This is a genomic window from Streptomyces sp. NPDC006643 (assembly GCF_042870175.1).
Taxonomy (GTDB): domain Bacteria; phylum Actinomycetota; class Actinomycetes; order Streptomycetales; family Streptomycetaceae; genus Streptomyces.
On sequence record NZ_JBIAHA010000012.1, the window covers coordinates 56,475 to 113,386 of the forward strand.

Here is a 56,912-nt window from a genome sequence, read left to right on the forward strand (position 1 = left end):
TGTCCGGGTCGAAGGGGTCGTCCGGATGGCGGACGGCGGTGAGATCGAGCCAGGCTCGGCGGCCGTGCGCGTCGACCGTCTGCGTGATCGGTACGGCTCCGATGCCCAGCAGCCGCTCGATCAGCGGGCTGTTGTCCTCGACCACGTAACCCAGGGCCGCCGCCCAGAAGTCGGCCTGGCTGTGGGGATCGGTCGTGTCGACGACGAGTTTCCAGTGCAGGGTCATGCGACCAGTCGTAGCGCCCGCCCGGTATCGCTCGCGGTGAACACGCCGGTCCGTCGGAGCGCCGAGTCCGTCGGAGCGCCGGGTCCGTCAGAGCGCCGCGTCCGCCTCTGCCGCGCGCCGGTCGTACTCCTCGCGCGCCACCGCGATCTGGTTCTGGTGCTCCTCGGTCCAGACGACCAGCGCGTTGATCGTCGTGTGCAGCGTCCGCCCCATGGGCGTCAGTTGATACTCCACGCGCGGCGGCACCACCGGGTGGACCGTGCGCTTCACCAGGCCGTCGCGCTCCAACTGGCGCAGCGTCACCGTCAGCATGCGCTGGCTGATGCCGTCGATCTCCCGGCGCAGCTCCGTGAAGCGCAGCGTGCTCACGTCGAGCAGGGCGATGACCAGCAGCGACCACTTGTCGCCGATCCGGTCGAGGATCTGCCGGACCTCGCAGTCCTCGCGGGTGTCCCACTGGAAGGGGTCCGCGTCGCCGTAGTCGCAACGGGCGGCGGTCGCCGGGGCTGTGGCGCCGGCCGTGGCGGTGGCTGTCGCTCGGGCCGTGGCGGTATCCGCCGAGTGCCTCGGTGACTTCAAAGTGCCTTCTTCCATGGCATTCGATCGTGCCGGACGATCGGGGTGGTTACAAGAGGGAACCGACCCTCGAACAGGTAACCGATCCTCTCCTCCCTTCCCGCTGCCAGGAGACCGTCATGCCTTCCGAGACCTCCGTTCCGAGACCGGCCGTCCCCGCGCTGTCCGCGCGTGCCTGGGCACTGCTGCTGGTCCTCAGCGGGACGATCTTCCTCGAAGGGATCGACATCGCCATGCTCGCCGTGGCCATCCCCTCGATCCGGGCCGACCTCGGTCTGTCGACCGGCACCGCGGCCTGGGTGATCAGCGCGTACATCCTCGGCTACGCCGGCTTCACCCTGCTCGGCGGGCGCGCCGCCGACCTGCTCGGCCGGCGCCGGATGTTCCTCGTCTGGCTCACGGTCTTCCTGCTCTTCTCCGGCCTCGGCGGCTTCGCGACCGAGGGCTGGATGCTGCTCGTCGCCCGGTTCGTGACCGGCGTGTCCGCCGCCTTCATGACCCCGGCGGCGATGTCGATCATCACCACCTCCTACGAGGAGGGACCGCAGCGCAACCGCGCCCTGCTCGTCTTCGCCGGTACGGCCGCCGGCGGCTTCTCGCTCGGCATGGTCATCGGCGGTCTGCTGACCCAGATCGGCTGGCGCTGGGTGTTCTTCGCCCCCGTGCTGCTCGCGGGCGTCATCCTGATCGCCGCGCTCCGGCTGCTGCCGCGTACCGGCGACGCCGCCGAGGTGCCGGGCAGGACGCGGGGCGCCTTCGACCTGCCGGGAGCCGCCGCGGCTGCCGGCGCGATGATGCTGCTGGCGGCCGGGGTCGTACGGCTGGAGCACGGCGGTTCCGGCTGGCCGCTGACGGTGGGGGCCTTCGCCGCCGGACTGCTGCTGGTGTATGTCTTCGTCGCCGTCGAACGCCGCTCGGCCGCCCCGCTGGTACGGCTCGCGATCTTCCGCAGGGCGGCGATGGTCCGCGCGGATCTGGCCGCGCTGCTGTTCCTCGGGTCCTTCTTCGGCTTCCAGTTCATGGCGACGCTCTACCTCCAGGAGCTGCGCGGCTGGTCGTCGCTGGAGACCTCGCTCGCGCTGGCCCTGATGGGCCTCGACGCGATCCTCGCCCCGACGCTCACGCCCGTCCTGGTCAACCGGTTCGGCAACATGCGGGTGGTGCTGGGCGGTTTCGCGGCGGCGCTCGTGGCGTACGCGCTGTTTCTGCCGGTCGGCGCGGACTGGTCGTTCGGGCTGATGGCCCCGACGCTGATCCTGACCGGTGTCGCGTTCGCGCTGGCGTACGGGCCGCTGTCCATCGCGGCGACGGACGGTGTCGCGCCGGAGGAGCAGGGGCTGGCGAGCGGGCTGCTGTACACGTCGACGCAGTTCGGTTCGGCGATCGGCATCTCGGCGGTGACGGCCGTGTACGGCCTGGCGTCGACGACAGGCGCGGAGGGGGAGTTGGGCGCCTTCCGGGCGGCCCTGGTGGTGCCCGTGGTGATGGCGCTGCTGGGACTGGCGGTCGTGGCGACGGGGCTACGGTCCGGGAAGTCCCGGAGGCCCCGGAAGCCGCAGGGTCCTCACTCGCCGGCCGACGTGCCCGGCCCGGCCCGTCCGACGGCCCTGACCCCGTCCGCGGACTGAGGAGCCGGGGCGGGGCGCACCGCCTCCGGCCGCGCCTCCGCCTGCCCGCCTGCCTCCGCCGGTGCCACCGCCCCCGCCTGTGCCTGGGCCTGTGCCACCGCCTCCGGCTGCGCCCCCGCCAGCCGCAGTACCTCCGCCGCCGCCCTGTTCCGCCGCGCCGTCCGCAGCGCGTCCCACGTCAGGATCGTCAGCGCCGCCCACACCAGCGCGAAGCCGGCCCACCGCTCGGCCGGCATCTCCTCGTGGAAATACAGGATCCCGAGGAGGAACTGGAAGACCGGCGCCAGATACTGCAACAGCCCAAGCGTCGACAGCGGTACGCGTATCGCCGCCGCCCCGAAGCAGACCAGCGGCACGGCGGTCACCACACCGGTGGCCGCCAGCAGCGCCGCGTGCCCCGCCCCCTCCGGCCCGAACGTGGAGTCACCGGAGGCCCCGAGCCAGAGCAGATAGCCGAGCGCCGGCACGAACAGGATCACGGTCTCGGCGGCCAGCGACTCCAGTCCGCCGATGTTGACCTTCTTCTTCACCAGGCCGTATGTCGCGAACGAGAAGGCCAGCGTCAGCGAGATCCAGGGCGGCTGTCCGTATCCGATCGCCAGGACCAGTACGGCGGCCAGGCCGACACCGACCGCCGCCCACTGGGCGGGCCGCAGCCGCTCCTTGAGGAGCAGGACGCCCATGGCGATGGTGACGAGCGGGTTGATGAAGTAGCCGAGGGACGCCTCGACGACATGGCCGGTGTTGACCGACCAGATGTACAGGCCCCAGTTGACGCTGATCACGATCGCGGCGACCACCAGCAGACCGAGCTTGCGCGGCTGGGCCAGCAGCTCCCGTACCCACGCCCAGCGGCGTACCACCAGCAGCGCGATCGCGACGACGGCCAGCGACCAGACCATCCGGTGCGCGAGGATCTCGACCGCGCCGGAGGGCTTCAGCAGGGGCCAGAACAGCGGGACCAGACCCCACATGCCGTAGGCACCGATCCCGTACAGCAGTCCCGCGCGCTGCTCGCCTTCCGACTTCACTGGCCTGCCTCCCGAACCCCACGCGCACACGTCAGTTCGACGAAGGTAGCGCCGTGCGGGCCGGGCTGTCATGTCCGTATCGCAATACGGTCATGACAGCCGCTCGCACACGGAAAACGGGGCCCGGATCTCGTGGAGGACGAGATCCGGACCCCGCGTCGTACGGACGGGCCGGCCGTGTCAGCCGACCACCGTCCACGTGTCGTTCCCGGCGAGCAGCTGCGACAGGTCGCCCTTGCCGTGCTGCTCGACGGCCGTGTCGAGCTGTTCGTTCATCAGTGTGTCGTAGACCGGCCGACGAACGCTGCGCAGGACACCGATCGGCGTGTGGTGCAGCGTGTCCGGGTCGGCGAGGCGCGAGAGCGCGAACGCCGTGGTCGGGCTGGTGGCGTGGGCGTCGTGCACCAGGATCTGGTGCTCGTTGTCCGCCGTCACCGGTACGACGACGAGATCGCCGGTCGCCGGGTCCCGTACGACACCCTTGGAATTGTCGACCCCGAAGCGGATCGGCTCGCCGTGCTCCAGGCGGATGACCGCCTCCTGGGCACGCTCCTTGTCCTTCAGCGCCTCGAACGCGCCGTCGTTGAAGATGTTGCAGTTCTGGTAGATCTCCACCAGCGCCGTGCCCGGGTGGTCGGCCGCCTGGCGCAGCACGCTCGTGAGGTGCTTGCGGTCGGAGTCGACGGTGCGGGCCACGAAGGACGCCTCCGCGCCGATCGCCAGCGACACCGGGTTGAAGGGCGCGTCGAGCGAGCCCATCGGCGTCGACTTGGTGATCTTGCCGACCTCGGAGGTGGGCGAGTACTGACCCTTGGTCAGCCCGTAGATCCGGTTGTTGAACAGCAGGATCTTCAGGTTGACGTTGCGCCGCAGCGCGTGGATCAGATGGTTGCCGCCGATGGACAGCGCGTCGCCGTCACCCGTGACGACCCACACGGACAGGTCGCGGCGCGAGGTCGCGAGCCCGGTGGCGATGGCCGGCGCGCGTCCGTGGATGGAGTGCATGCCGTAGGTGTTCATGTAGTACGGGAAGCGGCTGGAGCAGCCGATCCCCGACACGAACACGATGTTCTCCTTGGCCAGCCCGAGGTCCGGCATGAAGCCCTGCACGGCGGCCAGCACGGCGTAGTCACCGCAGCCGGGGCACCAGCGGACCTCCTGGTCGGACTTGAAGTCCTTCATGGACTGCTTGGCCTCGGCCTTGGGGACGAGGGAAAGCAGCTCGTTGACCTCAGGCATCGATGGCCTCCTTGAGCGCCGTGGCGAGCTGTTCGGCCTTGAACGGCATGCCGTTGACCTGGTTGTAGGAGTGCGCGTCGATGAGGAACTTCGCCCGCAGCAGCGCGGCGAGCTGACCCAGGTTCATCTCCGGCACCACGACCTTGTCGTAACGCTTCAGCACCTCGCCCAGATTCTTCGGGAAGGGGTTGATGTGGCGCAGATGCGCCTGCGCGATCGGGTGGCCGGCCACGCGCAGCCGGCGGACGGCGGCGGTGATGGGCCCGTACGTGGAGCCCCAGCCCAGCACCAGCGTGCGCGCGCCGTCGGGGTCGTCCACGACGAGGTCCGGCACCTCGATGCCGTCGATCTTGGCCTGGCGGGTACGGACCATGAAGTCGTGGTTCGCCGGGTCGTAGGAGATGTTGCCCGTGCCGTCCTGCTTCTCGATGCCGCCGATGCGGTGTTCGAGACCGGGCGTGCCGGGCACGGCCCACGGACGGGCCAGGGTGTGCGGGTCACGCTTGTACGGCCAGAAGACGTCCGTGCCGTCGGCCAGCGTGTGGTTGGGGCCCGACGCGAACTGCACGCCCAGGTCCGGGAGTTCGACCTGCTCCGGGATCCGCCAGGGCTCGGACCCGTTGGCGAGGTAGCCGTCGGAGAGCAGGAAGACCGGGGTGCGGTACGTGACCGCGATCCGGGCCGCCTCGATGGCCGCGTCGAAGCAGTCCGCCGGGGTCTGCGGGGCGACGATCGGCACCGGCGCCTCGCCGTTGCGGCCGTACATCGCCTGGAGCAGGTCGGCCTGCTCGGTCTTGGTCGGCAGACCCGTGGAGGGACCGCCGCGCTGGATCGCCACCACCAGCAGGGGCAGCTCCAGCGACACCGCCAGACCGATCGTCTCCGACTTCAGGGCCACACCGGGCCCGGAGGTCGTCGTCACGGCGAGCGAACCGCCGAAGGACGCGCCGAGCGCCGCGCCGACGGCGGCGATCTCGTCCTCCGCCTGGAAGGTGCGGACGCCGAAGTTCTTGTGGCGGGACAGCTCGTGGAGGATGTCGGACGCCGGGGTGATCGGGTACGACCCGAGGTAGAGCGGCAGATCCGCCTGGTGGGCCGCGGCGATCAGCCCGTACGACAGCGCCAGATTCCCGGAGATGTTGCGGTACGTGCCGGTCGGGAACGCCTTGGTCGCGGGGGCGACCTCGTACGAGACGGCGAAGTCCTCGGTCGTCTCGCCGAAGTTCCACCCCGCCCGGAAGGCCGCCACGTTGGCCTCGGCGATGTTCGGCTTCTTCGCGAACTTCGTCCGCAGGAACTGCTCCGTGCTCTCGGTGGGCCGGTGGTACATCCACGACAGCAGACCCAGCGCGAACATGTTCTTCGAACGCTCGGCCTCCTTGCGGGAGAGCCCGAACTCCTTCAGCGCCTCGATCGTCAGCGTCGTCAGCGGTACGGGATGGAGCTGGTACGCCTCCAGGGACCCGTCCTCCAGCGGCGAGGTCAGATAGCCGACCTTCGCCATGGGGCGCTTGGTGAACTCGTCCGTGTTGACGATGATGTCGGCGCCGCGCGGCACGTCGGCGATGTTCGCCTTGAGCGCGGCCGGGTTCATCGCGACCAGCACGTTCGGCGCGTCGCCCGGGGTGAGGATGTCGTGGTCGGCGAAGTGCAGCTGGAACGAGGAGACGCCCGGCAGCGTGCCTGCGGGTGCCCGGATCTCGGCGGGGAAGTTCGGCAGCGTCGACAGGTCGTTCCCGAAGGACGCCGTCTCCGAGGTGAAACGGTCACCCGTCAGCTGCATGCCGTCACCGGAGTCACCCGCGAAACGGATGATCACCCGGTCCAGACGGCGCACTTCCTTCGCGCCGGGCGTACCGACCGTGCCGGGCACGCCTTGCTCCTGCTCGGTGCGCTGTTCGCCGACGACGGAGTCACTCGTGTCGTCAGCCTCGTCGGCCTGCTCGGCTGGGCTACTGACCTGGCTGGTCACTGAACTGGACCTCCTCGAGGCGGCTGCTTGGGCTGACCGGCGCGACCGGCGAACCCAGGGGCCACCCTACGTCGGTAAGGGTCGCCTTCCCTTGGCCGCTCGCATGGTGGACGTCATTCTGAGACGCTTTCCTGTGGCAATTTGCCATGTTTTCTCCGCCCCCGGGCGCTCTGTCTTTATCCCTGTCTGTGCCGATTTGAACTCAGTCTTTTGGACTAGGACCCTCTGTGTGGCCGCTACATGACCGCAGCGCCGGGCACTGCCCCGACCGCGTCATGAGTTGAGATACGTCAGCACGGCCAGCACCCGGCGGTGATCTCCGTCACTCGGGGACAGGCCGAGCTTCTGGAAGATGTTGCTGACGTGCTTCTCCACCGCGCCGTCGCTCACGACCAGCTGTCTGGCGATCGCCGAATTCGTCCGGCCCTCCGCCATCAGGCCCAGCACCTCACGCTCCCGGGGGGTCAGCCCGACGAGCACGTCCTGCTTACGGCTGCGGCCGAGCAACTGCGCGACCACCTCCGGGTCAAGCGCCGTCCCGCCCCGGGCCACCCGGACGACCGCGTCCACGAACTCCCGGACCTCGGCCACCCGGTCCTTCAGCAGATAGCCGACCCCGCGGCTGCTGCCGGCGAGCAGCTCCGTCGCGTACTGCTCCTCCACGTACTGGGACAGCACCAGCACGCCGATCCCCGGATGCTCCTTGCGCAGCTGGACCGCCGCCCGCACACCCTCGTCGGTATGGGTCGGCGGCATCCGTACGTCGGCCACCACCACGTCCGGCGCCGCGCCCTCCCGGGCCAGGTCGCCGACGGTCTTGATCAGCGCCTCGCCGTCCCCGACTCCGGCGACCACGTCATGCCCGAGATCGGTCAGCAGCCGGGTCAGGCCCTCCCGCAGGAGCACCGAATCCTCGGCGATGACCACTCGTACCCTGTCCTCCACGACCGTGTAGCCCCCATGTCGATGTGCGTACGCGCTCCGCGTCCGCCCTGCGGTCCCAGCATCCCAGTATTCGTAGCGCCATGCGCCCACCGGCCGGGAACCGATCAAAGCGATAGACGCGACTCCGGCGCACCGGACGATGTCCGGTGCGCCGTGGCCGCGTGCGTCTGTCTGGTGCGGGGGGTGGGCGGGGGCTTCGGGGGCGTCACTTCCGCCAGGGCAGCTCCGCCGTCACCGTCGTCGGCCCGCCCACCGGCGAGTCGACGACCAGGATCCCGTCCACCGCGTCGAGCCGCTCCGCGAGACCGGCCAGACCGCTGCCCGCCGAGGTGTTCGCGCCGCCCCGGCCGTCGTCCGAGACCTGGAGCATCAGCCGGTTCTCCACCCGCCACACGTCCACCGAGGCGCGGTTCGCCCGGGAGTGCTTGCTCACGTTCTGCAACAGCTCCGAGACGGTGAAGTACGCGATGCCCTCGATGGCCGCCGCCGGCCGGTACTCCAGGTCGACCTCGACCTGCACCGGGACGGTGCAGCGGGAGGCGACGGAGGACAGCGCCGCGTCCAGACCCCGGTCGGTGAGGACCGCCGGATGGATGCCCCGCGCCAGGTCGCGCAGCTCCTGGAGCGCGACCTTGACCTCGCCGTGCGCCTCGTCGACCATCCGCGCCGCCGCCTGCGGGTCGGCCAGCAGCTTCTCCTTCGCCAGCCCCAGGTCCATGGCCAGCGCCACGAGCCGGGCCTGCGCCCCGTCGTGCAGGTCACGCTCGATACGGCGCAGGTCCGCGGCCGCGGTGTCGACCACGACACCCCGGTCCGACTCCAGCTCGGAGACGCGCGTCGCCAGCTTGGACGGGCCGAGCAGACCGGCGACCAACAGCCGGTCCACGCCGGTCAGTCCACGGACCAGCCACGGCGAGGCGAGGACGAGGACGAGCCCCACGACGCTGGTGGCGGCTATCTCGAACGGGATGTCCACGTAGAAATCCCTGGAGCCGTCGCTGAAGACCGCGATGCCGTCCTGGTTCAGATACGCGGGGAAAACCCACTGCCACAGCGGATAGAGGAAGAGGCTCCAGCTGGTGACGACGAAGGTCACGGACGTGACGAAGGAGAACATCACCCACGGGAAGTGCAGGATGCCGTAGAGCACGTGACGCCAGGAGACGCCGCTCTTGAGAACCGCGCCGACCCAGGACATCAATCCCGCCTTCTCCCCCCGCACGGGCAGCGGGCTCGCGACGTCCAGATCGAGCAGCGCCCGCGCCCTGGCCCGCTCGACCGCGCCCAGGCCCCGGCAGCCGACGAGCGCGGCGGCCAGCAGCGGAATGCCGAGGAAGGTCACGAGCAGCCCCGCGCTGACGGAGAGCATCGTCACCACATAGACGAAGAAGAGGATGCCCATCGGAAGGTTGAGGAGGAGATAGACGAACTCCTTCACCATCCGGGCCCCGAACGGAGCGCGCAGTGCCAGGGGAAGGGTGTGGCGCTGTAGCTGTGTCCGTGAGCCGTAGTCCGTGGCCATCGTGTCGTCCGTTCTGCGAGCGGGGCGGTCGGGCTTCTTCTTGTGTCTCTATGCTCATCCGCCGGCGGCGCCCGCACCATGAGGTCGGTATCCGTCTTCACCCTGGGGTTTTCCCCACCCCCGTGGTGCGGTTCTACGCCCCCGGGGGCCGGTTCCGCTCCCGCTCGGGACGCTTGTGCTCCTGGCGCTCCCGCCCGGGGCGTTCGCGCTCACGCCAGGGCAGCTCGGCCGTGACGACCGTCGGCCCCCCGACCGGCGAGTCGAGCACGAAGAGCCCGTCCACGGCGCCCAGCCGCTCGGCCAGCCCCGCCATGCCCGTACCGCCGTCCAGCCGCGCGCCACCGCGCCCGTCGTCCTCGATCTGGATCAGCAGCCGGTTCTCCGCCCGCCATACCTCGACGCTGGCCATCCGCGCCCCGCTGTGTTTGCTCACGTTCTGCAACAGCTCCGAGACGGTGAAGTACGCGATGCCCTCGATCGCCGCAGCCGGCCGCTCGGCCAGCTCGACATCGACCTTGACCGGGACGGTGCAGCGGGACGCCACGGACGACAGCGCGGCGTCCAGGCCCCGGTCCGTCAGGACGGCCGGATGGATGCCCCGCGCGAGATCGCGCAGCTCCTGAAGGGCCAGCTTCACCTCGCCGTGCGCCTCGTCGACCATGCTCGCCGCCGCTTCCGGATCCTCCAGCAGCTTCTCCTTCGCGAGACCGAGCCCCATGGCCAGCGCCACCAGCCGGGCCTGCGCCCCGTCGTGCAGATCGCGCTCGATACGGCGCAGATCGGCGGCGGCCGTGTCCACGACGACGCCCCGGTCCGACTCCAGCTCCGCGATCCGGCTCTCCAACTCGTCCGACGGCGAGAGCAGCCCGCGCACCAGCGCCCGGTCCACGTTGGTCAGACCGCGCGCGATGTGCGGCAGCACCGGCCACAGGACGAACAGGCTCACCAGGGTGATCGCGAACGTCAGGATTCCCCACGGCAGCCGGATGAACTCGTACAGCACTGTCCGCCAGCCCACCGGATCCTTCAGCCCCGTCCACATCCACGAGAAGAACCCCTCGGTGCCGCGCGCCCGCCTCTCGCTGCGGCTGCGGCCACGCAGCGGGCTCGGCTCGTCGATCCGGAGGCCCAGCAGCCCGCGCGCCCGTGCCCGCTCGGCCTTGCCCAGCAGCCGGGCACCGGCCAGGCCACCGGTGAGCCAGGGCAGACCGATCACGGTGACGGACAGGAGGACACCGGTGGGCACGACGACCACGACGTAGATGAAGCCGGCGACCGAGACCGGCAGATTGGCGAGGAGATGCGCGATCTCCTTCCAGGTGTGCCGGTCGAAGGCGAAACGGGGCGGGGGCGGTGGCCGGTCGTCGTCGGGGACGTTTTCACGGGCGTTCATAACGCCCTAGCCTGCCCGGCCGCGGGAGCCCACGCCATGGGGTGACTGGGAGAGCCGTGGTGGGGATAACCCCACCAATCCGCGACCACCGTGAAGGGGCGGCCCGACCAGCACTGGGACCTGCCGGTGCCGGACCGGGTCATGACCCTGCCATGACTGATGCGCGACCGACTGCTTACGGTCCCTTTAGCAGGGCCTAGACTCCCGTCCGTACGGATCACCGATGGGCGGAACGAGGGGCGGGTGGCGGACGTGCCGGAACCGGCCGTTCTCGCGTCGGAGTACTTCCAGAGCTACTCGGTGGTCGGACTGCTCGCGGTCGTCGGCGTACTCTTCGTCGCCGTGGCCTTCGGAGCGGGCCGACTGCTGCGGCCGGTGGTACCGACGCCCGAGAAGCTGCTTACGTACGAATGCGGTGTCGACCCGGTGGGCGAGGGCTGGGCACACACCCAGGTCCGCTATTACGTGTACGCCTTCCTGTACGTCATCTTCGCCGTCGACTCGATCTTCCTCTTCCCGTGGGCGACGGTCTTCGCGGCCCCGGGATACGGCGCGACGACGCTCGTCGAGATGTTCATCTTCCTCGGCTTCCTGGCCGTAGGACTGCTCTACGCATGGAAGAAGGGCGTCCTGGAATGGACGTGACCCCCGCCGACCCCACGGCCCCGGCCCCGTCCTCGGCGCCGGCGCCGGTCGACCTGCCGAATCCGCAACGCCTCGGCGTGCTCTCCCGACTGGCGCCCCAGCCGATGAAGGTGGTCCTCAACTGGGGCCGCCGCTACAGCCTCTGGGTCTTCAACTTCGGACTCGCCTGCTGCGCCATCGAGTTCATCGCCGCGTCGATGGCCCGGCACGACTTCATCCGGCTCGGCGTCATCCCCCTCGCGCCGGGCCCGCGCCAGGCCGACCTGATGGTCGTGTCGGGCACGGTCACGGACAAGATGGCACCGGCGGTGAAGCGGCTGTTCGAGCAGATGCCCGAGCCGAAGTACGTGATCTCCTTCGGCGCCTGCTCCAACTGCGGTGGCCCGTACTGGGACTCGTACTCCGTCACGAAGGGCGTCGACCAGATCATCCCGGTCGACGTCTACGTACCGGGCTGCCCGCCGCGCCCCGAGGCGCTGCTCCAGGGGATCCTCAAGCTCCAGGAGAAGATCTCCCGCGAGTCGTTGGGGGAGCGTTACGGCTCCGGGGGCCAGCGGCCCAGCACGGCCGCGCTGCGCAGCGGGCTGGTGGCGGCGCCGCCGACGCCGGGGGAGAGCGCCTGATGACTTCCGACGCGCATGACGCGTACGACAGCCTCCCCGGCGGTGTCACCGAGATCTTCGGCGCGGACGCCACGGCGGAGCACGCGTACGACCTGCTGACGGTCGACGTCCCCGCCGCCGACTGGTTGACCGCGCTCGAAACCGCCCGTGACCGGCTCGGATGCACCTACTTCGACTGGCTGAGCGCCGTCGACGAACCGGGCGCCGGCTTCCGCGTCAGCGCACACGTCGCGTCGGTCGCGCCCCGGGCCGTACGCCGTCTGCTGGTCCGTACGACCGTCCCGCACGAGGCCGCCGAACTGCCCACGGCCATCGGGGTCTACGCGGGCGCGGGCTGGCACGAGCGCGAGACGTACGAGATGTTCGGCGTCACCTTCACCGACCACCCCAACCTGGTGCACCTGCTGCTGCCCGAAGCCTTCGAGGGCCACCCGCTGCGCAAGGACTTCGTCCTGGCGGCCCGGGTCGCGAAGGCATGGCCGGGCGCGAAGGAACCGGGCGAGTCCGCGCCGGGCCACGCGGCCCCCAAGCGCCGCCAGATGCTCCCCCCGGGCGTCCCGGACCCGAACGAGTGGGGCCCGCTGAAGGGCCAACTCCCCCCGGCCCCCACCCGCCCGGCCCGCACCGCCCGCGCGGCGGCGGACCGCCCGCCCCGCCGCACCCGCAGCGTCTCGGAAGGCTCCACCACCCAACAACCCCCCACCCCCGAGCCCTCCCCAACCCCCACTCCGGCCCCTTGGCACGCCCCCACCCCGGCCTTCGACCCGCCCACCGAGAAGAGGGACACCGCCCCGGCCTCGGACGCCGGGGCGAAGCCCTCGGCCGACCCGACCCCGGACGCGGGCCGAACGCCGAGGCTGGCGCCCGGCGTTGAGCCGACGCCTGATTCGCGGGCCGAGCCCGCGCCCGAATCCGAGTCGCCGTCGGGCACAACGCCCAAGCCCGCGCCGGATGCCGAGGCGCAGCCTCCGGCCGAGCAGACCCCGGCCCCGGCCACAGAGCCGGGCCAGGACCCCGAGCCGGACGCGGGACGGGCCGCCGAGGCCGAACCCGGCCCCGGCGCGGGTGACTCCGCCCACCGCAAGGGCGAATCCGGCCCCGGCACGGGCGCCCCCGGCTCCGACGAGCGCCCCGGAGGAGACGCGTGAACGACGTGTTCGACGTCGCCATTCGGTTGGTCATCGTCTTCGCCGCATTCCTCGTTCTTCCCCTCGTCGTCGGGCAGACCGAGCACAAGGTCATGGCCCACATGCAGGGGCGTCTCGGGCCCATGTACGTCGGGGGGTTTCACGGGTGGGCCCAACTCGTCGCCGACGGGGTCAAGTTCGCGCAGAAGGAAGACATCGTCCCGGCCGCCGCCGACCGGCGGATCTTTCAGCTCGCGCCGGCCGTCGCCCTGCTGCCGTACCTCCTCGTACTCGTCGTCATCCCGATCGGGCCCCAGGAGGGCGCCGTCGGTGAGGTCGTCGACGCGGGGATCTTCTTCGTCCTCGCCGTGATGGGCGTCGGCGTCCTCGGGTCGCTCATGGCCGGCTGGGCGTCGGCCAACAAGTTCTCCCTGCTCGGTGGTCTCCGTACCGCCGCCCAACTGCTCGCCTACGAGCTGCCGATGCTGCTCACGGCCGCCTCCGTCGCGATGGCCGCCGGCACCGTCTCCCTCCCCGGCATCCTCAACGCCTTCGAGTGGTGGTGGGTGCCCTGGCAGATCGTCGGCGCCCTCGTCTTCTTCGTCGCCGGGCTCGCCGAACTCCAGCGCCCGCCCTTCGACATGCCGGTCGCCGACTCCGAGATCATCTTCGGCGCGTACACCGAGTACACCGGTCTGCGGTTCGCGCTGTTCCTGCTCGCCGAGTACGCGGGCATCGTCGTCCTGTGCGGACTGACCACCGTCCTTTTCCTCGGCGGCTGGCACAGCCCGTTCGGCGGTCACGACCTCGGCTGGCTCTGGACGCTCCTCAAGACGTTCCTCCTCGCCTTCGTCGTCATCTGGCTGCGCGTCAGCTATCCGCGGCTGCGCGAGGACCAGCTCCAGAAGCTCGCCTGGACCGTTCTCATCCCGCTCGCCCTCGCCCAGATCGCCCTCACCGGCATCGTCAAGGTGGTGATCCAGTAAGTGCCTCCGATCCCCGGAAGCGGCCTGGCCAAGGGGCTGGCCGTCACCCTTCGTACGATGACCAGAAGGTCCGTCACCGAGCGGTACCCGGACACCCTGCCCGAACTCCCGCCCCGCAGCCGGGGCGTGATCGGCCTGTTCGAGGAGAACTGCACGGTCTGCATGCTCTGCGCCCGTGAGTGCCCCGACTGGTGCATCTACATCGACTCCCACAAGGAGACGCTGCCCGCCGCCGCCCCCGGCGGACGCGAGCGCAGCCGGAACGTCCTCGACCGGTTCGCCATCGACTTCTCCCTCTGCATGTACTGCGGTATCTGCATCGAGGTCTGTCCTTTCGACGCGCTGTTCTGGTCACCGGAGTTCGAGTACGCGGAGACGGACATCCTGGAACTCACCCACGAGCGCGACAAACTCCGCGAGTGGATGTGGACCGTGCCCGCCCCGCCCGCCCTCGACCCGGGCGCCGAGGAGCCGAAGGAGATCGCCGCCGCCCGCAAGACGGCGGACAAGCTCGCCGCGACGCAAGCCGCCGCAGAGGCCGCGACACAAGCCGCCGCGCACGCCGCCGCGCAGCAGGAGGACGGCGAGTGACCCCTCTCGCGGCCGGCCACCCCGGCTTCCTCTCCCCGACCGGCGTCGAGATCGCCTTCGTCCTCGTCGGTCTCGTCACCCTCGGCGCGGCCGTCATCACCGTCACGACCAAGCAACTCGTGCACGCCGCCCTGTGGCTCGTCGTCGCGCTCGGCGGCCTGGCCGTCGAATACCTGCTGCTGACGGCCGAGTTCATCGCCTGGGTGCAGGTCCTGATCTACGTCGGCTCCGTCGTCGTCCTCCTGCTCTTCGGGCTGATGCTGACGAAGGCCCCCATCGGCCGTTCCCCGGACGCGGATTCGGAGAACCGGTGGGTCGCGCTCGCGGTGGCCCTCACCGCCGCCGTCGCGCTGGTGTGGGTCGTCGTCGACGCGTTCCGTACGACCTGGATCGAACTCGACGGCCCCGCCCAGGGATCCACCGAGGTCTCCGGCCAGTTCCTCTTCCGGCACTGGGTGCTGCCCTTCGAAGCGCTCTCCGTCCTGCTGCTCGCCGCGCTCATCGGCGCGATCGTCCTGTCCCGCAAGAGCGACGCCTCCGGCGGTCCTCGTGGCAAGGAGCAGCGCTGATGCATCTCGCCTATCCCGCCGTGCTCGCGGCGCTGCTGTTCTGCACCGGTCTGTACGGGGTGCTCGCCCGCCGCAACGCGATCCTCGTCCTCATGTCCGTCGAGCTGATGCTCAACGCCGTCAATCTCAACCTCGTCGCCTTCGACGTGTGGCTGCGCGACACCCTGCACGCCGGCCAGGCCCTGACCCTCTTCGTGATCGCCATCGCCGCCGCCGAGATCGGCATCGGCCTGGCGATCGTCCTGATGGTCTACCGCAACCGCGGCACCTCGGACGTCGACCGGCTCCGCGACAGCGTCGAGAGCGACGCGACCGACGAGGCGGCGACACGGTCCCTCGCGGTGGAGCACGCCGAAGCCGCCGCACGGGCAAAGAAGGCTGAGGCCACCGCGTGACCACGACCACCCTGGCCATCCTCGTCCCGGTCCTCCCCTTCCTCGGCGCGCTCGCCGGACTGCTCCTCGGCCGCACCGCCCCCGGCTTCGTCCGGCCGCTGGCCGTACTGCCGCCGCTGGCCGCCGCCGTCCTCGCCGCGATCGTCGCCGTACGCCAGAGCGACGGGCACGGCGGCACCCGCGCACCGATCGACGCCGCGACCCAGCTCACTCCCACGGGCTCGGTCCCGATCGATCTCGCCCTGCACATCGACGGGTTCGCCGCGCTCGTGGCGATCCTCGTGGGCGTCGTCGCGACATGCGTGCAGATCTACTCGACCGGCTATCTGCGCGACGACCCGCGCTACCCCTCGTACGCCGCGCTCGTCTCCCTCTTCACCTCCGCGATGCTGCTCGTCGTCTACTCCGGCGACCTGATGGTGCTGCTGGTCGGCTGGGAGATCATGGGCATCTGCTCGTACTTCCTCGTCGGCCACTACTGGGAGACACCCGAGGCACGCGCCGCCTCCCTGAAGGCGTTCCTGGTCACCAAGCTCGGTGATGTCCCTTTCCTGCTCGGTCTGTTCGCGCTCGCCGTCGACACCGGTACGTTCCGGATCACCGGCGTCCTCCAGGCCGTCGGCGACGGCGGGCTCGACCACCCCACCGTGATCGCGCTGCTGCTGATCGCCGGTGTCGCGGGCAAGTCGGCCCAATTCCCGCTGCACACCTGGCTGCCCGACGCCATGGCCGGCCCCACCCCCGTCTCCGCGCTGATCCACGCGGCGACGATGGTCGCCGCCGGTGTCTACTTCGTCGCCCGTCTCCTTCCCGTCTTCGCCGCCTCGGCCGCGGCGCTGACCGTGCTCGCGGTGATGGCCGCGATCACGATGGTCGGCTCGGCGCTCGCCGCCCTCGCCCAGGACGACATCAAACGCGTCCTCGCCTACTCGACCATCGGCCAACTCGGCTACATGTCGGGCGCCCTGGCCGTGGGCGACCGGGGCGCGGCCGTCTTCCATCTCATCTCGCACGGCGCCTTCAAGGCGCTTCTCTTCCTCGGCGCCGGTGTGATCATCCACGCCGCCGGCACCAACTCGCTCGCCGCGATGTCCCGGATGCGCGGCCTCGCCACACGCGTACCCGACGCCTACTGGACGATGACGATCGCGCTGCTCGCGCTCGCGGCCATCCCGCCCTTCGCCGGCTTCTTCTCCAAGGAAGCCGTCCTCGTCGCCGCCGAGCACACGGCATTCGGTGAATCCGACATCGCCCCGTCCTTCGCCGGCTGGACCGTACTGGTCGCCGGTCTGCTCACCGCCCTCCTCACCGCCGCCTACGCCACCCGCCTGTGGCTCCTCGCCTTCCGGGGCCGGGGCGCCGAAGCGGCCGACCACGGCAAACAGCCCCTGTCGATGAACGCCGTCCTGTGGGTGCTGGCCGTCCCCTCGCTCGCCTTCGGCCTGACCGTCGGTCTCATCGCCCCCTGGCTCGACGCCGACAGCCTCGCCCCGACGGTCACCACCTCCGTACTCGGCACGGGCGTCGCGCTCGTCGGCGGACTGGTCACCTACGGCGCCTGGACGCACACCACGGCACTCGCCGCCCGCACCCCCATGGGCGCCGTCGCCGCACACCCCGACGCCGAGCCCGCCCTCTCCGAGGTCGAGGCCATGACCAGCCACACCCCCGCCTACGGCGACATCGCCTCGGCCCCCGACCCCGCCGACCCCGGCCGGCTCCTGCTCGGCAGGCTCCACCCGCACGCCGCCGCCGGCTTCCACCTGGACGCCGTCTACCGCGTCCTGTTCCAACGCCCGGTCCAGGGCGCGGCCCGGCTGGTCCGCTTCCTCGACCGCGAGGTCGTCGACACGTACGTACGCGGGGCGGGCACCGGCACCCGCTGGCTGGGCGCCGCCGTACGCGGCGCGCAGACCGGCAATGTGCAGACCTACCTGGGCGCCCTGCTCGCCGGAACGGTCGTCCTGGCGATCGCCGCCGTACTCGTCGCCGCCGGAGCGTGAGCCGTGATCGATATCAGCCCGTCCGTGATGCAGTTCCTTCTCGCGTTCATCGTCGTCGCCCCCCTGCTGGGCGCGGCGGCGGCGCTCCTGCCCGCCCCGCCCGGACTCCGGGGCACCGGCCCCGACCAGGCCGTCCTGCGCCACGGTGTGACCGTCACCGGCGCGATCCTCATCGCCGCGATCGTCCTCGCGCTCGGCTTCGACCACGACCGGCCGTCGAGGATCCAGGCCACGACCGACATCAGCTGGATCGCCGCACTCGACGTGCGGATCCACCTCGGTGTCGACGGCATCTCTCTCCCCCTTCTGGTCCTGACCGCGCTGCTGACCTTCCTCTGCGCGCTCTACAGCTACTTCGAGCCCCCGGCGGGCGCGTCCCCGAAGGCCTTCGTCGCCCTGCTGCTCGTCCTCGAATCCGGCACCCTCGCCACCTTCGCCGTCCTCGATCTGCTGCTGTTCTTCCTGGCCTTCGAGATGGTGCTCATCCCCATGTACTTCCTCATCGCCCGCTGGGGCGGTGCCGAACGGCAGGCCGCCGCCTGGAAGTTCATCCTCTACACGCTGCTCGGTTCCGTGGTCATGCTGCTCGGCCTGCTGCTCGTCGGGCTGCACGCGGGCACATTCGACATGGTGGCACTCGCCACTGACAACGGCTCGGGACTGAGTAAATCCGTGCAGGTCACGGCCGTTCTGGCGATCGGGATCGGGCTCGCGGTCAAGACCCCGATGTGGCCGCTGCACAGCTGGCTCCCGGACGCCCACACCGCCGCCCCGACGGTCGGATCGGTGCTCCTCGCCGGAGTCATGCTCAAGATGGGTACGTACGGTTTCGTCCGTATCGTCCTGCCCATCGCGCCCGACGGAACGCGCACCTTCGCGCCGTATCTCGCCGCCTTCGCCGTCGTCGGCATCATCTACGGTTCCCTGGCCTGCCTCGCCCTCGCCCGCCGGGGCGCGGGCGGCGACCTCAAGCGCCTGATCGCGTACTCCTCCGTCGGCCACATGGGCTTCGTGCTCCTGGGCATCGCGTCCATGACCCCCACCGGCGTCAACGGCGCGCTGTTCGCGAACGTCGCCCACGGCCTCATCACCGGACTGCTCTTCTTCCTGGTCGGAGCGCTCAAGGACCGGTACGGCACCGCCGACCTCGACACGCTCGCCGGCGCCACCGGCGCGGCGCTGTACGGCCGCGCGCCGCGCCTCGGCGGCCTGCTCGCCTTTGCCGCCGTCGCCTCGCTCGGCCTGCCCGGACTCGCCGGATTCTGGGGCGAGATGCTCGCCATGTTCGGCGCGTTCGACCCCGCGCCCGGCCTCAGCCGCCCCGCGTTCGTCACCTTCACGGCCATCGCCTGCTTCGGCACGCTGCTCACCGCCGCGTATCTGCTGATCGTGGTCCGCCGGGTCTGCATGGGCGCGGTCCGGCCGGCCGCGGGGGCCAAGACGACGGGCCCGGCGCCCGAACTCGCCGACGTCCAGGGCTACGAACTCGCCGCCTGGACCCCGCTCGTCGCCCTCACCGTCCTCGCCGGACTCTGGCCCGCCGTCCTCCTCGGCCTCACCGACCCGGCCGTGCAGAAGCTTCTCGCAGGAGGCAAGTCGTGATCGTGGCCGCTGCCCAGGGCGCCGCCGACAGCGCCGCCAGCCTCGTCCAGTCGGTCGACTGGCTCGCCATCGCGCCCCCGGCGCTCACCGCCGCCGTCGCCCTGATCGTCCTGGTCGCCGACCTGTTCGTCCCCGACCGCCGCAAGCCGCTCCTCGGCGCCCTCTCCGTCGCCGGCCTCGCCGCCGCGCTCCTGCTGCTGATCCCGCTGCGCGCCGGCGACCGCGCGACCTTCTGCCTGACGTCCGACGCCGACGTGTGCAGCTACACCGTCGACCAGTTCACGCTCGTCATCCAGCTGCTCGTCCTCGGCGGCGCGCTGCTCACCGCCCTGCTGTCCGTCACCGAACTCGGCGGCGGCACGGGCGACGGCGAGCGGCGCGGGCAGCTCCCGCCGGGCGAGTTCTGGTTCCTGCTGCTCTCCTCGGCGGCCGGCGCCGCCCTCCTGCCCGCCGCCCGCGACCTCGCCACCCTCGTCGTCGCCCTCGAAGTCGCCACCCTCCCCGCCTTCGCGCTGGTCGGCCTCAAGCGCGGCGACCGCCTCTCCTCCGAGGCGGCGCTGAAGTTCTTCCTCTCCTCCGTGACGGCCACCGCCGTCATGCTGCTGGGCGTCAGCTTCGTGTACGCCACCACCGGCACCCTGCATCTCACCGAGATCGCCGGCCGGCTCGACGACGTCCCCGGCGAATTCGAGACGCTGGCGTCGGCGGGCGTCGCCCTGACCCTCGTCGGCTTCGCCTTCAAGGCCGCCGCCGCGCCCTTCCACTTCTGGGTCCCCGACACCTACGTCGGCGCCCCGCTGCCGATCGCCGCGTATCTCTCCGTCGTCGGCAAGGCCGTCGGATTCTCCGGTCTGATCCTGGTGACGGTCATCGCCTTCCCCAGCCACTCCGACGTCTGGGGCCCGGCCGTCGCCGTGCTCGCCGCGCTCACCATGACCGTCGGCAACGTCGCCGCGCTGCGCCAGTCGGCCACGCGCGCGTGGAGCGCGGTCCGGCTCCTCGCGTGGTCGTCCGTCGCCCAGGCCGGCTATCTGCTGGTGCCGATCGCGGCGGCGGCGTACGCCGGCACGGACCAGATCGGCTCCACCGTCGCGTACGCCCTGATGTACGCCGTCGTGAACCTCGGCGCCTTCGCCATCGCCGCCCTCGTGGCCCGTACGAAGCCGCTGAACCGCCTCGTGGACTACCGCGCCCTCGCCTCCGAGCGCCCCCTCGTCGCGCTCGCCATGGGCTTCTTCCTGCTCTGCCTCGCCGGACTGCCGCCCGGCGTCATCGGCCTCTTCGCGAAGGTCACGGTCTTCTCCTCGGCCGTCGACGCGGGCCTCGGCTGGCTGGCCGTCGTGATGGCCGTGAACGTCGTCGTCGCGCTCTTCTACTACCTCCAGTGGACGGCGGCCCTCTTCCGCGCCCCGGAGCCGGCTGACAGCCCCCACAGCCCCGACAGCCCCGACAACCCCGGCAGCCCGGCCGCCGAGCCCGCCCTCCGGCCCGCGGGCGCCCTCGCCGCCCACCGCGCCCCGGCCCCGGTCCTCGCCGCGATCGGCCTCACCGCCGCCGCCGGAGTCGCGCTCTCCGGAGCGCCCCAGCTGGTCCTCCGTTTCGCCGCCGAAACCCTCTTCTGAGGCTTCCACCGCCCCGGCCGCCACCCGTACGGCGTACACCCCCGTGCGGGCGGGCCGGGGAACCCGTGACCCTCGCCTGGCGTTGACCAGTGAGGAAGGGTCCACTGGAGAGTGGAGCAATATCACGTAGAGGGTTCCCCTGCCGCACGATTTGGAGGGCGTTCCGTGCACCGCCGGCACAACGGGTTGAGGACCGCCGCACTCCTCGGGGGACTGTCCGCACTCATCATCGTCATCGGCAGCGTCTTCGGCCGGACAGGCCTGATCGTCGCGGTCGTCGTCGCGCTGGGTACGAACGCGTACGCGTACTGGAACAGCGACAAGCTCGCCCTGCGCGCCATGCGCGCGCGTCCGGTCAGCGAATTCGAGGCACCGGAGCTGTACCGCATCGTCCGCGAGCTCTCCACCACCGCCCGCCAGCCGATGCCACGGCTCTACATCTCACCGACCCAGGCGCCCAACGCGTTCGCCACGGGCCGCAACCCGCGCAACGCGGCCGTCTGTTGCACGGACGGCATCCTCCAGATCCTCGACGAGCAGGAGCTGCGCGGAGTCCTCGGTCACGAGCTGAGCCATGTCTACAACCGCGACATCCTGATCTCCTCGGTCGCCGGCGCCCTCGCCTCGGTCGTGATGTTCCTGGTGAACTTCGCCTGGCTCATCCCCATCGGCCGCTCGGACGACGACGAGGGCCCCGGCCTCGTCGGCATGCTCCTGGTGATGCTCCTCGGCCCGCTGGCCGCCTCGGTGATCCAGCTGGCCGTGAGCCGTTCCCGGGAGTACGAGGCGGACGCGTCCGGCGCGCAGCTCACCGGCGACCCGCTGGCCCTCGCGAGCGCCCTGCGCAAGCTCGAAGCCGGTACGAAGCAGCTCCCGTTGCCGCCCGAGCCGCGGATCGAGACGGCGAGTCATCTCATGATCGCTAATCCGTTCAGGCCCGGGCAGGGTGTATCGAGAATGTTCTCCACGCATCCGCCGATGGCGGAGCGTATCGCCCGACTAGAACAGATGGCAGGTGGCCGTCCATGAAGACAATCCTCAACATCATCTGGCTGGTTGTGAGTGGCTTCTGGCTGTTCCTCGGATACATCCTCGCGGGGCTGCTGCTGTGCATCACGGTCATCGGGATCCCGTTCGGGCTGGCCTCTTTCCGGATCGCGCGCTACGCGCTGTGGCCGTTCGGCTACACGACGGTGGAGCGCCGGGACGCGGGATCACCCTCGTTCGTCGGCAATGTGCTGTGGTTGGTCCTGGCCGGCTGGTGGCTCGCGCTCGGTCATATCTTCACCGGGATCGCGCTCTGCGTGACGATCATCGGCATCCCCCTGGGCATCGCCAACTTCAAGCTGATCCCCGTCTCGCTGCTGCCCTTCGGCCGCGAAGTCGTCCGTACGGAGGAGGCGTTCGCCGGCTGGTGAGCGCGACCGCTCAGCCGCGCCGTACGGCGTACACGGCCGCTCCCAGCAGCAGTACGGCGGCGCCCGCCACCACAGACGGGACGGGCAGCGCGAAGGCCAGCACGGCACAGCCCACCAGGCCCACCGCCGCCCGCACCCGTACCCGCACCCCGGCCGAACCGAGCGTCCACGCGGACGCGTTGGCGATCGCGTAGTACGCCAGCACCCCGAACGACGAGAAGCCGATCGCCCCGCGTACGTCCACCGTCGCCGCCAGCACCGCCACCACCGCGCCCACCGCCAGCTCCGCCCGGTGCGGTACCTGGAAGCGGGGATGCACGGCGGCCAGGGCGCGCGGCAGCCGCCCGTCCCGTGCCATCGCCAGCGTCGTACGGGAGACCCCGAGGATCAGGGCCAGTAGCGCCCCGAGCGCCGCCACGGCGGCCCCGACGCGCACCACGGGCACCAGCCAGGACGCCCCGGCGGCCCGTACGGCATCGGCCAGGGGAGCCCCTGAGCGCCCCAACTCCCCGGCGCCGAGGACCGAGAGGGCCGCCACCGCCACGCACGCGTAGACGGCCAGCACGAGGCCGAGGGCCAGCGGGACGGCGCGCGGGATCGTACGGGCCGGGTCACGCACCTCCTCGCCGAGTGTGGTGATGCGGGCGTATCCGGCGAAGGCGAAGAACAGCAGCCCGGCGGCCTGCAACACCCCGTGCGCCGACACCGACCCCGACCCCGACACCGACGCGGGGCCACCCGCCGAGCCCGCCTCCGTACCCAGGCCGAGCCCGAGCCGCCCCGCGTCGGCCGCGTCCGAGCCCAGCGACACCACCACGACGGCCGCGAGGACCCCCAGCACCACCGCGACGATCACCCGGGTCAGCGTCGCCGACTTCTGTACGCCTCCGTAGTTCACGGCGGTCAGGACCACCACCGCCGCGACCGCCACCGCGTGCGCCTGCCCCGGCCACACGTACGCCCCGACGGTCAGCGCCATCGCCGCGCACGAGGCGGTCTTGCCGACCACGAAGGCCCAGCCCGCCAGCCAGCCCCAGAACGGCCCCAGGCGCTCCCGGCCGTACACGTATGTCCCGCCCGAGGCCGGGTAGTCGACCGCCAGCCGGGCCGACGACATCGCGTTGCAGTACGCCACCAGGGCGGCCACCGCCAGCCCCCACAGCAGGCCGGTCCCGGCCGCCCCGGCCGCCGGTCCGAGCGCGACGAAGACCCCGGCCCCGAGCATCGCCCCCAGCCCGACGACGACGGCGTCGAACACCCCCAGCGTGCGACGCAACTGCTGTGTCATACGCCGCACGCTACCGATCTCCGCAACCGCGGCCCCTCCAACGGACGTCTTCCCGTACAACACCGCACGAAAGGCAGGTTCACGGTATGACCCTCATCGGCTGGCTCGTCCTCGGACTCCTCGCCGGAGCCGTCGCCAAGATCCTGCTGCCCGGCCGCGACCCGGGCGGCCTGGTCGGCACGACCCTCATCGGTATCGCGGGCGCCTTCATCGGCGGCTGGATATCGTCCCGTTGGCTGGACCGCCCGATCACCAGCGACTTCTACGACGGCGCCACCTGGGCGGCGGCGATCGGCGGCTCACTGGTGCTGCTGATCATCTACCGCGTCCTCTTCGGCCACTCCCGCTCCCGCTGACGCGCCTCAGCCGCCGCCGACGCCCCCGAGGTCACCAAGGCCGTCACCACCGCGGTCACCGGGGCCGTCACCACCGCCGAGCCCGGTCTCGCGCAGCGTGATGTTCAGCCGCCCGGCGCGCATCCCGCTCGCCGGGTCGGCGGTCCCCGGACACACCTTGGGGACACCGTGGAACGCGAGCCTGGACGCCCCGCCGAAGACGAACAGATCGCCGGACCCCAACTCGACATCCGTATAAGGACGCGTCCGCGTCCGTGTGTTGCCGAAGCGGAAGACACAGCTGTCACCGATGCTCAGCGACACCACGGGCGCCCCGGACCTCTCGTCCTTGTCCTGGTGCATGCCCATCCTGGCGTCGCCGTCGTAGAAGTTGACCAGCGCCGTGTCCGGCGCGTAGCCGGCCCCGGCCCCCGCCCCGTACGCCTCGTCGAGCGCCGCGCGCCCCAACTCCCCGAGCCATCCGGGAAACGGCGCGACCCGTGCCCCGTTCACATCCCCGGCGGTCCGCGTGTAGCGGTACGGCTGCCAGTGCCACCCCAGGCACACCGTCCGCACCGACATCACACCCCCGTTGGGCAGGGTGGTGTGCCGCATGGGCACCGGCCCCGACGCCCACCCCCGGCACGCCTCCACCAACTCCCGCTGCCGCGCGGCGTCCAGCCAGCCGGGCACATGTACGGCCCCGTCGGCGACGACGGCCCGCGCCCGCGGGAACAACGCCTCATCCATGCCCGCACCCCACTCCCGTGCCCGGCCCCGTGCGTCCGCCGAGCGGAACGCGGCGAGGGCCCCGGCCGGGAACGCCCCCGGCCGACCACCCCCGTACGCCCACGGACCCGCTGGTCAGCGGTAGTTCACATACTGCAGGGCGAAGTCGAAGTCCTGGCCCTTCAACAGCGCCTGTACGGCCTGGAGATCGTCCCGGCTCTTCGAGCTGACCCGCAGCTCGTCGCCCTGCACCAGCGCCTTGACGCCCTTGGGGCCCTCATCGCGGATGATCTTGGCGACCTTCTTCGCGTTCTCCTGGGTGATGCCCTCCTCGATGGAGGCGAAGATCTTGTACTCCCTGCCGGACTGCTGCGGCTCGCCCGCGTCCAGCGCCTTCAGCGAGATGCCCCGCTTGATCAGCTTGGACTGGAAGACGTCGAGGATCGCGCTGACCCGCTCCTCGGTGTTGGCCTGCATGAGGATCTTCTCGCCGGACCAGGCGATCGAGGCTCCGACGTTCTTGAAGTCGTACCGCTGGGAGACCTCCTTCGCGGTCTGGTTGAGGGCGTTGTCGACCTCCTGCCGCTCGACCTTCGAGACGATGTCGAAACTGGAGTCGGCCATGTCCTGTGGCTCCTTGTATCGGGTACTGGAAAGAGTGCTGCGACTCTCGCGCAACTGATGCCGAAAGTACGGCCGGGCTCCCGGCCCGCTCCCGCAAAGCCTAGTCATCTCCGCCCCCTCCCGGCCTGATCAATGCGGTGGCGGAGCACCCCCACCCATCGGGTATCGTTTACGTCGTTGCCACGGAGCGGCGCACACAGCGACCGTCCTGCGGCTACATCCCATGGCGGTGTGCCCGAGTGGCCAATGGGAGCGGACTGTAAATCCGCCGGCTTAGCCTTCCCAGGTTCGAATCCTGGCGCCGCCACACGGAAATGATGGCCCCTGACCAGCAGAAATGCCGGTCAGGGGCCATCTTCGTCGGCTACCGGCCACCGACTACCGGCCACCGGGCGCGGGCTCGCTCAGACCGCCGACGCCGCGTTGCTCACCGCGTCCACGACCGGCACCGTCCCGCTGATCAGCTCCAGCGTCAGGCCCGCCGTGGCCGGTGACTCCACCAACTCCGCGAGCGTCGCGGCCACATCGTCGCGCGGCACCGGGCCGCGGCCGGTCGACGGCGCGAGATTCACCAGGCCCGTGCCCGCGTCGTTGGTGAGTATTCCGGGACGCAGCACCGTCGTGTCGAGCCCCGGCTGGGCCAGCACGTACGCGTCCGCCGCGCCCTTGGCCCGCAGGTAGTGGTCGAAGATGTCGTCGCCCTCGTGCCGGGCGTCGGCGCCCATGGAGGAGACGATCACATAGCGCCGTACCCCCGCCCGTACCGCCGCGTCGGCGAAGAGGACCGCCGCGCCCCGGTCGACGGTGTCCTTGCGTTCCGTGGTGCTGCCCGGCCCCGCCCCGGCGGCGAAGACCGCGGCGTCCGCGCCCTCCAGCGCGGCGGCGGCCTCGTCCGGCGAGGCCGTCTCCAGGTCGAGTACGACGGCCTCGGCGCCCGCCTCCCTCAGATCCGCAGCTTGTTCGGGCTTGCGGATGATGCCCGCGACCTCGTGTTCGCGCGCGGCGAGCAACCGCTCCAGCCGCAGCGCGATCTGACCGTGTCCTCCGGCAATGACAATTCGCATGCTCCCGACCGTACGTCCGCCGAGCCGTCGGCGCGCACGCACCACCTCCGTAGGAGGAGGATTTCGGCGGCGGGAGCGGTTCCACCGGCTCCGCGGGTTCCGGCGGGCGACGGCCTTCACGGCGCCGACTCCGGTCTGCCCTCCCGCCCCTGCCGTCCCTGTCGCGGCAGGTCCAGCGCCACGGCCACCGCCGAATCGCAGTACTCCCGCACGGCGTTCGTCCGCGCCACCACCCGGCCCCGGTGGATCACGATCCGGCTGTACGCCAGCGACAGCACCCCCTCCAGCCGCTCCCCGCGCACCGCGAGCAACTCGGCCGGGAAGCCCGCCTCCACCCGCACCTCCGGCAGCCGCATGGCCTCCCGCGCGGCCGTGCTCACCGTCTCGTACGCCTCCGCCGCCCGCAATCCTCCTTGGGAGGCCAGCAGATACGCCGCCTCCAGCGGATCCCCGCGGCCCACCGGGTTCGCCACGTCCCGTACGGCCCCGCTGCCCGCCGCCACCCGCACCCCGGCGGCACGCAGCAGCCGTACGGGCGCCACCCCGCGCTGCTCGACACCGCCGCAGCCGCCCTGGGGCAGCGAGACGACCGCCACACCGGCCGCCGCCAACTGGTCGGCCGCCCGGCCCGCGGCGTCCGCCGGCAGCCGGGAGAGCCCGGCACAGGGCCCGATCGAGACGCCGGGCCGCAGTCCGCCCGCCATCGCCGCGAGGCGCGCGAGCCGCGCCGGATCGCCGCCGTCCGTATGGAGGTCGACGCAGCAGCCGTGCTCGGCGGCGACCGTCAGCACCGCCTCCACGTATCCGGTCGGGTCGGGGTCGAGGTCGGGACAGCCGCCCACCACCCCGGCGCCCATCTTCACCGCGTCCCGCAGCATCGCGAGCCCGTCGGCGCCCGCGACCCCGGTCAGCAGGCGCGGCACGGCGACGACCGTCAGATCGCCGAGCCCGCGCAGCGAGCGCCGTGCCTGGAGCACCGCCTCCATAGGAGCCAACTCCTGCGCGTCACCGATCCGTACGTGGGTACGCAGCGCGGTCGCGCCGTGTCCGACCTGGAGCAACGCGGCCTCGGTCGCGCGGCGCTGGACGTCGTCGGGGTCGTACGAGACGGGCCCGTCCGACGCGACGGCGCTCAGCGCGGTGTCGCTGTGCGCGTGCGGTTCGGCGGGGGCGGGCAGGAGCAGATGCCCGTCGAGGTCCACGCACGAGCCGAGCGCGGTGAGACTGCCGGCCGTGCCGACGGCTTCGATCCGGCCGCCGCTCAGCCGTACGTCGACGACGCGGCCGTCGGTGAGCCGGGCCCCGCGCAGCAGCAGCGTGGTGGCGTTCGCGGTGGCGCCGTGTGACGGCTGCGGCTGGCTGTCGGGCATCGCGCTCCTGGTGGGGCTCCTGGGGCTGGGGTCTGGCGCTCCGGTGTGCATGATCACGCAGCGCGCGTCGAGCCTAGAGGCGCCCCGGGCGGGCTTCGAGGAGGAAGGAAATAGTCATACCGGCGTGGCTTCCCGTGGTGTAGGGAACGCCCTCCGGGCCTTTCGGCCGGGCCGTCCCCACACCGGCCCGACGGCCCTCCGGGGGCCCTCCGAGACGGAAGGGACAGGTGGGACGAGAGGCGGGCGGGAGACCGCGAAACGGATTTGGGCGATCGGCGACGGACCGTGTAATGTCTTCATCGCTCGCCCCAATAGCTCAGTCGGTAGAGCGTCTCCATGGTAAGGAGAAGGTCTACGGTTCGATTCCGTATTGGGGCTCAGATGTACGGCGCTCCTCGCCTCCGGGCGAGGAGATCCGACATCGCAGCGGTGTAGCTCAGTCGGTAGAGCAAGCGGCTCATAATCGCTGTGTCACCGGTTCAAGTCCGGTCACCGCTACACACGGTAGCCGATGGTGGGGGCGATCCTTCGATCGGCTACTCTTTTATGCGTTAACCCGTCAACCTGTCCAGGAGCACTCACGTGGCTGCCACCGACGTCCGCCCGAAGATCACGCTGGCCTGCGTGGAGTGCAAGGAGCGGAACTACATCACCAAGAAGAACCGGCGCAACAACCCGGACCGTCTTGAGATGAAGAAGCACTGCCCTCGTTGCAACTCGCACACGGCTCACCGCGAAACGCGCTGAACCAGGCTCGTACCCGAGGCCGCCCCCTTTAACGGGGGGCGGCCTCGTGTCGTTTACGGTGCCCGATCCATAGTTGTGCACCATTCATCAGGGCAGTCTCATCAGGAGGGAACGAGTCCATGGCGCTCGACCAGTCCTTCGTCGGGCGGACCTATCCGCCCACCGAGCCGTACGAGGTCGGCCGGGAGAAGATCCGAGAGTTCGCCGAGGCGGTGGGCGACGCCAATCCCGCGTACGCCGATCCGGACGCGGCGAAGGCGCTCGGCCACCTCGATGTGATCGCCCCGCCGACCTTCGTCTTCGCGATCACCTTCAAGGCGGCACGTGAGGTCATCGCCGATCCGCAGCTCGGTCTCGACTACAGCCGGGTCGTGCACGGCGACCAGAAGTTCGCGTACACCCGTCCCGTGCGGGCCGGTGACCGGCTGACCGTCACCTCGACCATCGAGGGCATCAAGTCGATGGCGGGCAACGACATCCTCGACGTCCGCGGCGAGGTGCACGACGAGGCGGGCGCGCACGTCGTGACCGCGTGGACCAAGCTGGTGGCGCGCGGCGCCGAGGAGGAGTGATGACGGTGGCCACGCGGATCGCCTACGCGGACGTCGAGATCGGTACGGAGCTGCCGGCCGCGAGCTTCCCGGTGACGCGCGACACCCTCGTGCGGTACGCGGGCGCGTCGGGGGACTTCAACCCGATCCACTGGAACGAGAAGTTCGCCCTGGAGGTCGGGCTGCCCGACGTCATCGCGCACGGCATGTTCACCATGGCCGAGGCGGTCCGGGTGGTGACCGACTGGGTGGGGGACCCGGGGGCCGTCGTCGAGTACGGCGTCCGCTTCACCAGGCCCGTCGTGGTGCCCAACGACAGTACGGGCGCGGTCATCGAGGTGACCGCCAAGGTCGCCGCCAAGCTCGAAGGCAACCGCGTACGGGTGGACCTGACGGCGACCAGCGAGGGCAAGAAGGTGCTGGGGATGTCCCGCGCCGTCGTCCAGCTGGTCTGAGTCCGGCTCCTGAGCGCCGGGGGCCCCGGCGCCGCGCGTTCGGATCCGGAGACGGACCGTCTCCGGATCCGAACGTACTCTGGTGCCGTGCAGGAACTCCACGACGCCCCCCTCGCCCCCCTGACCACCTTCCGCCTCGGCGGCCCCGTACCCCGGCTGCTCACCGCGACCACCGACGCCGAGGTCGTCGCGGCCGTGCGTGAGGCGGACGACGCGGGCACCCCGCTCCTGATCATCGGCGGCGGCAGCAACCTGGTCATCGGCGACAAGGGCTTCGACGGCACCGCCCTGCGGATCGCGACGCGCGGCTTCGACCTCACGGGTACGACGCTGGAGTTGGCCGCCGGCGAGATCTGGACCGACGCCGTCGCCCGTACCGTCGAGGCGGGCCTGGCGGGCATCGAGTGCCTGGCCGGCATCCCCGGCTCGGCCGGCGCCACGCCGATCCAGAACGTCGGCGCGTACGGCCAGGAGGTCTCCAGCACCATCACCGAGGTCGTCGTCTACGACCGGGCCACCGGCGAGACACGCACCCTCACCAACGCCGACTGCCGCTTCTCGTACCGCCACAGCCGCTTCAAGGAGCACCCCGAGCGCCATGTCGTCCTGCGCGTCCGGTTCGCGCTGGAGGACGCGGGCGGGCTCTCGGCCCCGGTCAAGTACGCGGAGACGGCCCGCGCGCTCGGCGTCGAACCCGGCGACCGGGTCCCGGCGGCCACCGCCCGCCGCGCCGTGCTCGACCTGCGCGCCGGCAAGGGCATGGTCCTCGACCCGGCGGACCACGACACCTGGTCGGCCGGCTCCTTCTTCACCAACCCGATCCTCGACGACGCGCAGTACGCGGCCTTCCTCGCCCGCGCGGCGGAGCGGCTGGGACCGGACGTGGCGCCGCCCGCGTACCCGGCGGGGGAGGGCCGTACGAAGACGTCGGCCGCGTGGCTGATCGACCGCGCGGGCTTCACCAAGGGGTACGGCACCGGCCCGGCCCGCATCTCCACGAAGCACACGCTCGCCCTGACCAACCGGGGCCACGCCACCACCGAGGACCTGCTGGCGCTCGCCAGGGAGGTCGTCGCCGGGGTGCGCGAGGCGTTCGGGGTCACACTGGTCAACGAGCCGGTGACGGTCGGCGTGAGCCTCTGAACTCGCTCGGGTTGGCGCCTCGGACCCGTTTGAACGCCGCGCTGAACCCGAACGGGTCGGAGTAGCCCACGGTGCGGGCGACGTCCGCGACGGTCGCGTCCTCCTGATCGGTCAGCAGGTCCGCCGCGAGCGTCATCCGCCAGCGGGTCAGATACGTCAGCGGCGGTTCGCCGACCAGCTCCGCGAACCGCTTGGCCAGCGTCGAACGCGACACCCCCGTGCGCTCGGCCAGCACCGCGACCGTCCACGGCGCGGCCGGTTCGGCGTGCAGCAGCCGCAGCGCGTCGCCGACCACCGGGTCCCGCTGGGCGGCCCACCAGGCCGGGCGTTCGCCGCCCGGCCGGTCGAACCACTCGCGCAGCGTGCAGACCAGCATCCAGTCCAGCAGCCGATCGAGCACGACCTGCTGTCCCGGCGTATCGACGGCGACCTCGGCGGCGAGGTGGTCCAGCACGGAGTCGCCCGCGCCACCGTCGCACGCGCGCAGCACGACCGGCAGCGCGTCCAGCAGCCGGCGGCTGATCTCGCCGTGCACCGGATAGGCGCCGACGATCAGGGTCGTCGCCCTCGGGCCGTCCCGCCGCCCTTCCCGCCGGTCGCCGCCGCTGCGGTCGTGCTCCGCGTCCTCGCCGGGGTCGTGCCAGCCGAGCCGGTGCCGTGTCCCGCCCTGCTCGGGCGTCGCGCAGTCCACGCCGCAGGCGATCGGCTCGGCCGTGGTGCCGACCTCGTCCACGAAGGTGAACGTGCCGGGTCCGCGTACGACGATCGTCTCGCGGGCGCGCAGGAACTCCGGCGGCCGGCCCTCCGGCACGAGCCAGCCCGCCCCGTCGACGACGGTGCACAGGGTCAGCGGCGCGCCGTCCACGAAGTGCAGCGCCCAGGGCGGGGACAGGGTCGAACTGCCGAACAACGAGCCGTGGGCCCGTACCCCTCGGATCAGATCACTGAAGACATCCACACCATTGAGGTTAGACGAATGGACATGCGAACCGGCTTCTCACCCATGGAATCGTCCGACGGATCCCTGTTCAATCGACGTCATGAGCAGCGAAAGCACGGAAAACACCGAGAACACTCTTGTCCTGGGCGCGACCGGCAAGACCGGCCGACGCGTCCTCGCCCGGCTGCGCCTGCGCGGCACGCCGGTACGCGCCGCCTCCCGGTCGAGCGCGACCCGCTTCGACTGGTCCGACCCCGACGGCTGGGACGCGGCCCTGCGCGACATCGCCGTCGCGTATGTCGTGGCACCGGGTGTGCCGGGCCCGGTGCACGAGTTCGTGGCGCGGGCCGAGGCCGCCGGCGTACGGCGCCTGGTCCTGCTCTCCGGGCGCGGCGCCGACACCTGGGGCGACTCCACGTTCGGTCTGGACATGCGCTCGGCCGAGGACGCCGTACGCGGCTCGGCGCTGGAGTGGACCGTCCTGCGGCCGACGAACTTCGCCCAGAACTTCGACGAGGACGTCTTCCACGCCTCACTGGTGGCCGGGGAGCTGGCGCTGCCGGCCGACACCGTTCCCGATCCGTTCATCGACATCGAGGACGTCGCCGACGTCGCGGCCACGGTGCTGACCCAGCCCGGTCGGCACTCGGGGCGGATCTACGAGCTGACCGGACCGCGTGCCCTCACCTACCGCGAGGCCGTCGAGCTGATCTCCCGGGCGTCCGGCCGGCCCCTCACCTACCGGCGGATCCCGCCCGCCGAGTACGTCGCGACGCTGGTCGCCGAGGGCGTGGGCAAGGACGACGCCGAGCACGTCGCCGAGATGTTCACGCTGATGGAGCGCGGGCTGTTCGCCGACACGACGGACGACCTCGCCTCCCTGCTGGGACGGGCGCCGCGCACCTTCGAGGATTACGTCGTACGGGCCGCGTCGGCGGGAGCCTGGCACCGGCCCGCTCGCCCTACGGAAGGACTGTCATGAGCACCGGATCCACCGACGCCACTTCGCTGACCGCCGAGGACCTCGCATTCCTCCGGCGCCCCCTGCACGGCTTCCTGACCGTGGCCGGGGGACCGGTCCCGCCACAGCCCCGGCCGGTCTGGTTCGAAGCCACCGACGAGGGCACGATCCAGCTGTTCACCGGCCCGGGGACGGTCAAGGTACGGCGCCTGCGCGACGACCCCCGGGCCTCGCTCGTCGTCGCCGCCCCGGTGGGCGAACGCGAGCGCTGGGTGTCGGTCGCGGGCCGCACGACGCTGGAGCCGGACGGAGCCCATGACCTCAGCGCCCGGCTGGCCGCCCGCTACTGGGACCTCGACGATCCGGCCCGCGCCGACGAACTCGCCGCGATCATGGCGACGGAACAGCTGCGTCTCGTGATCCACCCGGAGGACGTACGCCGCTACACCAACTGACCTCCTACGGAGGCGCCTTCGGGTACGCGGCCGAGCAGCCGGCCGCGTACCTGGCCGGTACGCGGCTAGTACACGCCCTAGTACGCGACCCCCACCGGCTGCTTCACCGTCGCCGGGTCGTCGAGCATCGCCAGCATCGCGTGGGCCAGGTCCGGGCGGCCGATCTTGTTGCCGCCGCGCGGGTTCGCACCCACCACCGTCCGGTAGACGCCCGTCACCGGCCTGTCCACGAGCTGCGGGGGTCGCGCCGAGGTCCAGTCCGTACCGCTGCGGGCCAACTCCTCCTCCATGTGGGCCAGGTCGGTGTAGACGGGCTTGAGCACGATCTTGACCATGCCCATGGCCAGCCGCCCCAGCAGCGGTTCGCCCGGCGGCACCTCACCGACCGGAGCCGCGCTCACCACGACCAGCCGGCGCACCCCCTCCGCGTCCATCGCCCGCAGGATCGAGCGGGTCACCGGGGCAGCCAGCCCCGCGTCCTTGCGCCCGCGCGGGCCGACGCCCGACAGCACCGCGTCGCGCCCCGCGACGGCGGGCCGCAGCGACTCGGGGTCGTCGAACGCGGTCGCGGTGAACACCTCAAGGCGGTCCCCGGTGACATCCAGCCGCGCCGGGTCCCGTACCACCGCCGTGACCCGATGGCCCGCCGCCAGGCCCTGCCGCACGATCTCCCGGCCGACGCCGCCTGTCGCCCCGAACACGGTGAGCTTCATCGTCCTCGCCTCTTCCACTTCTGGTGGGTGAGTATTCACTCACCTCTATAGTGAGTACTCACCCACCTCGCGTCAAGCCGCGTCACGGCGATCGGAGAGCACCTATGAAGCCCGCGCGGGCCCGCATTCTCGACGCAGCCGCCCAGCTGATGGGCACCATCGGACTGGCACGCGCCACCACCAAGGAGATCGCCCGCGCCGCCGGCTGCTCGGAGGCCGCCCTCTACAAGTACTTCTCCGGCAAGGAAGAACTCTTCCTGCGCGTGCTGGAGGAACGGCTGCCCCGCCTCGGCCCGCTGCTCTCCGAACTCGCGGAGGGGCCCTTCGACGCGAGCGCCGACCGCAGCGTCGAGGACAACCTCACCGAGGTCGTCCGCCAGGCGGCCCTCTTCTACGAGGCGACCTTCCCGATCGGCGCCTCACTCTTCGCCGAGCCCGCACTGCTGCGCCGGCACGCCGAAGGCGTCCGCGCCCTGGGCGCGGGCCCGCACCGGCCGCTGCGCGCGCTCGCCGACTATCTGCGCGCCGAACGCGCGGCCGGCCGCGTACGAGCCGGTACCGACGCCGACGCGGTGGCGGCGCTGCTCCTCGGCGCCTGCCTCCAGCGGGCCTTCCTGAAGGCGTTCCCGGACGGTGAACAGGTCACCCCGCTCGACGAGTTCGCCCCGGCGCTGGTGCGGACGGTCCTGTCCGGCCTCAACCCCTGACAGCGCCCCCGCGCCCGGTCCCGCGCCCCGTCAGTCCGCCAGCCATCCGTCGATCCCGGCCAGCATCTTGTCCCGCGCCCCGGCCGGCGCCGCCGACCCCCGCACCGACTGCCGCGCCAGCTCGGCGAGTTCGACATCCGTGAACCCGTGGTGCTTGCGCACGAGTTCGTACTGGGCGGCCAGCCGCGAACCGAAGAGCAGCGGATCGTCGGCCCCCAGCGCCATCGGCACCCCCGCGTCGAACAGAGTCCGCAGGGGTACGTCGGCGGGCTTCTCGTAGACGCCCAGCGCCACGTTCGACGCCGGGCACACCTCGCACGTCACCCCGCGCTCGGCCAGTTTCCGCAGCAGCCGCGGATCCTCGGCCGCCCGTACGCCGTGCCCGACCCGGGTCGCCCGCAGATCGTCCAGGCAGTCCCGTACGGACGAGGGCCCGCTCAGCTCACCGCCGTGCGGCGCCGCGAGCAGCCCGCCCTCCCGCGCGATCGCGAAGGCCCGGTCGAAGTCCCGTGCCATGCCCCGGCGTTCGTCGTTCGACAGTCCGAACCCCACCACGCCCCGGTCCGCGTACCGCACGGCGAGCCGCGCCAGCGTGCGGGCGTCCAGCGGATGCTTCATCCGGTTCGCCGCGACCACGACGCGCATCCCGAGCCCGGTGTCCCTGGACGCCGAGTCCACGGCGTCCAGGATGATCTCCAGCGCCGGGATCAGCCCGCCGAGCAGCGGGGCGTACGAGGTGGGGTCGACCTGTATCTCCAGCCACTCGGACCCGTCCCGGACGTCCTCCTCGGCGGCCTCGCGCACCAGCCGCTGGATGTCCTCGGGGGCGCGCAGACACGACCGGGCCATGTCGTAGAGCCGCTGGAAGCGGAACCAGCCCCGCTCGTCGGTCGCCCGCAGCTGGGGCGGCTCACCGCCGGTGAGCGCGTCGGGGAGATGGACGCCGTACTTGTCGGCCAGCTCCAGCAGGGTCGTGGGCCGCATCGAGCCGGTGAAGTGCAGATGCAGATGGGCCTTGGGCAACAGACGGATGTCGCGGGTGGCGCGGTCGTCATGCGGGGGGCCGGAAACGTTCTCCATCCAGGGATCTTGCCGTACGCGGACGGACTCCGGGAATCCCTTTCCACTTTCGGGTCGTTGCCCGAACGAAAGAACGGGTCCCCGGACGCACCGGGGACCCGAACTGACAACCACCGACCAGTTTCGTAGGTGGTCCTTGGCACAACGCTCAGTCGCTGGCCTCCGCCAGCAGCTTCTGGAGCCGCGCCACACCCTCCACCAGGTCCTCGTCGCCCAGCGCGTACGACAGCCGCAGATACCCCGGCGTGCCGAACGCCTCACCCGGTACGACCGCGACCTCGGCCTCTTCGAGGATCAGGGTGGCCAGGTCGACCGAGGACTCCGGGCGCTTGCCGCGGATCTCCTTGCCGAGCAGCGCCTTCACCGACGGGTACACATAGAAGGCACCCTCGGGCTCCGGGCAGACCACGCCGTCGATCTCGTTGAGCATCCGGACGATGGTGCCCCGGCGCCGGTCGAAGGCGGTCCGCATCTCGTCCACCGCGGCCAGGTCGCCGGTGAGGGCGGCGAGCGCGGCGGCCTGCGACACGTTGGCCACGTTCGACGTCGCGTGCGACTGGAGGTTCGTCGCGGCCTTCACCACGTCCTTGGGGCCGACGACCCAGCCCACCCGCCAGCCGGTCATCGCGTACGTCTTGGCGACACCGTTGACCACGACGCACTTGTCGCGCAGCTCCGGCACGACCGCGGGGAGCGAGGTGAACTCGGCGTCCCCGTACACCAGGTGCTCGTAGATCTCGTCCGTCAGTACCCACAGCCCGTGCTCGACGGCCCAGCGGCCCACGGCCTCCGTGTCCGCGCGGCTGTAGACGGCGCCCGTCGGGTTGGAGGGCGAGACGAAGAGCACGACCTTCGTACGCTCCGTGCGCGCCGCCTCCAACTGCTCGACGGAGACCCGGTAGCCGGTGGTCTCGTCGGCCACGACCTCCACCGGGACACCGCCGGCCAGCCGGATCGACTCCGGGTACGTCGTCCAGTACGGCGCCGGGACGATGACCTCGTCGCCCGGGTCGAGGATCGCGGCGAACGCCTCGTAGATCGCCTGCTTGCCGCCGTTGGTCACCAGGACCTGGGCGGGGTCGATCTCGTAACCGGAGTCACGCAGCGTCTTCGCGACGATGGCGGCCTTCAGCTCGGGAAGCCCGCCGGCCGGCGTGTAGCGGTGGTACTTCGGGTTGTGGCAGGCGTCACTCGCGGCCTCGACGATGTAGCCGGGCGTCGGGAAGTCGGGCTCACCCGCGCCGAAGCCGATCACCGGCCGGCCCGCGGCCTTGAGGGCCTTGGCCTTGGCATCGACTGCGAGGGTGGCTGACTCGGAGATTGCGCCGACTCGGGCGGAGACCCGGCGCTCGGTCGGAGGAATTGCAGCGCTCATGCGGGCCATGGTCCCAGACCCCCCGAGAGCCGGGCACCGGGGTTTCGCCGACTGGACAGCCCACGGTCGGAGAGTGGACGGGTTCGGACAAGAGCCGGTCCCGTGTTACCTGTTCGACGCATGGCCCCCGAGCACGTACACTCACTGGTCGTTGGCCCTCACCCGCCACCGCCGATCCGCACACACCGTGCTCCCGGTCGGATGCGGTAGGTTGGGGAAAACGCAAAGGGTCGTAGCTCAATTGGTAGAGCACTGGTCTCCAAAACCAGCGGTTGGGGGTTCAAGTCCCTCCGGCCCTGCTACACACATCCTTCGCCAGGATGTGTGCGCATGTACGTACTTAAAAAGCACTGCCGTGCGGCTCCACCGGGCGCGGCACGGCCACGACCCGGAATCAGGTGAGAGAGCGTGACGGACGCCGTGGGCTCCATCGACAAGCCTGATGCTGACGATGACGAGACCCCCGAGTCGAACAAGAAGAACCGCAAGGGCGGCAAGCGCGGGAAGAAGGGCCCACTGGGCCGTCTCGCGCTCTTCTACCGTCAGATCGTCGCGGAGCTGCGCAAGGTCGTCTGGCCGACTCGCAACCAGCTGACGACCTACACGACTGTTGTGATCGTCTTCGTCGTCGTCATGATCGGTCTGGTGACCGTGATGGACTACGGCTTCCAGAGAGTAGTCAAGTACGTCTTCGGCTAAAGCCGCGGAGGCGGAGGGCGCCCACAGGCGTCCCTTTCCGCATGTTCCACCCATCGTGAAGCCAGGAAGAAGCAGCCAACGTGTCTGACCCGAACCTGAACGACGCCAACGAGTCGGTCGAGTCCCGCGAGGACGAGACCGACATCGTCGAGGCGGCGGACGCTGTCGAGCCAGACCAGGCCGAAGCCGCTGACGCCGAGGCCGGCGACCCGGCGGAGGAGTCGGCGCTGCACGTCGAGGACGTCGAGGACACGGACGACGACGCGGAGTCCACTCCCGCCGAAGCCGAAGCCGAAGCCGAAGCCGAAGCCGAAGCCGCTGACGCCGAGGCCGAGGGCGACGACGGCGAGCCGGTCGAGGAGCCCGCCGCCGCGGCCGACCCCGTCGCCGCGCTCCGCGAGGAGCTGCGCGGGCTGCCCGGCGAGTGGTACGTCATCCACACGTACGCGGGCTACGAGAAGCGCGTGAAGGCCAACCTGGAACAGCGCGCCGTCTCGCTCAACGTCGAGGACTTCATCTACTCGGCCGAGGTGCCCGAGGAAGAGATCGTCCAGATCAAGAACGGCGAGCGCAAGAACGTCCGCCAGAACAAGCTCCCGGGCTACGTCCTGGTGCGGATGGACCTGACGAACGAGTCGTGGGGTGTCGTACGGAACACCCCGGGCGTCACCGGCTTCGTCGGCAACGCCTACGACCCGTACCCGCTGACGCTGGACGAGATCGTCAAGATGCTCGCCCCCGAGGCCGAGGAGAAGGCCGCGCGCGAGGCGGCCGAGGCCGAGGGCAAGCCGGTCCCGTCCCGCAAGGTCGAGGTCCAGGTGCTGGACTTCGAGGTCGGCGACTCGGTCACCGTCACCGACGGCCCGTTCGCGACGCTCCAGGCGACGATCAACGAGATCAACGCCGACTCGAAGAAGGTCAAGGGCCTCGTCGAGATCTTCGGCCGCGAGACCCCGGTCGAGCTGAGCTTCGACCAGATCCAGAAGAACTGACGCGCGCTCACGCGCGCTCGTCGAGCCACTTCCGACCAGGTCAGACAGGCTCTCGCAGGGGGTAGCCCCCCACTCGCGGGAGAGGGTCTGACCTGCTCGGTTTTTGGCCGTGCAGCTGTACCCGTTATCGTTGCGCGGTATGCCCGCATCCGGATGACCGGATGACCGGGCCGGAACACTCTCACTAGGACCCGGAGAGAGCACATGCCTCCCAAGAAGAAGAAGGTCACGGGGCTCATCAAGCTCCAGATCTCGGCCGGCGCGGCCAACCCGGCTCCGCCGGTCGGCCCCGCGCTGGGCCAGCACGGCGTCAACATCATGGAGTTCTGCAAGGCCTACAACGCCGCGACCGAGTCGCAGCGTGGCATGGTCGTGCCGGTGGAGATCACGGTCTACGAGGACCGCTCCTTCACCTTCATCACCAAGACTCCGCCGGCCGCGAAGCTGATCCTCAAGGCCGCGGGTGTGGACAAGGGATCGGGCGAGCCGCACGTCAAGAAGGTCGCCAAGCTCACCCGCGACCAGGTCCGTGACATCGCCACCACCAAGATGCCCGACCTGAACGCCAACGACCTGGACGCCGCCGAGAAGATCATCGCCGGCACCGCCCGTTCCATGGGCATCACGGTCGAGGGCTGAGTCCCGCCCGGCGGGCCCCTACGGGCACGCCAAGTGGAAGGGCCATGCGCGGCCCGCACCACGAACTCCACACCTGAATGAACCACCAGGAGAAGAAGTGAAGCGCAGCAAGGCACTCCGCAGCGCGGACGCGAAGATCGACGCGGAGCGTACGTACCCTCCGCTCGAGGCCGTCCGTATCGCCAAGGACACCAACACCACCAAGTTCGACGGCACCGTCGAGGTCGCCATGCGTCTGGGCGTCGACCCGCGCAAGGCGGACCAGATGGTCCGTGGCACCGTGAACCTTCCGCACGGCACCGGCAAGACCGCCCGGGTCCTGGTCTTCGCGACCGGTGACCGTGCCGAGGCAGCGCGCGCCGCGGGCGCCGACATCGTCGGCTCCGACGAGCTGATCGAAGAGGTCCAGAAGGGCCGTCTCGACTTCGACGCCGTCGTCGCCACCCCGGACCTCATGGGCAAGGTCGGCCGTCTCGGCCGCGTCCTCGGCCCGCGTGGTCTGATGCCGAACCCGAAGACCGGCACCGTCACCCCCGATGTCACGAAGGCCGTGAACGACATCAAGGGCGGCAAGATCGAGTTCCGCGTCGACAAGCACTCGAACCTGCACTTCATCATCGGCAAGGTCTCCTTCGACGAGACGAAGCTGGTCGAGAACTACGCCGCGGCGCTGGAGGAGATCCTCCGTCTCAAGCCGTCCGCCGCGAAGGGCCGTTACATCAAGAAGGCGACCCTGGCGACGACGATGGGCCCCGGCATCCCGCTGGACGCCAACCGCACTCGTAACCTCCTCGTCGAGGAGGACCCGGCCTCCGTCTGATCCTGGACGGCCGTCGCGGCAGCGCGTTCAACGCGTCTCAAGAGCCGGTCCCGGCACCTCTGTTGAGGTGTCGGGGCCGGTTTTCGCGTGCGCGGACTGTCATATGCGTGCGTTACGGTTCGACCAGGAACATCGAAAAAAGGGGTGGGGTATGACCATGTCGGCATGGGGGCGCGTTGGCGTTTCGCTGACGGCTGTGGCCGTTGTGGCGGGTGCTGCCGGTTGTAGCGGTGACTCGGGCAAGAGTTCGGCCAAGGACGCGCCCAAGTCGCGTTCCGCGGTGACCGAGGTCCTGACGGCGGCGTACGAGAAGACGGCGGCGGCCAAGTCCGCCAAGGTCAGCATGACGATGTCGATGCCGCAGAGCATGGCGGGCGCCGCGGGGGGCGGCGACATGGAGATGACCGGCGTCATGGGCTGGGACCCCATGGTGATGGACATGACCATGTCCGGCTCCGCGATGCAGGCCGAGCCCGACGCCCCGGACAAGGTCCGGATGTTGTGGATCAAGAACGCGATGTACATGGACATGGGCGCCGAGGCGGCCAAGGACATGGACGGCAAGCGCTGGATGAAGCTGGACCTGGCGGCGGCTGCGGAGGCCTCGGGCGACCCGGCGGCCATGAAGGAGCTGACCGGCGGCCTGGAGAACATGAACCAGGACCCGGGCCAGCAGCTCGCGCTGCTCCTGGACTCGCCGAATGTGAAGCACGTCGGCTCCGAGAAGATCGACGGGGCCGAGGCGCAGCACTACAAGGGCACGCTCACGGTCGCCGAGGCGCTTGAGTCGAACGAGGGGCTCGACGTGCTCGGCGAGAAGGAGCGCAAGGACCTCCTCGCCACCATCGAGAAGTCCGGCATCGAGGGCTACGACATCGAGGTCTGGGTCAACGAGGACGACTACCCGGTGAAGATGAACGTCGGGATGGACAGCCCGCAGGGCGAGATGAAGGTCAGCGCCCGCTACAGCGACTACGGGGCCAAGGCCACCGTCGAGACGCCGCCGGCCGGGGACACCGTCGACCTGTTCGAGATGCTGGGCGACCTCGGCGCCGAGGCCGGCGCCACCGCCGGCGCGGACGGCTCCGGAGCCTGATCGGGCAGTGATCCACAAATACGGTCGCCGGGGCGGGTTTACGGCCCCGGCGACCGGATTTGCCTGCCGGTAACCACGTCACGTACTCTTCACTCGAAGCCAAAGACCGCTGGTCGTTGCCGTGCTCTCGCTAGAGGGTGGGCGACCGAAGGATCCGCTGGAAGCGGACGACCCGCGTAGGTGTTCGAGGAGAGTTCCCGGGTTCGTCCCGGTCGAGCCACGCCCCGCGCGCCTGCGCAGGGGCGTTTCGTCTTTTTCGGCCCCTTCTGAGCGGTCCTCATCACCCGGAAGGAGGCCGACGCTCATGGCAAGGCCCGACAAGGCTGCCGCGGTGGCCGAGCTGACGGAACAGTTCCGCAGCTCGAACGCCGCAGTGCTGACCGAGTACCGGGGTCTCACCGTGGCGCAGCTCAAGGAGCTGCGTCGTTCCCTCGGTGCGAACGCCCAGTACGCCGTGGTGAAGAACACGCTGACCAAGATCGCGGCCAACGAGGCCGGGATCAACACGCTGGACGACCTGTTCGCGGGTCCGACGGCGGTTGCCTTCGTCACCGGTGACCCGGTGGAGTCGGCGAAGGGTCTTCGTGACTTCGCCAAGGACAACCCCAACCTCGTCATCAAGGGCGGTGTCCTTGACGGCAAGGCGCTCAGCGCCGACGAGTTCAAGAAGCTCGCGGACCTCGAGTCCCGCGAGGTGCTGCTCGCCAAGGTGGCCGGTGGGATCAAGGCGTCGATGGCCAAGGCCGCGGCGACGTTCCAGGCCCCCCTGTCGGAGTTCGTCCGCACCGCGGACGCCCTTCGCGCCAAGGTCGAGCAGGGCGGTGCCGGTACGCCGGCTCCCGCCGAGGCCGACGCCGAGTAGTTCGGCGTCGCGTCGCAGCGGGCCCACCGTACGCCCGCCGTCACATAAACATCCGGCACCTGCCGAATTAGTGGAAGGACCGCCATCATGGCGAAGCTGTCCCAGGACGACCTGCTCAAGCAGTTCGAAGACCTGACCCTCATCGAGCTCTCCGACTTCGTCAAGGCGTTCGAGGAGAAGTTCGACGTCAAGGCCGCCGCTCCGGTCGCCGTCGCCGCCGCCGGTGGCGCTGCCGCCGCGGTCGAGGCCGAGGCCGAGCAGGACGAGTTCGACGTCATCCTCACGGGTGCCGGCGAGAAGAAGATCCAGGTCATCAAGGTCGTGCGTGAGCTGACCTCGCTGGGCCTCAAGGAGGCCAAGGACCTCGTGGACGGCGCCCCGAAGCCCGTCCTGGAGAAGGTCGCCAAGGAGGCCGCCGAGAAGGCTGCCGAGTCCCTCAAGGGCGCCGGCGCCTCCGTCGAGGTCAAGTGACCCCGTAGCACCCCGCTGACACCCGGCTCCCCGAGCCGGGTGCCGGCACCGCGCCGACGAGGCGCACAGCGTTGACGAGCAGGGCGGTCACCCGTACGGGTGACCGCCCTGCTCCGTCTCCGGGAGGGCTTCCTTGCTCTCCGCCGGGCTGCGAGTATGGTGATCATCGCCGTGCCTTCCGTACGACCGGTGACGATCCGTACGGGGCGGGGGGCCTTGACGAACCGCACGAGGCGCGCAATTCTCAGGACGCGTCGCCATATCGATCCGTTTCCGAGGCATGGATCGGCGACGAAGAGGGCAGGATCGATGTGCGCCTTACGGCGCGGGTCCGAACGCAGTTGAGACAAGGTGTTGAGAACAACGAGGGTCTTGCAAAACCCGGCCTGGACATCAGTGTGCCTAGTGGCTACACTGACCCTTTGCGCTGCCTGTTAGCTGCTCCCTGCCCGTCACCAGGGGCACCCCCATGCATGACATCGTCGGCTGACCTGGCCTTTCCTGGCCTGTCGTCCGGTGTGTCCAGCTCGGGACCGGTACGCGCGTAGTGAGTCCGAGCCCTCGGAAGGACCCCCTCTTGGCCGCCTCGCGCAACGCCTCGACCACGAATACGAACAACGGCGCCAGCACCGCCCCGCTGCGCATCTCCTTTGCAAAGATCAAGGAGCCTCTTGAGGTTCCGAACCTTCTCGCGCTGCAGACCGAGAGCTTCGACTGGCTGCTCGGCAATGCCATCTGGAAGGCGCGTGTCGAGGCAGCTCTTGAGAGCGGCCAGGACGTCCCCAGGAAGTCGGGTCTGGAGGAGATCTTCGAGGAGATCTCTCCGATCGAGGACTTCTCCGGGTCGATGTCGCTGACCTTCCGCGACCACCGCTTCGAGCCGCCCAAGAACTCGATCGACGAGTGCAAGGAGCGCGACTTCACGTACGCCGCCCCGCTCTTCGTCACCGCCGAGTTCACCAACAACGAGACCGGCGAGATCAAGTCCCAGACCGTCTTCATGGGCGACTTCCCGCTCATGACGGACAAGGGCACCTTCGTCATCAACGGCACCGAGCGTGTCGTGGTGACCCAGCTGGTGCGTTCGCCGGGTGTGTACTTCGACTCCTCGATCGACAAGACGTCCGACAAGGACATCTTCTCCTCCAAGATCATCCCGTCCCGGGGTGCCTGGCTGGAGATGGAGATCGACAAGCGCGACATGGTCGGTGTCCGTATCGACCGCAAGCGCAAGCAGTCGGTCACCGTTCTGCTCAAGGCTCTCGGTTGGACGACCGAGCAGATCCTGGAGGAGTTCGGCGAGTACGAGTCGATGCGCGCCACCCTGGAGAAGGACCACACCCAGGGCCAGGACGACGCGCTGCTCGACATCTACCGCAAGCTGCGTCCGGGCGAGCCCCCGACGCGCGAGGCGGCCCAGACGCTGCTCGAGAACCTCTACTTCAACCCCAAGCGCTACGACCTCGCGAAGGTCGGCCGCTACAAGGTGAACAAGAAGCTCGGCGCGGCGGAGCCGCTGGACGCCGGTGTGCTCACCACCGACGACATCATCGCCACGATCAAGTACCTGGTGAAGCTGCACGCCGGTGAGACCGAGACGGTCGGCGAGAGCGGCACCCAGATCCTGGTCGAGACCGACGACATCGACCACTTCGGCAACCGCCGTCTGCGCAACGTGGGCGAGCTCATCCAGAACCAGGTCCGTACGGGTCTGGCGAGGATGGAGCGCGTCGTGCGTGAGCGCATGACGACCCAGGACGTCGAGGCGATCACGCCGCAGACCCTGATCAACATCCGGCCGGTCGTCGCCTCCATCAAGGAGTTCTTCGGCACCAGCCAGCTGTCGCAGTTCATGGACCAGAACAACCCGCTGTCGGGTCTGACCCACAAGCGCCGGCTCAACGCGCTCGGCCCCGGTGGTCTGTCCCGTGAGCGGGCCGGCTTCGAGGTCCGTGACGTGCACCCCTCGCACTACGGCCGCATGTGTCCGATCGAGACCCCCGAAGGCCCGAACATCGGCCTGATCGGCTCGCTCGCGTCGTACGGCCGGGTCAACGCGTTCGGGTTCGTCGAGACCCCGTACCGCAAGGTCGTCGGCGGTGTCGTCACCGACGACGTCGACTACCTGACCGCCGACGAGGAGGACCGCTTCGTCATCGCGCAGGCCAACGCGACGCTGTCCGAGGAGATGCGGTTCACCGAGCCGCGCGTCCTCGTCCGCCGTCGTGGCGGCGAGGTCGACTACATCCCCGGTGACGACGTCGACTACATGGACGTCTCGCCGCGCCAGATGGTGTCGGTCGCGACCGCGATGATCCCGTTCCTGGAGCACGACGACGCCAACCGTGCCCTCATGGGCGCGAACATGATGCGTCAGGCCGTGCCCCTGATCACCTCCGAGGCGCCGCTCGTCGGCACCGGCATGGAGTACCGCTGCGCGGTCGACGCCGGTGACGTCATCAAGGCGGAGAAGGAGGGTGTGGTCCAGGAGGTCTCCGCGGACTACATCACCATCGCCAACGACGACGGCACGTACACCACGTACCGCATCGCCAAGTTCTCCCGCTCCAACCAGGGCACCTCCGTCAACCAGAAGGTCATCGTCTCCGAGGGTGACCGGGTCGTCGAGAACCAGGTGCTCGCCGACGGTCCCGCCACCGAGCGTGGCGAGATGGCGCTCGGCAAGAACCTCCTCGTGGCGTTCATGCCCTGGGAGGGCCACAACTACGAAGACGCGATCATCCTCAGCCAGCGGCTGGTCCAGGACGACGTCCTCTCCTCGATCCACATCGAGGAGCACGAGGTCGACGCCCGGGACACCAAGCTCGGCCCGGAGGAGATCACCCGGGACATCCCGAACGTCTCCGAAGAGGTCCTCGCGGACCTCGACGAGCGCGGCATCATCCGTATCGGTGCCGAGGTCACGGCCGGGGACATCCTCGTCGGCAAGGTCACGCCCAAGGGTGAGACCGAGCTGACGCCGGAGGAGCGTCTGCTCCGTGCGATCTTCGGTGAGAAGGCCCGTGAGGTCCGCGACACCTCGCTGAAGGTGCCGCACGGCGAGACCGGCAAGATCATCGGTGTCCGCGTCTTCGACCGCGAGGAGGGCGACGAGCTGCCTCCGGGCGTGAACCAGCTGGTCCGCGTCTACGTCGCCCAGAAGCGCAAGATCACCGACGGTGACAAGCTCGCCGGCCGGCACGGCAACAAGGGCGTCATCTCCAAGATCCTGCCGATCGAGGACATGCCGTTCCTCGAGGACGGCACCCCGGTCGACATCATCCTCAACCCGCTCGGCGTCCCGTCCCGGATGAACCCGGGACAGGTCCTTGAGATCCACCTCGGCTGGCTCGCCAGCCAGGGCTGGAAGGTCGAGGGCAGCGAGGACTGGATGGAGCGGCTGAAGGCCATCGGCGCCGACGACGTCGCCGCCGGTACCAACGTCGCCACCCCCGTCTTCGACGGCGCGCGCGAGGACGAGATCTCCGGACTCTTCGAGTCCACGATCCCGAACCGCGACGGCGAGCGGATGGTCAAGGGCTCCGGCAAGGCGCACCTGTTCGACGGCCGCTCCGGTGAGCCGTTCCCCGAGCCGGTGTCCATCGGCTACATGTACATCCTCAAGCTCCACCACCTGGTCGACGACAAGCTCCACGCCCGCTCGACCGGTCCGTACTCGATGATCACCCAGCAGCCGCTGGGTGGTAAGGCCCAGTTCGGTGGCCAGCGATTCGGCGAGATGGAGGTGTGGGCGCTTGAGGCGTACGGCGCCGCTTACGCCCTCCAGGAGCTGCTGACCATCAAGTCCGACGACGTGACCGGCCGCGTGAAGGTCTACGAGGCCATCGTCAAGGGCGAGAACATCCCCGAGCCCGGCATTCCCGAGTCCTTCAAGGTGCTCATCAAGGAAATGCAGTCCCTCTGCCTCAACGTGGAGGTGCTGTCCTCGGACGGCATGTCCATCGAGATGCGCGACACGGACGAGGACGTCTTCCGTGCGGCGGAGGAGCTCGGTATCGACCTGTCCCGGCGAGAGCCGAGCAGCGTCGAAGAGGTCTGACGGGTTGTCCGGCCGCTCCCGTCTCGGAGCGGCCGGCTCCTCCCGGGCCCCGTACAGACCATGATTTGAGACTCGACCCCGAAAGAGGGATTGACGACAAGTGCTCGACGTCAACTTCTTCGACGAGCTGCGGATCGGCCTCGCCACCGCGGACGACATCCGGACCTGGTCCCACGGCGAAGTGAAGAAGCCGGAGACCATCAACTACCGCACGCTCAAGCCCGAGAAGGACGGACTCTTCTGCGAGAAGATCTTCGGTCCTACCCGGGACTGGGAGTGCTACTGCGGCAAGTACAAGCGTGTCCGCTTCAAGGGCATCATCTGTGAGCGCTGTGGCGTCGAAGTCACGCGCGCCAAGGTGCGCCGTGAGCGGATGGGCCACATCGAGCTTGCCGCTCCCGTCACCCACATCTGGTACTTCAAGGGCGTTCCGTCCCGGCTGGGGTATCTGCTCGACCTCGCGCCGAAGGACCTCGAGAAGGTCATCTACTTCGCCGCGTACATGATCACGTTCGTGGACGAGGAGCGCCGTACGCGCGACCTGCCCTCGCTGGAGGCGCATGTCTCCGTCGAGCGTCAGCAGGTCGAGAACCGTCGTGACTCCGACCTCGAAGCCCGCGCCAAGAAGCTCGAGACCGACCTGGCCGAGCTGGAGGCCGAGGGCGCCAAGGCCGACGTGCGCCGCAAGGTGCGCGAAGGTGCCGAGCGTGAGATGAAGCAGCTGCGCGACCGTGCGCAGCGCGAGATCGACCGCCTCGACGAGGTGTGGAGCCGCTTCAAGAACCTCAAGGTCCAGGACCTGGAGGGCGACGAGCTGCTCTACCGCGAGCTGCGTGACCGCTTCGGCACGTACTTCGACGGCTCGATGGGCGCCGCGGCGCTCCAGAAGCGCCTGGAGTCCTTCGACCTGAACGAAGAGGCCGAGCGGCTCCGCGAGATCATCCGTACCGGCAAGGGCCAGAAGAAGACCCGCGCGCTCAAGCGCCTCAAGGTCGTCTCGGCGTTCCTCCAGACCAGCAACAGCCCCAAGGGCATGGTGCTGGACTGCGTGCCGGTGATCCCGCCGGACCTGCGTCCGATGGTGCAGCTGGACGGTGGCCGCTTCGCGACCTCCGACCTGAACGACCTGTACCGCCGTGTGATCAACCGCAACAACCGCCTCAAGCGTCTCCTTGACCTCGGTGCCCCCGAGATCATCGTGAACAACGAGAAGCGGATGCTCCAGGAGGCCGTCGACGCGCTGTTCGACAACGGCCGCCGCGGTCGCCCGGTCACCGGTCCCGGCAACCGGCCCCTGAAGTCCCTCAGCGACATGCTGAAGGGCAAGCAGGGCCGTTTCCGCCAGAACCTGCTCGGCAAGCGGGTCGACTACTCGGCCCGTTCCGTGATCGTCGTCGGACCGCAGCTCAAGCTGCACCAGTGCGGTCTGCCGAAGGCCATGGCGCTGGAGCTGTTCAAGCCGTTCGTGATGAAGCGCCTGGTGGACCTGAACCACGCGCAGAACATCAAGTCGGCCAAGCGCATGGTCGAGCGTGGCCGCACCGTCGTGTACGACGTCCTCGAAGAGGTCATCGCCGAGCACCCGGTGCTGCTGAACCGTGCCCCGACCCTGCACCGCCTCGGCATCCAGGCCTTCGAGCCCCAGCTGGTCGAGGGCAAGGCCATCCAGATCCACCCGCTCGTCTGCACCGCGTTCAACGCGGACTTCGACGGTGACCAGATGGCCGTCCACCTGCCGCTCTCCGCGGAGGCGCAGGCCGAGGCCCGCATCCTGATGCTGTCCTCGAACAACATCCTCAAGCCGGCCGACGGCCGCCCCGTCACCATGCCCACCCAGGACATGGTGCTCGGCCTCTTCTTCCTCACCACGGACGAGGAGGAGCGCGAAGTCATCGGCGAGGGCCGGTCCTTCGGCTCCAGCGCCGAGGCCACGATGGCATTCGACAACCGCGAGCTCTCGCTCCAGGCGAAGGTCGACATCCGCTTCCCGGTGGGCACCATCCCGCCGCGCGGCTGGACCCCGCCGCTGGGCGAGGACGGCGAGACGAACGCCGAGTGGCAGCAGGGCGACCCGTTCCGGCTGCGTACGACCCTGGGCCGCGCGCTCTTCAACGAGCTGCTGCCCGAGGACTACCCGTTCGTCGACTACTCGGTCGGCAAGAAGCAGCTCTCCGAGATCGTCAACGACCTCGCCGAGCGCTACCCCAAGGTCATCGTGGCGGCGACGCTCGACAACCTGAAGGCGGCCGGCTTCTTCTGGGCGACACGCTCCGGCGTGACCGTCGCCATCTCCGACGTCGTCGTGCCCGAGGCCAAGAAGGCCATCGTCAAGGGCTACGAGGAGCAGGACGAGAAGGTCCAGAAGCAGTACGAGCGCGGTCTGATCACCAAGGACGAGCGCACGCAGGAGCTCATCGCGATCTGGACCAAGGCGACCAACGAGGTCGCCGAGGCGATGAACGCGAACTTCCCGAAGACCAACCCCATCTTCATGATGGTGAATTCGGGTGCGCGCGGAAACATGATGCAGATGCGTCAGATCGCCGGTATGCGTGGTCTGGTGTCCAACGCCAAGAACGAGACGATTCCCCGTCCCATCAAGGCGTCGTTCCGTGAAGGCCTGTCCGTGCTGGAGTACTTCATCTCCACGCACGGTGCCCGTAAGGGTCTGGCCGACACCGCCCTGCGTACCGCCGACTCGGGTTACCTCACCCGTCGTCTGGTGGACGTCTCGCAGGACGTCATCATCCGCGAGGAGGACTGCGGCACCGACCGCGGCCTCAAGCTGCGGATCGCCGAGCGCGGCGCCGACGGTGTCCTGCGCAAGGCGGAGGACGTCGAGACGTCCGTGTACGCGCGGATGCTCGCCGAGGACGTCGTCGTGGACGGCAAGGTCATCGCGCCGGCCAACGTCGACCTGGGCGATGTCCTGATCGACGCGGTCGTCGCCGCGGGCGTCGAGGAGGTCAAGACCCGCTCGGTCCTGACCTGTGAGTCCGCGGTCGGTACCTGCGCCTTCTGCTACGGCCGTTCGCTGGCCACCGGCAAGCTGGTCGACATCGGTGAGGCGGTCGGCATCATCGCCGCCCAGTCCATCGGTGAGCCCGGCACCCAGCTGACGATGCGTACCTTCCACACCGGTGGTGTGGCGGGCGACGACATCACGCAGGGTCTGCCGCGTGTCGTCGAGCTCTTCGAGGCCCGTACGCCCAAGGGTGTCGCGCCGATCTCCGAGGCCGCGGGCTCCGTCCGCATCGAGGAGACCGAGAAGACGAAGAAGCTCGTCGTCACCCCGGACGACGGAAGCGAGGAGACGCCGTTCCCGATCTCCAAGCGCGCCCGTCTCCTCGTGGGCGACGGTGACCGCGTCGAGGTGGGCCAGAAGCTCACCGTGGGTGCCACCAACCCGCACGACGTGCTGCGCATCCTCGGACAGCGCGCGGTCCAGGTCCACCTGGTCGGCGAGGTCCAGAAGGTCTACAACTCGCAGGGCGTGTCGATCCACGACAAGCACATCGAGATCATCATCCGGCAGATGCTGCGCCGTGTGACGATCATCGAGTCCGGCGACGCGGAACTGCTGCCGGGCGAGCTCGTCGAGCGCTCGAAGTTCGAGACCGAGAACCGTCGTGTGGTCACGGAAGGCGGCCACCCGGCCTCCGGCCGTCCGCAGCTGATGGGTATCACCAAGGCCTCGCTGGCCACCGAGTCGTGGCTGTCGGCGGCGTCCTTCCAGGAGACGACCAGGGTCCTGACCGACGCGGCGATCAACGCCAAGTCGGACTCCCTGATCGGCCTCAAGGAGAACGTCATCATCGGAAAGCTCATCCCGGCGGGTACGGGTCTCTCCCGCTACCGCAACATCCGGGTGGAGCCGACCGAGGAGGCCAAGGCCGCGATGTACTCGGCCGTCGGCTACGACGACATCGACTACTCGCCGTTCGGCACGGGCTCCGGCCAGGCGGTCCCGCTGGAGGACTACGACTACGGTCCGTACAACCAGTAGGAACTGAGCGCGTCCGACGGGCGGTCACCCCGGTGGGGGTGGCCGCCCGTCGGCCGTGTGCGAGCGGGCCGAAACCAGGTGCGGCGCATCTTTTTTGACCGGAGTCGATGAGGTAGGTACGCTCAGACCTTGTGCCTGGGGTGTGCCTGGGCTCCTGTGCGTGTCCTCAACCGCATGGCGAGTCCGTACAGAGGCCACCGTGATCTGCGCTTTTCCCGCCTCCAGCGGGATCTTGCAGTATCCGACACACCCGACCGCGTGGGTCGGCGAGTGTTTCAGGTTAGTTTTACTAACGGCACACAGAAACCGGAGAAGTAGTGCCTACGATCCAGCAGCTGGTCCGGAAGGGCCGGCAGGACAAGGTCGAGAAGAACAAGACGCCTGCCCTTGAGGGTTCCCCTCAGCGCCGCGGCGTCTGCACGCGTGTGTTCACGACCACCCCGAAGAAGCCCAACTCCGCTCTGCGGAAGGTCGCGCGTGTGCGTCTGACCTCCGGTATCGAGGTCACGGCTTACATTCCGGGTGAGGGACACAACTTGCAGGAGCACTCCATCGTGCTCGTGCGTGGTGGCCGTGTGAAGGACCTGCCGGGTGTTCGCTACAAGATCATCCGCGGTTCGCTGGACACCCAGGGTGTCAAGAACCGCAAGCAGGCCCGCAGCCGCTACGGCGCCAAGAAGGAGAAGTAAACAATGCCTCGTAAGGGCCCTGCCCCGAAGCGCCCGGTCATCATCGACCCGGTCTACGGTTCTCCTCTTGTCACGTCGCTGATCAACAAGCTTCTGCTCAACGGCAAGCGTTCCACCGCCGAGCGGATCGTCTACGGCGCCATGGAAGGCCTCCGCGAGAAGACCGGCAACGACCCGGTCATCACGCTGAAGCGCGCGCTTGAGAACGTCAAGCCGTCTCTTGAGGTCAAGTCCCGCCGCGTCGGCGGCGCCACCTACCAGGTGCCGATCGAGGTCAAGCCCGGTCGCGCCTCCACCCTCGCGCTGCGCTGGCTGGTCGGTTACTCCCGCGCCCGTCGCGAGAAGACCATGACCGAGCGCCTCATGAACGAACTGCTCGACGCCTCCAACGGCCTCGGCGCTTCGGTCAAGAAGCGTGAGGACACGCACAAGATGGCCGAGTCCAACAAGGCCTTCGCGCACTACCGCTGGTAGTCAGCGCCCACATCGAGACCGAGAGAAGATTGAGCCTTATGGCCACCACTTCGCTTGACCTGGCCAAGGTCCGCAACATTGGGATCATGGCCCACATCGACGCGGGCAAGACGACCACCACAGAGCGGATCCTGTTCTACACCGGTGTGAGCTACAAGATCGGTGAAGTCCACGACGGCGCAGCCACGATGGACTGGATGGAGCAGGAGCAGGAGCGCGGCATCACGATCACGTCTGCCGCGACGACCTGTCACTGGCCGCTCGACGATGTCGATCACACGATCAACATCATCGACACCCCGGGTCACGTCGACTTCACCGTCGAGGTGGAGCGTTCGCTCCGCGTCCTCGACGGCGCTGTCACCGTGTTCGACGGCGTGGCTGGCGTCGAGCCCCAGTCCGAGACCGTATGGCGTCAGGCGGACCGCTACGGCGTGCCGCGTATCTGCTTCGTCAACAAGCTCGACCGGACCGGCGCGGAGTTCCACCGCTGCGTCGACATGATCTCGGACCGCCTCGGCGCGGTTCCGATCGTCATGCAGCTTCCGATCGGTGCCGAGATGGACTTCAAGGGCGTCGTCGACCTCGTGTCGATGAAGGCCTTCGTCTGGTCCGCCGAGGCCACCAAGGGCGAGATGTACGACGTCGTCGACATCCCGGACACCCACACGGAGGCCGCCGAGGAATGGCGCGGCAAGCTCCTTGAGGTCGTGTCCGAGAACGACGACGAGATGATGGAGCTGTACCTGGAGGGCCAGGAGCCCACCGAGGAGCAGCTGCACGCGGCGATCCGCCGTATCACGCTCGCCTCCAAGGGCGCGGCCGACTCCGTCACCGTCACGCCTGTCTTCTGTGGAACCGCGTTCAAGAACAAGGGCGTTCAGCCCCTGCTCGACGCGGTCGTGCGCTACCTGCCCTCCCCCCTCGACGTCGACGCCATCGAAGGCCACGACGTCAAGGACCCGGAGCAGGTCATCAAGCGCCGCCCGTCCGACGACGAGCCCTTCGCCGGGCTCGCCTTCAAGATCGCGAGCGACCCGCACCTGGGCAAGCTCACCTTCGTCCGGATCTACTCCGGTCGCCTGACGGCCGGCACCGCGGTGCTGAACTCCGTGAAGGGCAAGAAGGAGCGCATCGGCAAGATCTACCGTATGCACGCGAACAAGCGTGAGGAGATCGAGTCGGTGGGCGCCGGCGACATCGTCGCCGTCATGGGCCTGAAGCAGACCACCACCGGTGAGACGCTGAGCGACGACAAGAACCCGGTGATCCTGGAGTCCATGGACTTCCCGGCGCCGGTCATCGAGGTCGCGATCGAGCCCAAGTCCAAGGGTGACCAGGAGCGTCTGGGTGTCGCCATCCAGCGCCTCGCGGAGGAGGACCCCTCCTTCCAGGTTCACTCGGACGAGGAGACCGGCCAGACCATCATCGGTGGTATGGGCGAGCTTCACCTCGAAGTGCTTGTCGACCGCATGAAGCGCGAGTTCCGCGTGGAGGCGAATGTCGGTAAGCCGCAGGTCGCTTACCGTGAGACGATCCGCAAGACCGTCGAGCGTATCGACTACACGCACAAGAAGCAGACCGGTGGTACCGGCCAGTTCGCGAAGGTGCAGATCGCGTTGGAGCCCATCGAGGGCGGCGACGCGACCTACGAGTTCGTGAACAAGGTGACCGGTGGCCGTATCCCCCGTGAGTACATCCCCTCGGTGGACGCGGGCGCGCAGGAGGCCATGCAGTTCGGCATCCTGGCCGGCTACGAGATGGTGGGCGTGCGCGTCACCCTTCTCGACGGTGGCTACCACGAGGTCGACTCCTCGGAGCTCGCCTTCAAGATCGCCGGTTCGCAGGCGTTCAAGGACGGTGCCCGCAGGGCGTCGCCCGTACTCCTCGAGCCGATGATGTCCGTCGAGGTCACCACGCCCGAGGACTACATGGGCGATGTCATCGGCGACCTCAACTCACGTCGTGGCCAGATCCAGGCCATGGAGGAGCGCCACGGCGCTCGTCTCGTGAAGGGCCTCGTGCCTCTCTCGGAGATGTTCGGCTACGTCGGAGACCTCCGCAGCAAGACCTCGGGTCGCGCAAGCTACTCGATGCAGTTCGACTCCTACGCCGAGGTTCCCCGGAACGTCGCCGAGGAGATCATCGCGAAGGCCAAGGGCGAGTAGCTCTTCCCGAGCACGCTTTAGGCTTGTCACCGGCAAGCCCTGGGGCCGTCGGACACCGCGTACGGGAAACCGTGCGAGGTGCCCGGTGCCCCGGGCCCCGGCATCCCAGCAAAGATCACCTGGCGCCGATGAGTAAGGCGTACAGAACCACTCCAGGAGGACCCCAGTGGCGAAGGCGAAGTTCGAGCGGACTAAGCCGCACGTCAACATCGGCACCATCGGTCACATCGACCACGGTAAGACGACCCTCACGGCCGCCATTACCAAGGTGCTGCATGACGCGTACCCGGACCTGAACGAGGCCTCGGCCTTCGACCAGATCGACAAGGCTCCCGAGGAGCGCCAGCGCGGTATCACCATCTCCATCGCGCACGTCGAGTACCAGACGGAGTCGCGTCACTACGCGCACGTCGACTGCCCCGGTCACGCGGACTACATCAAGAACATGATCACGGGTGCGGCGCAGATGGACGGCGCCATCCTCGTGGTCGCCGCGACCGACGGCCCGATGCCGCAGACCAAGGAGCACGTGCTCCTGGCCCGCCAGGTCGGCGTGCCGTACATCGTCGTCGCGCTGAACAAGGCCGACATGGTGGACGACGAGGAGATCCTCGAGCTCGTCGAGCTCGAGGTCCGTGAGCTCCTCTCCGAGTACGAGTTCCCGGGCGACGACCTGCCGGTCGTCAAGGTCTCGGCGCTCAAGGCGCTCGAAGGCGACAAGGAGTGGGGCCAGACCGTCCTCGACCTGATGAAGGCCGTCGACGAGTCCATCCCGCAGCCTGAGCGTGACGTCGAGAAGCCGTTCCTCATGCCCATCGAGGACGTCTTCACGATCACCGGCCGTGGCACGGTCGTCACCGGTCGTATCGAGCGTGGTGTGCTCAAGGTCAACGAGACCGTCGACATCGTCGGTATCAAGACCGAGAAGACCACCACCACGGTCACCGGCATCGAGATGTTCCGCAAGCTGCTCGACGAGGGCCAGGCCGGTGAGAACGTCGGTCTGCTCCTCCGTGGCATCAAGCGCGAGGATGTCGAGCGCGGCCAGGTCATCATCAAGCCCGGTTCGGTCACGCCGCACACCGAGTTCGAGGCCCAGTCCTACATCCTGTCGAAGGACGAGGGTGGTCGTCACACCCCCTTCTTCAACAACTACCGCCCGCAGTTCTACTTCCGTACGACTGACGTGACCGGCGTCGTTACCCTCCCCGAGGGCACCGAGATGGTCATGCCGGGCGACAACACCCTCATGACGGTCTCGCTGATTCAGCCGGTCGCCATGGAGGAGGGCCTGAAGTTCGCCATCCGTGAGGGTGGCCGGACCGTGGGCGCCGGCCAGGTCACCAAGATCAGCAAGTAGTACTCGCTGATCGGACCTGGTAGCTCCACAACGAGCAACCGTGTCAACGCAGGGGCCCCGCACCAGCTTTCGAGCTGGGGCGGGGCCCTTTCGCGTGCGGGGCATTTCGTGTGCGGGGGCGGGCCCGGGTGCCCCGTAAATCGAGTGCGTCGTGTCGCGGGGCGCTTCTAGGGTTGACGGGCGAGTGGTTACGGGGCGACGGGGGAGCAGGGCGATGCGTACGGCGTATCCGCGGACCGTGCATGTGCCGTGGTCGCCCGGGGTTGGTTCCGACGATGTGCGGGGCGGGGATCTGGGCGGGCTGCGGGGGCGGGAAGTTGTCGTCACCGAGAAGATGGACGGCGAGAACACCACCCTGTACCGCGACGGGCTGCACGCCCGGTCGCTGGATTCCGGGCATCATCCGTCGCGGGGCTGGGTCAAGGCGCTCCAAGGGCGGATCGGGGCGAGGATTCCGGCCGGGACGCGGGTGTGCGGGGAGAACATGTACGCCCGGCACTCGATCGCGTACGAGGAGTTGGAGAGCTGGTTCTACGGGTTCTCCGTGTGGGACGGCGAGTGGTGTCTCGGCTGGGACGAGACCGTGCGGGTGCTGCGGGGGCTGGGGATTCCCGTGCCGCGTGTGCTGTGGCGCGGGGTGTTCGACGAACGGGCCCTGCGGAGGCTGACGTTGGACCCCTCGCGGCAGGAGGGCTATGTCGTACGGACCGTCGAGGGTTTCGTACGCGAGGAGTTCGGGCGGCGGCTCGCCAAGTGGGTCCGGCCGCACCACGTACAGACCGATACGCACTGGATGCACGCCGCCGTCGTGGAGAACGGGCTCGGGGCGGGTGCCGCGCTGTGGGACGTGCGGTCGGGGGGCCCGGTGGACGCCGGGGCCGTGGCGCGCGCGGTGGGTGTGGCGGGGGACGAGCGGGCCGTCGGGGAAGTTGTCGGGCGGCTCGACGCCGGTGGGCGGTACGGGGACGACCGGCTGAGTGGGGTGTTCGCGGCGCTGTGCCACGATGTGCCGCGCGGGCGGCTCGCGGGCGCGCTCGCCGGGCCGCTCGGGATGGCGCAGGCGCGCCGGGTCGCGGATCTGGTGGGTCTGCACGGGGCGTTGGGCCGGCCCTTTCCCGACGACGAGCGCCGGGGCGGGCTGGCGCGGATGGCGCTCGCCGCCGATCTGGGGGTGCTGCACGCCGTCGCCGGCGCGGTGGCGGACGAGGCGTCGCGGGAGCGGGTCGAGTGGTCGGCGCTGATCGCCGAGGAGGCCGGGCTGCTGGGCCCGGAGCCGTTGCGGGCGCTGCGGGAGGGGCTGCGTACCGCGCTCGACGGGCTGGGCGAAGAGGCCGTCGAACGGTGCTGGGCGCAGGCGCGGGACCTCTGGGTCGCCGGGCGGCTCACCACCGTCGAGGAGGCGGTGGCCGCGACCTGGCGGTGGCGGTCCGGGGACTTCCCGTCGCTGATTCAACTCGTCGGTCCTTCGGGGAGCGGGAAGAGCACCTTCGCCGCAGGACTGACCGGGATCGGGACGCGGGTCTCGCTCGACGAACTGCGGGAGTCCCGGGGTGCGCGCGCCGACCAGCGCGCCAACGAGGATGTCCTGCGGGACGGTCTCGACCGGCTCGACCGGGCTCTCGCGGGCGGCGGGGCGGTGGTGTGGGACGCCACCTCCCTCAACCGTCAACAGCGGTCGCTCGTCGGGGCGTTGGCGCGGCGGCGCGACGCCTTCGTCACGTACGCCGTGCTGCTCGTCGACGAGCCGGAGCTGGTGCGTCGTAACGGCGCCCGACCCCATCCGGTGCCGCCCGACGTACTCGCGGGACAGCTGCGCCGCTTCGTACCGCCGTATCCGGGGGACGCGCACCGGACGTGGTACGTGGGGGCAGGCGGCGGCATCGAGGACATGGACAGCGTGGCAGGGGAGTTCTGATGCGGACCAGC

At 69.7% G+C, this 56,912-nt stretch carries 53 protein-coding genes and 4 tRNA genes (2 of these 57 cut by a window edge); 40 read left to right on the forward strand and 17 right to left on the reverse strand.

Features of this window, described 5'->3' with window-relative positions; all coding sequences use genetic code 11:
- Together ACFYNU_RS17675 and ACFYNU_RS17680 are read right to left on the reverse strand one after the other, a co-directional pair.
- On the reverse strand, positions 1-226 hold the 5' portion of the coding sequence (locus ACFYNU_RS17675) for a VOC family protein (RefSeq protein ID WP_356586679.1). It extends 224 nt beyond the left edge of the window; only the first 226 of its 450 coding nucleotides appear in the window; the start codon lies at positions 224-226; the stop codon falls past the left edge of the window.
- A gap of 87 nt (positions 227-313) precedes the next feature.
- Positions 314-820 (reverse strand): helix-turn-helix domain-containing protein, encoded by a 507-nt coding sequence (locus tag ACFYNU_RS17680; RefSeq protein WP_356586681.1) that lies wholly within the window; start codon positions 818-820, stop codon positions 314-316.
- Between the two features lie 101 nt (positions 821-921).
- Between ACFYNU_RS17680 and ACFYNU_RS17685 the strand changes: the two genes are divergently transcribed.
- Positions 922-2,430 (forward strand): MFS transporter, encoded by a 1,509-nt coding sequence (locus tag ACFYNU_RS17685; protein ID WP_356586683.1) that lies wholly within the window; start codon positions 922-924, stop codon positions 2,428-2,430.
- On the opposite strand, the gene rarD is transcribed toward ACFYNU_RS17685, so the two are convergent.
- The 6 genes from rarD to ACFYNU_RS17715 form a co-directional block, all read right to left on the reverse strand.
- Positions 2,367-3,461 carry an EamA family transporter RarD gene (rarD, locus tag ACFYNU_RS17690; protein ID WP_356586685.1) on the reverse strand — a complete coding sequence of 365 codons (1,095 nt, stop codon included), beginning with the start codon at positions 3,459-3,461 and terminating at the stop codon, positions 2,367-2,369. The two genes, ACFYNU_RS17685 and rarD, sit on opposite strands and share 64 nt — an antisense overlap.
- Positions 3,462-3,641: 180 nt before the next feature.
- A complete protein-coding gene (locus tag ACFYNU_RS17695) occupies positions 3,642-4,700 on the reverse strand; it encodes a 2-oxoacid:ferredoxin oxidoreductase subunit beta (RefSeq protein ID WP_356586687.1) in 1,059 nt (352 codons plus the stop codon).
- Positions 4,693-6,672, reverse strand: a complete 1,980-nt coding sequence (locus ACFYNU_RS17700) for a 2-oxoacid:acceptor oxidoreductase subunit alpha (protein WP_356586689.1) — start codon at positions 6,670-6,672, stop codon at positions 4,693-4,695. Before ACFYNU_RS17700 ends, ACFYNU_RS17695 begins: the two co-directional genes overlap by 8 nt.
- Positions 6,673-6,945: 273 nt before the next feature.
- Positions 6,946-7,617 carry a response regulator transcription factor gene (locus ACFYNU_RS17705; protein ID WP_329076666.1) on the reverse strand — a complete coding sequence of 224 codons (672 nt, stop codon included), beginning with the start codon at positions 7,615-7,617 and terminating at the stop codon, positions 6,946-6,948.
- 205 nt (positions 7,618-7,822) lie between these two features.
- Positions 7,823-9,139 (reverse strand): sensor domain-containing protein, encoded by a 1,317-nt coding sequence (locus tag ACFYNU_RS17710; protein ID WP_356586692.1) that lies wholly within the window; start codon positions 9,137-9,139, stop codon positions 7,823-7,825.
- Positions 9,140-9,272: 133 nt separating this feature from the next.
- Positions 9,273-10,532, reverse strand: a complete 1,260-nt coding sequence (locus ACFYNU_RS17715; protein WP_356586694.1) for a sensor domain-containing protein — start codon at positions 10,530-10,532, stop codon at positions 9,273-9,275.
- Positions 10,533-10,775: 243 nt separating this feature from the next.
- Between ACFYNU_RS17715 and ACFYNU_RS17720 the strand changes: the two genes are divergently transcribed.
- The 12 genes from ACFYNU_RS17720 (at position 10,776) to ACFYNU_RS17775 (ending at position 22,113) form a co-directional block, all read left to right on the forward strand.
- Positions 10,776-11,177: an NADH-quinone oxidoreductase subunit A gene (locus tag ACFYNU_RS17720; RefSeq protein ID WP_356586696.1), complete on the forward strand. Its 402-nt coding sequence runs from the start codon at positions 10,776-10,778 to the stop codon at positions 11,175-11,177.
- Positions 11,168-11,800, forward strand: coding sequence for an NADH-quinone oxidoreductase subunit B family protein (locus ACFYNU_RS17725; RefSeq protein WP_356586698.1), 633 nt, complete (start codon positions 11,168-11,170; stop codon positions 11,798-11,800). Before ACFYNU_RS17720 ends, ACFYNU_RS17725 begins: the two co-directional genes overlap by 10 nt.
- Positions 11,800-12,948 carry an NADH-quinone oxidoreductase subunit C gene (locus tag ACFYNU_RS17730; RefSeq protein WP_356586700.1) on the forward strand — a complete coding sequence of 383 codons (1,149 nt, stop codon included), beginning with the start codon at positions 11,800-11,802 and terminating at the stop codon, positions 12,946-12,948. The genes ACFYNU_RS17725 and ACFYNU_RS17730 overlap by 1 nt, the downstream gene beginning before the upstream one ends.
- Positions 12,945-13,913, forward strand: a complete 969-nt coding sequence (locus ACFYNU_RS17735) for a complex I subunit 1 family protein (RefSeq protein WP_356586702.1) — start codon at positions 12,945-12,947, stop codon at positions 13,911-13,913. Before ACFYNU_RS17730 ends, ACFYNU_RS17735 begins: the two co-directional genes overlap by 4 nt.
- Complete coding sequence (locus ACFYNU_RS17740; RefSeq protein ID WP_356586704.1) at positions 13,914-14,504, forward strand: NADH-quinone oxidoreductase subunit I; 591 nt, start codon at positions 13,914-13,916, stop codon at positions 14,502-14,504.
- Entirely contained in the window at positions 14,501-15,073 is a 573-nt protein-coding gene (locus ACFYNU_RS17745) for an NADH-quinone oxidoreductase subunit J (protein ID WP_356586706.1), read from the forward strand. Before ACFYNU_RS17740 ends, ACFYNU_RS17745 begins: the two co-directional genes overlap by 4 nt.
- A complete protein-coding gene (nuoK, locus tag ACFYNU_RS17750; protein WP_356586708.1) occupies positions 15,073-15,468 on the forward strand; it encodes an NADH-quinone oxidoreductase subunit NuoK in 396 nt (131 codons plus the stop codon). The genes ACFYNU_RS17745 and nuoK overlap by 1 nt, the downstream gene beginning before the upstream one ends.
- Positions 15,465-17,471, forward strand: coding sequence for an NADH-quinone oxidoreductase subunit L (locus ACFYNU_RS17755; RefSeq protein WP_356586710.1), 2,007 nt, complete (start codon positions 15,465-15,467; stop codon positions 17,469-17,471). The genes nuoK and ACFYNU_RS17755 overlap by 4 nt, the downstream gene beginning before the upstream one ends.
- 3 nt (positions 17,472-17,474) lie before the next feature.
- Positions 17,475-19,073: an NADH-quinone oxidoreductase subunit M gene (locus tag ACFYNU_RS17760; RefSeq protein ID WP_356586712.1), complete on the forward strand. Its 1,599-nt coding sequence runs from the start codon at positions 17,475-17,477 to the stop codon at positions 19,071-19,073.
- Between the two features lie 2 nt (positions 19,074-19,075).
- Positions 19,076-20,695: an NADH-quinone oxidoreductase subunit N gene (locus tag ACFYNU_RS17765; protein WP_388766707.1), complete on the forward strand. Its 1,620-nt coding sequence runs from the start codon at positions 19,076-19,078 to the stop codon at positions 20,693-20,695.
- Between the two features lie 165 nt (positions 20,696-20,860).
- Complete coding sequence (htpX, locus tag ACFYNU_RS17770; RefSeq protein ID WP_356586716.1) at positions 20,861-21,724, forward strand: zinc metalloprotease HtpX; 864 nt, start codon at positions 20,861-20,863, stop codon at positions 21,722-21,724.
- Complete coding sequence (locus ACFYNU_RS17775; RefSeq protein ID WP_356586718.1) at positions 21,721-22,113, forward strand: YccF domain-containing protein; 393 nt, start codon at positions 21,721-21,723, stop codon at positions 22,111-22,113. Before htpX ends, ACFYNU_RS17775 begins: the two co-directional genes overlap by 4 nt.
- A 10-nt stretch (positions 22,114-22,123) precedes the next feature.
- Here ACFYNU_RS17775 and ACFYNU_RS17780 read toward each other — a convergent pair whose 3' ends face one another.
- On the reverse strand, positions 22,124-23,401 hold the full coding sequence (locus ACFYNU_RS17780; protein WP_356586720.1) for an amino acid permease: 1,278 nt from the start codon (positions 23,399-23,401) through the stop codon (positions 22,124-22,126).
- An 86-nt stretch (positions 23,402-23,487) separates the two neighbouring features.
- Here ACFYNU_RS17780 and ACFYNU_RS17785 point away from each other — a divergent pair, with 86 nt between their 5' ends.
- A complete protein-coding gene (locus tag ACFYNU_RS17785; RefSeq protein WP_356586722.1) occupies positions 23,488-23,757 on the forward strand; it encodes a GlsB/YeaQ/YmgE family stress response membrane protein in 270 nt (89 codons plus the stop codon).
- A 6-nt stretch (positions 23,758-23,763) separates the two neighbouring features.
- Here the strand turns inward: ACFYNU_RS17785 and ACFYNU_RS17790 are convergent, their stop codons facing one another.
- Both ACFYNU_RS17790 and ACFYNU_RS17795 read right to left on the reverse strand, forming a co-directional pair.
- A complete protein-coding gene (locus tag ACFYNU_RS17790; protein ID WP_356586724.1) occupies positions 23,764-24,486 on the reverse strand; it encodes an alpha-ketoglutarate-dependent dioxygenase AlkB in 723 nt (240 codons plus the stop codon).
- 114 nt (positions 24,487-24,600) lie between these two features.
- A complete protein-coding gene (locus ACFYNU_RS17795) occupies positions 24,601-25,089 on the reverse strand; it encodes a YajQ family cyclic di-GMP-binding protein (protein WP_023539388.1) in 489 nt (162 codons plus the stop codon).
- A 225-nt stretch (positions 25,090-25,314) separates the two neighbouring features.
- On the opposite strand from ACFYNU_RS17795, the gene ACFYNU_RS17800 reads away from it, so the two are divergent.
- Positions 25,315-25,396: transfer RNA gene (locus ACFYNU_RS17800), tRNA-Tyr, on the forward strand.
- A gap of 97 nt (positions 25,397-25,493) precedes the next feature.
- On the opposite strand, the gene ACFYNU_RS17805 is transcribed toward ACFYNU_RS17800, so the two are convergent.
- The gene (locus ACFYNU_RS17805) at positions 25,494-26,153 is read right to left on the reverse strand and encodes an SDR family oxidoreductase (protein WP_356586727.1); all 660 of its coding nucleotides are present in this window, start codon (positions 26,151-26,153) and stop codon (positions 25,494-25,496) included.
- A gap of 116 nt (positions 26,154-26,269) precedes the next feature.
- Positions 26,270-27,523: an amidohydrolase family protein gene (locus ACFYNU_RS17810; protein WP_356586729.1), complete on the reverse strand. Its 1,254-nt coding sequence runs from the start codon at positions 27,521-27,523 to the stop codon at positions 26,270-26,272.
- A 305-nt stretch (positions 27,524-27,828) separates the two neighbouring features.
- On the opposite strand from ACFYNU_RS17810, the gene ACFYNU_RS17815 reads away from it, so the two are divergent.
- From ACFYNU_RS17815 to ACFYNU_RS17840, 6 genes are all read left to right on the forward strand, one after another.
- Positions 27,829-27,901, forward strand: a tRNA-Thr gene (locus ACFYNU_RS17815).
- 47 nt (positions 27,902-27,948) lie between these two features.
- Positions 27,949-28,021 (forward strand) — tRNA-Met (locus tag ACFYNU_RS17820).
- 84 nt (positions 28,022-28,105) lie between these two features.
- Entirely contained in the window at positions 28,106-28,270 is a 165-nt protein-coding gene (gene rpmG, locus ACFYNU_RS17825; RefSeq protein ID WP_003956487.1) for a 50S ribosomal protein L33, read from the forward strand.
- Between the two features lie 119 nt (positions 28,271-28,389).
- A complete protein-coding gene (locus tag ACFYNU_RS17830; RefSeq protein WP_023539384.1) occupies positions 28,390-28,842 on the forward strand; it encodes a MaoC family dehydratase N-terminal domain-containing protein in 453 nt (150 codons plus the stop codon).
- Complete coding sequence (locus ACFYNU_RS17835; protein ID WP_388766627.1) at positions 28,842-29,276, forward strand: MaoC family dehydratase; 435 nt, start codon at positions 28,842-28,844, stop codon at positions 29,274-29,276. The genes ACFYNU_RS17830 and ACFYNU_RS17835 overlap by 1 nt, the downstream gene beginning before the upstream one ends.
- Before the next feature lie 87 nt (positions 29,277-29,363).
- Positions 29,364-30,419: a UDP-N-acetylmuramate dehydrogenase gene (locus tag ACFYNU_RS17840; protein WP_356586731.1), complete on the forward strand. Its 1,056-nt coding sequence runs from the start codon at positions 29,364-29,366 to the stop codon at positions 30,417-30,419.
- Here the strand turns inward: ACFYNU_RS17840 and ACFYNU_RS17845 are convergent.
- A complete protein-coding gene (locus ACFYNU_RS17845; RefSeq protein WP_356586733.1) occupies positions 30,385-31,377 on the reverse strand; it encodes an AraC family transcriptional regulator in 993 nt (330 codons plus the stop codon). The genes ACFYNU_RS17840 and ACFYNU_RS17845 overlap by 35 nt on opposite strands.
- Positions 31,378-31,459: 82 nt before the next feature.
- Between ACFYNU_RS17845 and ACFYNU_RS17850 the strand changes: the two genes are divergently transcribed.
- The gene (locus ACFYNU_RS17850; RefSeq protein ID WP_356586735.1) at positions 31,460-32,341 is read left to right on the forward strand and encodes an NAD(P)H-binding protein; all 882 of its coding nucleotides are present in this window, start codon (positions 31,460-31,462) and stop codon (positions 32,339-32,341) included.
- On the forward strand, positions 32,338-32,775 hold the full coding sequence (locus ACFYNU_RS17855) for a pyridoxamine 5'-phosphate oxidase family protein (protein WP_356586737.1): 438 nt from the start codon (positions 32,338-32,340) through the stop codon (positions 32,773-32,775). Before ACFYNU_RS17850 ends, ACFYNU_RS17855 begins: the two co-directional genes overlap by 4 nt.
- A 77-nt stretch (positions 32,776-32,852) precedes the next feature.
- On the opposite strand, the gene ACFYNU_RS17860 is transcribed toward ACFYNU_RS17855, so the two are convergent.
- Positions 32,853-33,488, reverse strand: coding sequence for an NAD(P)H-binding protein (locus tag ACFYNU_RS17860; protein WP_356586739.1), 636 nt, complete (start codon positions 33,486-33,488; stop codon positions 32,853-32,855).
- A 104-nt stretch (positions 33,489-33,592) separates the two neighbouring features.
- Here ACFYNU_RS17860 and ACFYNU_RS17865 point away from each other — a divergent pair, with 104 nt between their 5' ends.
- Positions 33,593-34,195 (forward strand): helix-turn-helix domain-containing protein, encoded by a 603-nt coding sequence (locus ACFYNU_RS17865; protein WP_356586741.1) that lies wholly within the window; start codon positions 33,593-33,595, stop codon positions 34,193-34,195.
- Positions 34,196-34,225: 30 nt separating this feature from the next.
- Here ACFYNU_RS17865 and ACFYNU_RS17870 read toward each other — a convergent pair whose 3' ends face one another.
- Entirely contained in the window at positions 34,226-35,275 is a 1,050-nt protein-coding gene (locus ACFYNU_RS17870) for an adenosine deaminase (protein ID WP_356586743.1), read from the reverse strand.
- A gap of 148 nt (positions 35,276-35,423) precedes the next feature.
- The gene (locus tag ACFYNU_RS17875) at positions 35,424-36,650 is read right to left on the reverse strand and encodes a pyridoxal phosphate-dependent aminotransferase (protein WP_356586745.1); all 1,227 of its coding nucleotides are present in this window, start codon (positions 36,648-36,650) and stop codon (positions 35,424-35,426) included.
- 226 nt (positions 36,651-36,876) lie between these two features.
- On the opposite strand from ACFYNU_RS17875, the gene ACFYNU_RS17880 reads away from it, so the two are divergent.
- The 16 genes from ACFYNU_RS17880 to ACFYNU_RS17955 all read left to right on the forward strand — a co-directional run.
- A tRNA-Trp gene (locus ACFYNU_RS17880) sits at positions 36,877-36,949 on the forward strand.
- A 109-nt stretch (positions 36,950-37,058) separates the two neighbouring features.
- Positions 37,059-37,349, forward strand: coding sequence for a preprotein translocase subunit SecE (secE, locus tag ACFYNU_RS17885; protein ID WP_356586747.1), 291 nt, complete (start codon positions 37,059-37,061; stop codon positions 37,347-37,349).
- An 80-nt stretch (positions 37,350-37,429) separates the two neighbouring features.
- Complete coding sequence (gene nusG / locus ACFYNU_RS17890; protein WP_356586749.1) at positions 37,430-38,341, forward strand: transcription termination/antitermination protein NusG; 912 nt, start codon at positions 37,430-37,432, stop codon at positions 38,339-38,341.
- Positions 38,342-38,545: 204 nt separating this feature from the next.
- Positions 38,546-38,980 carry a 50S ribosomal protein L11 gene (gene rplK, locus ACFYNU_RS17895; protein ID WP_023539372.1) on the forward strand — a complete coding sequence of 145 codons (435 nt, stop codon included), beginning with the start codon at positions 38,546-38,548 and terminating at the stop codon, positions 38,978-38,980.
- A 97-nt stretch (positions 38,981-39,077) separates the two neighbouring features.
- Positions 39,078-39,800, forward strand: coding sequence for a 50S ribosomal protein L1 (rplA, locus tag ACFYNU_RS17900; protein ID WP_189107671.1), 723 nt, complete (start codon positions 39,078-39,080; stop codon positions 39,798-39,800).
- A 151-nt stretch (positions 39,801-39,951) separates the two neighbouring features.
- Positions 39,952-40,896 carry a hypothetical protein gene (locus tag ACFYNU_RS17905; RefSeq protein ID WP_356586751.1) on the forward strand — a complete coding sequence of 315 codons (945 nt, stop codon included), beginning with the start codon at positions 39,952-39,954 and terminating at the stop codon, positions 40,894-40,896.
- 304 nt (positions 40,897-41,200) lie between these two features.
- On the forward strand, positions 41,201-41,758 hold the full coding sequence (gene rplJ / locus ACFYNU_RS17910) for a 50S ribosomal protein L10 (protein ID WP_023539368.1): 558 nt from the start codon (positions 41,201-41,203) through the stop codon (positions 41,756-41,758).
- An 87-nt stretch (positions 41,759-41,845) separates the two neighbouring features.
- Positions 41,846-42,229: a 50S ribosomal protein L7/L12 gene (gene rplL / locus ACFYNU_RS17915; protein ID WP_069627354.1), complete on the forward strand. Its 384-nt coding sequence runs from the start codon at positions 41,846-41,848 to the stop codon at positions 42,227-42,229.
- 577 nt (positions 42,230-42,806) lie between these two features.
- Complete coding sequence (rpoB, locus tag ACFYNU_RS17920) at positions 42,807-46,289, forward strand: DNA-directed RNA polymerase subunit beta (RefSeq protein WP_356586754.1); 3,483 nt, start codon at positions 42,807-42,809, stop codon at positions 46,287-46,289.
- Between the two features lie 100 nt (positions 46,290-46,389).
- Positions 46,390-50,295 (forward strand): DNA-directed RNA polymerase subunit beta', encoded by a 3,906-nt coding sequence (locus tag ACFYNU_RS17925; RefSeq protein ID WP_329076628.1) that lies wholly within the window; start codon positions 46,390-46,392, stop codon positions 50,293-50,295.
- 317 nt (positions 50,296-50,612) lie between these two features.
- Positions 50,613-50,984, forward strand: a complete 372-nt coding sequence (rpsL, locus tag ACFYNU_RS17930) for a 30S ribosomal protein S12 (protein WP_003948652.1) — start codon at positions 50,613-50,615, stop codon at positions 50,982-50,984.
- A 3-nt stretch (positions 50,985-50,987) separates the two neighbouring features.
- Positions 50,988-51,458, forward strand: coding sequence for a 30S ribosomal protein S7 (gene rpsG, locus ACFYNU_RS17935; RefSeq protein ID WP_023539364.1), 471 nt, complete (start codon positions 50,988-50,990; stop codon positions 51,456-51,458).
- Between the two features lie 38 nt (positions 51,459-51,496).
- A complete protein-coding gene (gene fusA / locus ACFYNU_RS17940; protein ID WP_356586757.1) occupies positions 51,497-53,626 on the forward strand; it encodes an elongation factor G in 2,130 nt (709 codons plus the stop codon).
- 166 nt (positions 53,627-53,792) lie between these two features.
- The gene (gene tuf / locus ACFYNU_RS17945; RefSeq protein ID WP_069627353.1) at positions 53,793-54,986 is read left to right on the forward strand and encodes an elongation factor Tu; all 1,194 of its coding nucleotides are present in this window, start codon (positions 53,793-53,795) and stop codon (positions 54,984-54,986) included.
- Positions 54,987-55,200: 214 nt separating this feature from the next.
- Positions 55,201-56,901, forward strand: coding sequence for an RNA ligase family protein (locus tag ACFYNU_RS17950; RefSeq protein ID WP_356586759.1), 1,701 nt, complete (start codon positions 55,201-55,203; stop codon positions 56,899-56,901).
- A protein-coding gene (locus tag ACFYNU_RS17955) for a poly(A) polymerase (protein ID WP_356586761.1) crosses the window boundary here: on the forward strand, positions 56,901-56,912 show its 5' end (the start). Its footprint extends 2,787 nt past the window's final position; the window shows 12 of its 2,799 coding nt (coding positions 1-12); the start codon lies at positions 56,901-56,903; its stop codon lies beyond the right edge, outside the window. Before ACFYNU_RS17950 ends, ACFYNU_RS17955 begins: the two co-directional genes overlap by 1 nt.

Excerpts from the sequence above, each read along its gene's own strand:
- ACFYNU_RS17680 (WP_356586681.1), bottom strand. The coding sequence starts at position 820 with ATGGAAGAAGGCACTTTGAAGTCACCGAGGCACTCGGCGGATACCGCC.
- ACFYNU_RS17685 (WP_356586683.1), top strand. The coding sequence starts at position 922 with ATGCCTTCCGAGACCTCCGTTCCGAGACCGGCCGTCCCCGCGCTGTCC.
- ACFYNU_RS17695 (WP_356586687.1), bottom strand. The coding sequence starts at position 4,700 with ATGCCTGAGGTCAACGAGCTGCTTTCCCTCGTCCCCAAGGCCGAGGCC.
- ACFYNU_RS17710 (WP_356586692.1), bottom strand. The coding sequence starts at position 9,139 with ATGGCCACGGACTACGGCTCACGGACACAGCTACAGCGCCACACCCTT.
- ACFYNU_RS17715 (WP_356586694.1), bottom strand. The coding sequence starts at position 10,532 with ATGAACGCCCGTGAAAACGTCCCCGACGACGACCGGCCACCGCCCCCG.
- ACFYNU_RS17725 (WP_356586698.1), top strand. The coding sequence starts at position 11,168 with ATGGACGTGACCCCCGCCGACCCCACGGCCCCGGCCCCGTCCTCGGCG.
- ACFYNU_RS17730 (WP_356586700.1), top strand. The coding sequence starts at position 11,800 with ATGACTTCCGACGCGCATGACGCGTACGACAGCCTCCCCGGCGGTGTC.
- nuoK (WP_356586708.1), top strand. The coding sequence starts at position 15,073 with ATGCATCTCGCCTATCCCGCCGTGCTCGCGGCGCTGCTGTTCTGCACC.
- ACFYNU_RS17775 (WP_356586718.1), top strand. The coding sequence starts at position 21,721 with ATGAAGACAATCCTCAACATCATCTGGCTGGTTGTGAGTGGCTTCTGG.
- ACFYNU_RS17780 (WP_356586720.1), bottom strand. The coding sequence starts at position 23,401 with ATGACACAGCAGTTGCGTCGCACGCTGGGGGTGTTCGACGCCGTCGTC.
- ACFYNU_RS17785 (WP_356586722.1), top strand. The coding sequence starts at position 23,488 with ATGACCCTCATCGGCTGGCTCGTCCTCGGACTCCTCGCCGGAGCCGTC.
- ACFYNU_RS17790 (WP_356586724.1), bottom strand. The coding sequence starts at position 24,486 with ATGGATGAGGCGTTGTTCCCGCGGGCGCGGGCCGTCGTCGCCGACGGG.
- ACFYNU_RS17795 (WP_023539388.1), bottom strand. The coding sequence starts at position 25,089 with ATGGCCGACTCCAGTTTCGACATCGTCTCGAAGGTCGAGCGGCAGGAG.
- ACFYNU_RS17805 (WP_356586727.1), bottom strand. The coding sequence starts at position 26,153 with ATGCGAATTGTCATTGCCGGAGGACACGGTCAGATCGCGCTGCGGCTG.
- ACFYNU_RS17810 (WP_356586729.1), bottom strand. The coding sequence starts at position 27,523 with ATGCCCGACAGCCAGCCGCAGCCGTCACACGGCGCCACCGCGAACGCC.
- ACFYNU_RS17830 (WP_023539384.1), top strand. The coding sequence starts at position 28,390 with ATGGCGCTCGACCAGTCCTTCGTCGGGCGGACCTATCCGCCCACCGAG.
- ACFYNU_RS17835 (WP_388766627.1), top strand. The coding sequence starts at position 28,842 with ATGACGGTGGCCACGCGGATCGCCTACGCGGACGTCGAGATCGGTACG.
- ACFYNU_RS17850 (WP_356586735.1), top strand. The coding sequence starts at position 31,460 with ATGAGCAGCGAAAGCACGGAAAACACCGAGAACACTCTTGTCCTGGGC.
- ACFYNU_RS17855 (WP_356586737.1), top strand. The coding sequence starts at position 32,338 with ATGAGCACCGGATCCACCGACGCCACTTCGCTGACCGCCGAGGACCTC.
- ACFYNU_RS17860 (WP_356586739.1), bottom strand. The coding sequence starts at position 33,488 with ATGAAGCTCACCGTGTTCGGGGCGACAGGCGGCGTCGGCCGGGAGATC.
- ACFYNU_RS17865 (WP_356586741.1), top strand. The coding sequence starts at position 33,593 with ATGAAGCCCGCGCGGGCCCGCATTCTCGACGCAGCCGCCCAGCTGATG.
- ACFYNU_RS17870 (WP_356586743.1), bottom strand. The coding sequence starts at position 35,275 with ATGGAGAACGTTTCCGGCCCCCCGCATGACGACCGCGCCACCCGCGAC.
- ACFYNU_RS17875 (WP_356586745.1), bottom strand. The coding sequence starts at position 36,650 with ATGAGCGCTGCAATTCCTCCGACCGAGCGCCGGGTCTCCGCCCGAGTC.
- rplK (WP_023539372.1), top strand. The coding sequence starts at position 38,546 with ATGCCTCCCAAGAAGAAGAAGGTCACGGGGCTCATCAAGCTCCAGATC.
- ACFYNU_RS17905 (WP_356586751.1), top strand. The coding sequence starts at position 39,952 with ATGACCATGTCGGCATGGGGGCGCGTTGGCGTTTCGCTGACGGCTGTG.
- rplJ (WP_023539368.1), top strand. The coding sequence starts at position 41,201 with ATGGCAAGGCCCGACAAGGCTGCCGCGGTGGCCGAGCTGACGGAACAG.
- rplL (WP_069627354.1), top strand. The coding sequence starts at position 41,846 with ATGGCGAAGCTGTCCCAGGACGACCTGCTCAAGCAGTTCGAAGACCTG.
- rpsG (WP_023539364.1), top strand. The coding sequence starts at position 50,988 with ATGCCTCGTAAGGGCCCTGCCCCGAAGCGCCCGGTCATCATCGACCCG.
- fusA (WP_356586757.1), top strand. The coding sequence starts at position 51,497 with ATGGCCACCACTTCGCTTGACCTGGCCAAGGTCCGCAACATTGGGATC.
- ACFYNU_RS17950 (WP_356586759.1), top strand. The coding sequence starts at position 55,201 with ATGCGTACGGCGTATCCGCGGACCGTGCATGTGCCGTGGTCGCCCGGG.